The sequence below is a fragment of the Singulisphaera rosea genome, assembly GCF_054877945.1.
The window spans coordinates 1-57,671 of record NZ_JBTYIP020000034.1 but is presented as its reverse complement, the minus strand read 5'-3'; the positions used below and the strand labels follow the sequence as shown (position 1 = coordinate 57,671).

Here is a 57,671-nt window from a genome sequence, read left to right as displayed (position 1 = left end):
CGTCCTGACGAGGATGATCCCGGGGACGGCAGTCGGGGTGATGGTCGGCGACCTGATCTTCTCCCTGATGGGGATCCGCCTCGCCAGGCGTACCGGGCGGTCGGACGTGACGGCGATGCCGCTCGGCCTCGACACGCCCAGTACCTTCGGCACCGTCTTCCTGATCATCGGCCCGGCCTTTCTCGCGGCGACCAAGCGGGGGCTCGACCCGACCTCGGCGGCACGCCACGCGTGGTATCTCGGGATCGCGATGATCTTCGCCTCGGGTGTCTTCAAGCTCGCATGCGCGCCGTTCAGCGGCTGGATCCGGAGGGTCGTCCCCCGCGCCGGGTTGCTCGGTTCACTGACGGCGATCGCGCTGGTCATTATCAGCTTCCTCCCGCTCATCGACATCGCGGCCCAGCCGGTCGCGGGCATGGTGGCGCTGGCGATCATCCTGGCGACGCTCACGGCCCGTTGGGAGCTCCCCGGCCGGTTCCCCGGGGCTCTGGCGGCGGTGATCGTCGGCTGCGTGATTTATTATGTGATGGGGGGGCTTGGATTCGGCCCCGGGCTCGGGGCGGAAGGGGGCCGCCCCTCGGCGACCTTGCGCGTCGTCCTCCCTGTCCCGATCAACGACTGGCTCGCATGGGCGGTCGAGTTCTGGCGCGAGGCGGTCGGCTACCTGCCGGTCGCGATCCCGCTGGCACTCGCGACGGTCGTCGGCGGGATCGACTGCACCGAAAGTGCCTCGGCGGCCGGGGATGAATACTCGACCGGCCAGATCATCGCCGTCGAAGGCTTCGCCACGGTTGTCGGGGGGCTCTTCGGCGGCGTCATCCAGTCGACCCCTTATATCGGGCATCCCGCATATAAAGCAATGGGCGCGCGATCGGCCTATACCCTGGCGACCGCGCTCTTCGTCGGCGCGGCGGGTGTTGGCGGCTTCTTCGACTGGATCTTCTACCTGCTCCCCAAGGCGGCGGTGTTCCCGATCCTGATTTTCGTCGGGCTCGAGATCACTTCGCAGTCGTTCCAGGCCACGGTCAAGCGGCATTTCCCGGCCGTCGCGCTTGCGTGCGTCCCGGCGCTGGCTTACTTGGCGTCGATCGCGCTCAAGCAACTCTTGCCTTCGATCCCGTTCGCGACGTTGCCGCCGTCCGTCCAGAAGTGGGTCCAGGTCGTGACGATCCTCTCCGGCGGCTTCATCCTGACGAGCCTGATCTGGGCGACCACGCTGGCCCACCTGATCGATGGGAAGATCCGACCGGCCGCCGCGAGCATGCTGCTCGCCGCCGTGTTCGCCTGGTTCGGGATCATCCACTCTCCGGTCGCCTCGGGCCCGATCGTCACGCCTTCGGCCGCGATGGCCTTGGTGGCCGAGGAAGGCCGCACCGAGGCGACAGCCTTCCAGACCCCATATCACTGGGCCGCGGGCTACGCCGGGGTCGCGATCGCCCTGCTAGTCATCGGGGCCATCGGGCGGCCTCCCGACATGGAACAGTTGGAGCCGAGAGCCATTTGAGGATCGTCGACAATTGAGTCAGTCCGTGATACGCTCAGCCAATCGGTGCACGACGCCCCTTGCGTATCTCCTCGGCGTCGGGTATGAAATTTGCAGTCGGGGAGACTCATGGATCGTGAACCCGATTTGGATCTCCGGCACCACCGATTGGTCATCAACCTTTCCCCCCTGAGTGACGGCTCTGGATTTTCTTTCTCGATGTTCTTTCGAGAACGAAGGGGTCGGGAGGAGCATCCCCGAATCGGTCGGGGCTCCTCGCCTTGATAGGCCAACCCCGCCGTGACCTTTGAATTCTCGATCCCGGTTTTTGGCTCGTCGGCTCGATTTTGCTAGACTGGGCGTGCCATGCATAAGGGAATAGCAGTCAGCCCCGGCGTCGTGGTGGGCGTTGCCTACCGAGTCGACTCGGTCTTCGGGTCGAGTGAGCCGCAGCTGCTCGATGACCCCTCGCTCGTCACCGAGGAGATCGCTCGGTTCGACCGCGCGATCGTCCTCTCGTCGACCGAGCTCGAAGGGATCATCATGAAGGTTGCCCAGCAACTCGGCAGTGCCGAGTCGGACATCTTCAAAAGCCATCTCCAGATCGTGAACGACCAGACCTTGGTCTCCAAGGTACATTCGCTCATCACGTCGCAGCACCTCACGGCGATCTCGGCGCTGCAACTGTTCCTCCAGGGATACGCCGCCTCGTTCGCTCGGGTCGAACAGGACTATTTCCGCGAACGGATGACCGACGTCCGCGACGTCATCCTGCGCATCGGCTCACACCTGACGCCCCATCCCCCGGTCATGCATTCCGCCGAGCAGGGGAATGGGCACGGCGAGGACCCGCTGATCCTCGTCGCGCATGAAATCCTGCCGAGCCAGGCGATGAGCCTCGGTAACCTGCCGATCGCGGGGATCGTCACCGAGACCGGCGGCGGGACGAGCCACGCCGCCATCCTCTCGAGGAGCCGGGGGATCCCCGCCGTCTCCGGCGTCCTGGGTATCACGGGCGACGTTCGATCCGGCGACTTGATGGTCGTCGATGGCCGGGACGGCCTCGTCCTCGTCCGACCCGACAGCGAGACGACTTCGGCCTACCGCAAGCTCCAGCGCGAGTTCTTCAATCTCAAAGACCGGCTTGTCCTCAACCGAGACCAGCCGGCCAAGAGCGCCGACGGCGCCCAGATCGAGCTCCTGGCGAACATCAACAACCTCGCGGACACCCAGGCGTCGCGGAAGGTCGGCGCGACGGGCGTCGGCCTGTTCCGGACCGAGTACCTGTTCCTCACCCACCAGGACGTCCCCGACGAGGAAGAACAGTACGAGTACTACCGCCAAATCATCGAGGATTCTCCGAACCGGACGGTCACGATCCGGACCCTCGATCTCGGCGGCGACAAGACGGTCCCCTACCTGGGACGGAGGAGCGAGGCCAACCCGTTCATGGGCTGGCGTTCGATCCGCCTCTCGTTTGAGCATCCTCGCCTATTCGAGCGTCAGATCCGCGCGATCCTTCGCGCAGGGCGGCACGGCAAGGTCAACATGCTCTTCCCGATGATCACAACGCTCGAAGAGCTTCGATATGTCAACAAGCTCGTCGAGGAGACTCGTCGGAATCTCAAACGCGAAGGGGTCCCGTTCGGGGAGGACGTCAAGACGGGCGTGATGGTCGAGGTCCCGGCGGCCGCCGTCTGCATCGACGCGATCCTTCGAGAGACCGACTTCATCTCGATCGGCTCGAACGACCTGATCCAGTATCTCGTCGCGGCCGACAGAGACAACCCGAAGGTCGCCCACCTCTGCGAGCCCCTGAGCCCGGCGATCTTCAAGGTCCTCCAGATGGTCCTCGACGCCTGCCAACGGACGGGGACCCCTGTGACGCTCTGCGGCGAGATGGCGGGCCAGCCCCGTTCGGTCCTCGCCCTCTTCGGCATGGGCCTCCGAAGGTTCAGCATGAGCCCGGCCTTCGTCCCCACGATCAAGGCCTTGCTCGCCTCCGTCACGACGGCCCAGGCGGAGCGCTTCGCCCATCAGGTCCTCCAGCTCAAGACAAGCGAAGAAATCCGGTCCTATCTCACCTCGCGGCTCCACGAGATTTCGAGCGCCCTCGAGGTCTTCGATACGGTCTGAACGAGCGCCGACCGGAGACCTTGGTATCATCGAGACCGCCGACGACTCCACCTCCCCGACCCTCTCGACGTACCCTGTCGCCGCGACCATACTAGCGATCGGTTTGATGCGAGGGCGTGTCCACGCCCCGAGAATCCGACGCGATTCGTCTCCCCGAAGGCCGACGCTTCTCGGTGGGACGAGCGAGCTTTCGTCGTGATCGACGGATCAAGGAGCGAACGTATGAGATCGTCTTGGAACCGAAGGCCCGCGGGAATGGCCCTGGCCGGTATCCTGCTCCTCGCCTCGGGGTGTGGCGGCAAGTCGGGGGAGAGCGACGAGGCCACGGTCCAGCCCGACCCGACGGTCCCCGCCGCGGCCCCGAATCCCACTCCGACCATGACCCCGGCGCCTGCCGCGACTCCGCCTCCAGCCCCCGAAACTAAGCCAGAGCCGTCGCCCGCGGCCGCCTCTCCGGCTCCCTCCGCCGCCGCGACCGCCGAGGAGGCCAAGCCCGGTGGATGGGGGACCTTGAAGGGGCAGATCACGTTCAGCGGCGAACCCCCCGCCTCCAAGCCGCTCGTCGAGCAGGGGAAGGCCCCCGTAGGCCCCGACTTCTGCGCGAAGGACGCCCCGATCCTCTCGGAACGCCTCGTCGTGGATTCGGGGACCAAAGGGGTCAAGAACGTTTTGGTGTACATCCCCAAGCCGACCGAGGTCAACGCCGAAGTGAAGTCGGCCGCGGCCCAGGTGGAGGTCGAGTTCGACCAGCAGAAGTGCGTCTTCAAGCCCCACGTCCTCGCCGTCATGGCAGGCGCGAAGATCCTGCTGAAGAACAGCGACGAGACCAATCACAACATCAACTCGAAGCTGCGCAACAATCCCTTGAATCCCAACCTCTCCCCCTTCGCCACGCAGAGCTACCCGACAGAAAAGGCAGAGCGAGCCCCGGGTGAAGTCATGTGCGACATCCACCCCTGGATGAAGGCCTATTGGCTCATCACCGAGAGTCCCTATTTCGCCGTCACCGATGCGAAGGGGAATTTCGAAATCAAGAGCGTCCCCTCGGGGACCCAGAAGGTCGTGGTCTGGCAGGAGGCCGTCTCGGGGGGAGGCTACGTCACCCCGGCCGCCGGGATGGAGGTCAGCATCAAGACGGGCGAGCCGAACACCGTAAATCTGTCGATCGATCCGGGTAAGATCCTCGCGCAGTGAGAGACCGTCCCGGGGCCCTACCGTCGCCCTTGTGAGGTTGGGGACCGAACGCGTCGACGTCGAGGTCATCGCGAGGCTTCGGCCGTGGCAGAAATCCGGCCTCGCGCTGGGAGTGGCCTGGTCGGAGAGACTCAAATACCATTCGCCGAGATGGGTTGTTCGGGGGGGGTATCCTGGGTCCGGCGAAGGTGTTAAGATGAGGATCCTGCCTACGAAGCTCGAGTCGATGAGCGAGTCCCACCCAGAGGCATCTACTTCGCAGAAGGGTTCCCCGCGATGAAGCTCCCCACACGTTGGTTTTTCGATGCGCGTCCCTGGTGTGCCGGTCTCTCGGCGGCGCTCGCCGTGACGGCGATTGCCGTGAGCTCGGCGGTGGCCACGCCCCCCGTCGGTGCGATCTCGGCCGCCCTCCCCGCGCAGGCCGGTTTCGGCACGATCAAGGGACGGCTGGTCTGGGGCGGCGGCGAAGTCCCCGCGCAGAAGGTCCTCGTCGCCAAAGGTGCGGCGACTCAAGATCCGGTCTGCGGCAAGAACGCCGCGATCCTGTCGCACGAGCTGGAAGTCGATCCCAAGACCAAGGGGGTCCGATACGGGTTCGCCTACGTCTTCCAACCCAAGGGGACGAACCCGGCCGCCCTGAAGGCCTTGCTGGCCAAGACGCCGACCGCGATCGTCGACCAGAACAATTGCGACTTCGTCCCCCACTCCATCGCACTCGTCCAGGATCAGCCGATCCTTTTCACCTCGAACGACGCGACAGGCCATAACGTCCACTTCACCGCGTTCGTCAACGGCGCGTTGAATCAGATGCTGCCGGCCAAGGCGAAGCTGCAGAAGAAGCTCGTCGCCGAGAAGCGGCCGATCCCTCTGTCCTGCGACATTCACCCCTGGATGAAGGGCCACATCATGGTCTTCGACCATCCCTTCTTCGCCGTGACCGAAGCCGACGGCTCGTTCACGATCGAAGGCGTCCCGGCCGGCGCCCAGAATATCGTCCTCTGGCAAGAGTCGGTCGGCTACGTCACCCCGGGCGCGGCCCGTGGCATGAAAGTCGATGTCAAGGCCGGCGCTACCACCGACGTCGGTGACATCCTGCTCAAGCCGAAGAAGTGATCAAAAGCTCATAAGGATCGACTCTTCGCCATCGGGGAGTCCGACGAATGCGTCGGACTCCCCGATCGCTTCTTTTATCGGGATTGTTTAACATCCTCATTCAGGATCTGCGTATCCCAAAGGGAGATGCACCGAGGCGTAGGACGATTCCCCTGGTCGACTCAATCCATAAGTTGATGAATCCTCGCGGAGTGGGGTTGTCTGTCCTCGGTGAGGTGAACGAGGGATCAAGGCGTGAAGCTTGGGCATGGACGCACGAAAAGAATGCATTTCCGGGAGGCGTTCGCCCAGGGACTGCCTGACTCTCGTGGTTTCGCGTTGCCTGAAACGTCCGGTATCCGATTTGCTGTTGCAATGCGTGCCGGGAATCGTGTCCAATCGATGAAGGCTCCCCGAGCGGCTTCGTCGAAGGGTCGGTGGAAGGACGGATGGGCGATTTCCGGGTCGGGAAGGATCCCTCGGTCGTGATTCCACTCGCTCCCCTTTCGATGAGTGACGAGACCATGAGACGATCACGTCGATGATCCGGTCGGTCCCGATCGCACGGAGTCACCATTCCCTGCCTGATCGAGTATCAGGCGCGGAGGGGCCATTGATGATGAAGATCCGGGCTCGAGCGGGGCTGGTTTCACTCGCGATACTCCTCAACTTCGGGGGGACCTTGGCTTCGGCGCAAGGGCCGAACCGAACCGCCACGAAGTTCTACCCCGATTTCAGCGACACCGCCGACACCCTCCTGCGGAACGCGACGAGCCATGTCCGCGACGGGCAGTGGGCCGAGGCCGTCGAGATCTACCAACGCGTGATCCAGCAGTACGGCGATAAGGTCGCGCGGCTCCCCAAGGACGACGCGGCCGAGGATCGGACCGGGGATTCTCTCCTGTTCGTCGACTTGCGCCAGTTCTGCCAGCGTCGGATTGCGGCACTCCCGCCCGAGGCGCGGGCGATCTATCGAAATCGGGTCGATTCGCAGGCCGAGCGTTGGTATCGCGATGGGGCCGAGGGACGCGACCGGTCGCTTTTGCGAAGGGTCGTCGACCAGGCCTTCTGCAGCTCCTGGGGTGACGATGCGCTCGACTTGCTCGGAGACCTCGCCTTCGAGGACGGGCGATTCGACGAGGCGCTCGCGATGTACCGACGGCTCGTCCCGGACCGGCCGGACGACCTTACGGGGCTGACCTTTCCCGACCCCAGCGTCGATCTCGCTCGGGTCGCGGCCAAGAAGATCCTCTGCCGCGAGGCGTCTGGGGAGCCGGTCGGCCCCGCGGCGCTCGAAGCATTCGCCAAGACTTATCCCGCGGCGAAAGGCGCCCTGGCCGGTCGCAGCGGCCCTTATGCCAGGAGCCTGGCCGATGCCCTCAAGGGGGACCGACTCGCGCCTCCCGCCCAGCCTGACGGACGCTGGCCGACGTTCGCCGGGTCGCCGACGCGGAACCGGATCCTGCCGGGGACGATCGACGTCGGCTCCTTCCAGTGGCGCGTCGAACTGCCGGCGTTCGACCCTAACCGATCGTCGGCAACGATGCGCGGAGGCTTTCGCGGAGGGTTCGGGATGCAGTCGATCCCGGTCCCCAAGGACCGCCTGCTCGCCTATCACCCGATCGTCATCCGCGACCAGGTGATCGTCTGCAACGAGAATCGCATCCAGGCCTATAACCTGAACGACCGCCCCCAAGGCCCCCCCGGAAGCCCGTCGGGGACCGTGAAACCCGTCTGGGAAGCCCCTCCTGAGAATCAGGACGGATCGACCGTCCAGACGACGATGCCCATGGCGGCGGTCCCTCGCTACACCCTCACGGCTTACGGAGATAAGGTCTTCGCTCGGCTCGGTCCGAACACCAGCAACCTGGCCCACGCCGGGCGGACCTCGGGACAGAGCAAGATCGTGGCCGTCGACCGGAGCACGGAGGGGAAGTTCCTCTGGTCGAAGCTCTCGAACGAGGTGGTCCTCCCGAAGCGGTCGGTCGACGGCGGGATGCGAACGGGCTTCGAGGGGACGCCCGTGGCCGACGCTCGTCACCTCTACGTGGCGATGACGGATCGTCGGGAGCAGACCTCGACCTACGTCGTCTGCCTCGACGCCGAGAACGGCTCGACCCGCTGGGTGCGCTACCTTGGCGCTGCTTCGACCGACAACGACAACCTGATCGGATTCGGCTTCGGGGGCAACATGGCGCTCTCGAGCCTGTTCAATGACTTCGGCCACCGCCTGCTCACTCTCGATGGCCCGACCCTGTATTACCAGACGAACCTCGGCGCCGTCGCCGCGCTCGACACGGAGACCGGCGGGGTTCGTTGGGTCGCCACCTATCCTCGGCAAGATCGCATCGAAGGGGGACCTGGGCACGAACGCGACCTGAACCCGGCCATCGCCCACGACGGCATGGTCATCGTCGCGCCGAGCGATTCGTCCTCGATCTACGCCTTTGAATCGGAGACCGGTCGTCTGCTTTGGAAGTCGGACCCGGTTGCCGCGGACGCTAAGCTGGCGCACCTCCTCGGCGTGGCGAAGGGCCGACTGATCGCGACGGGTGACCGTGTCCTCCTCTTCAACGTGAAGACGGGCAAGCTCGAGCAGACGTGGCCCGACAGCGGCCGAGCCTATGAAGGCTACGGCCGCGGATTACTCGCTGGCGACCGGATCTACTGGCCGACCAAGAACGAGATTCACGTCCTTGACCAGGCGAGCGGGCTCAAGGCCGATCAGCCGATCAAGCTTCAGGAAACGTTCCAGACGACGGGCGGCAACTTGAGCGTGGGAGACGGCTACCTGATCGTCGCGCAGACCGATGGCCTCGTCGTGTTCTGCCAGAACAGCCGTCTGATTCAGCGATATCGCGAGGAGATCGCCCGCACCCCCGACCAGGCGTCGAGCTACTACCGACTCGCTCGGGCCGCCGAGGCGACGGACCAGGATGAGGAGGCGCTGACGGCCCTGATCGCCGCGGCGAACAAGGCCCGCCCCTCGGAGATGATCGACGGGATTCCTTTGATTGAGGCGACCCTCGACGAGCAATTCCGCCTGCTGATGCGATTGGCCAAGCGGGAGCGTGCGGCGAAGGCGACCTCCAAGTCGATCGAGCGACTCGAGGCGGCCGCGAAGGTCGCCCGCTCCGATCGTGACCGGCTCTCGGCTCGGATGCTCTTGGCCGAGGTGCAACTCGAACGGCGCACTCCCGCCGACGCGGTGGTCACGCTCCAGGCGCTGCTGGCGGACGATCGCCTCCGTGTCCTAAGCGTCGCGACGGACGACGGGCATCGCTCCGTCCGGGCCGACTTGCTTATCGGTGATCGACTCGCGCAGATCCTCCGCGATCAGGGACGTGAGCTCTACGCGGCTTTCGACCGCGACGCGGCCCAACTCCTGGATCGTGGTCGAGCGGAGAAAGACCCGAGACTCCTGGAAGAGATCAGCCGGAACTTTCCCGTCGCGGCCGTCGTGCCAGAATCGCTACTCGCACTCGGGGCGGTCTGCAACGAGCTGAACCGGCCGGCCGACTCGGCCCATGCCTACAAGCGGCTCCTGGCCCATGCCAACAACGACACGCTCCGGGCTCGAGCCCTCCTCGGACTGGCCCGGGCCTACGAAGCCCAGCACCACTGGGTACCGGCCCGCGATACCTATGTCGAAGCCCTCTCCCGATTCGGGAGCGTGCGGCTCGAGGAATCTCCGGGCGAGACTCTCCTATCGAGCCTCGTCGGCGATCGACTGGCCCGCGACCCGTTCGACCGGATGACCGGCGACCGGTCCGAACCCAGCCTCCCGGTCCCGCTGGCGAGGCGTTGGGGTAGGCCCCTTTCCGGGAGCCTTCGTCCGCTCGCCGCCGACGGTGTGCCCCCCAGCCCCGAGTCGAGCCGAATCTTCCTCGTCCAGGGGATCCAGTTGCGGGCCGTCGACTCGAGAACCGGCGAGTCTCCCTGGGGCGTCGACCTGGGAGCCACGCCGATCTGGGTCGGATATCTCGCGGACAAGATCATCGCGGCGACGGACACCCGAGTCGTCGCCCTGAATCTCGAGAAAGGGACGATCGAGTGGACCTACGAGCGGAGTGATCCTCAACGCTCGTCCAAGGACGCCAACCCGTTCGCCAAGGCCGATGTCGAGACGAATCCGTCCGCCGTCCTGGACTCGGGCAAGCTCCAGGGCTTCCAGATCGTCGGAGACCGCGTCTTTTGCCTGAGGGGCGAACGTGAGCTCGTGGCGCTCGACGGAGACACCGGGCTGGCCGATTGGTCGTATACTCCCACGACGGGCGTGATCAACCCGCTCCTCTGGATCGGCCCGAGGAGGATCGTTCTCCAGGTCCTCAAGCCGAACACGATTCACGTCCTGGAGACCTCGGACGGGCGGCGGGTCGGCGAGACTCGGCGGAGCGAAGAGGAAGGCTGGGCCCGAACTCCTCTGCCCATCGACGACGATCACGTGGCCCTCGTGACCGACCGTCGCACGGTCACCCTGTTCGACCTCAAGCGCGGAGTCGACTCCTGGGTCTTTCGCGAGAGCAAGGAGCTGCCGAAGAATGGTCCTCCGCTCTTGCTCGGCAACGCCGAACGCCTGCTCGTGCTCCAGGACGGTACCGAGCTGATCCGGCTCGACCCCGCGACGGGCGTCGAACGCTGGTCCAGGCCGCTCGGCGCCGAGAATCTCAGCGAACGCCCGCAGTCGCTCGCGCTCGATGGTGATCGGTTCTACTGGGCCGGCGACCGAAGCTTGCGAGCGTTGTCGCTCTCGGACGGCTCGATCACCTGGTCGCGGCACCTCGCCGGCCCCGAGTCGGGCTGGTCGATCGCCCTGACCGAACGCTGCGTCATGGCCTTCCCGATCAATGCCGACTCGGGCGAAGGAGAAGGGGAAAACCTGCCCCTGGTCTTCCGTCGCCGAGAGTCGGGAGAGTTGGTCCAGCGGCTTCTTCTCCCGGTTTCGGTCACGGATGTCGCGATCCGGCTCGCCCCGAAAGGGGCGATGGTGGCCAGTCGGGGGGGTGTTTGGGCCCTGGGCGAGCGCGCGATCGGCGAACTTTCCAAGTCACCCTGAAGGATGGGGGTTGTCCCATGACCGTCGCCCGGCGGTCGAGCACGGAGCGTCGAGGGAAGTCGCGAATCCAGACTTCGGGAGGGCCCGGGGGGCGACCCGCGGCCGTGCCCAGAGCGGTCCGTCCGACGCAGGACCCCGGACGGGATGTCCCGACTTCTTGACCCAGATCCAGCAAGGGAGGTCCCGCGTGAGCGACGAGTCGACGAATCCCCTCCAGGACAGCGACCTTGCGGCCGTCGAACGCCTCAAGGACGCGTTTGCCCGCCTGAAGGGTGAGATGGGCAAGATCATCGTGGGTCAGCAGGCCGTCCTCGAAGAGCTGCTCGTGGCGATTTTCGCCAGGGGGCATTGCCTCTTGATCGGGGTGCCGGGGCTGGCCAAGACCCTGATGATCCACACGCTGTCCGACGCACTCAACCTCTCGTACAACCGGATCCAGTTCACCCCGGACCTCATGCCGTCCGACATCACGGGCACCGAGGTGATCCAGGAAGACAAGGCGACGGGCGTCCGGCAGTTCAAGTTCCTCCGCGGGCCGATCTTCGCCAACATCGTGCTGGCCGACGAGATCAACCGGACGCCGCCGAAGACGCAGGCGGCCTTGCTCGAGGCGATGCAGGAACGCCAGGTGACGGTCGGCGGCGAACGCCACCGACTGCCCGACCCGTTCTTCGTCCTCGCGACCCAGAACCCGATCGAGCAGGAGGGGACGTATCCCCTCCCCGAAGCCCAGCTCGACCGGTTCATGTTCAACATCCTGGTCGACTACCCCGAGGAAGATGAAGAACTCGACATCGTCCGGCTCACGACTTCGACCCTGAAGCCGAACGTCACGAAGGTCCTCTCGGGCGCCGACATCCTCGAGCTCCAGGAGATCGTGCGTAAGGTCCCGGTCGCCGACCACGTCTCGCGATACGCCGTCCGACTCACCCGGATGACTCGGCGTGAGAAGCAGGAGGTCCCCGACTTCGTCCGGGATTACGTGAGTTGGGGGGCCGGCCCTCGCGCCAGCCAGTACCTCGTGCTCGCGGCGAAGGCCCGCGCCGTGCTCTATGGCCGCTACTACGTGTCGACGGAGGACATCCGTGCGGTCGCGGGCCCCGTGCTCAGGCACCGGATCATCACCAACTTCAACGCCGAGGCCGAGGGCCTGAAGCCCGACGACATCGTCCGGCGGCTCATCAAGGCGATCCCCGTCGACGAGCACGAGGCCGAGCAAAGTGGAAAACTCCCGAAAGTATTTAAATCCGCAAACGCTGGCTAGTCTCGAAGGCCTCGACCTCCAGGCCCGCCTGATCGTCGAGGGCTACGTCGCCGGCATGCACCCGAGCCCGTATCACGGCTTCTCGGTCGAGTTCGCCGAGCACCGAGAGTACGTCCCGGGCGACGACATCCGGCACGTCGACTGGAAGGTCTGGTCGAAGACCGACAAGCTCTACCTCAAGCAGTATGAGGAGGAGACGAACCTCCTCCTGTATCTGCTCGTCGACACGAGCGAGTCGATGAAGTATGCCTCGGGTGAAAATGTTTCGAAACTCCAGTATGCGCAGTTCGTCGCGGCGTCGCTGGGCTACATGGTCCTCCAGCAGCAGGACTCGGTCGGCCTCGCCCTCTTCGACGACATGGTCCGCCGCTACCTCAAGCCGGCCGGCCAGCCGTCGCATCTCAAAGAATTGATTCATGTGATGGACACGACCCCCGCCCGACAGAAGTCGGACATGGGGGTGGTCTTCCACGACCTGGCGGAGCGGTTCAAGAAGCGGGGCATCGTGGCGATCTTCTCCGACTTCTTCGACGAGGTGCCGAGGATCGTGGCTGGGCTCAAGCACCTCCGCCACCGTCGCCACGAGGTCATCGTCTTCCACATCCTCGACCCGGCCGAGATCGAGTTTCCGTTCCGGGACACGACGCTCTTCAAAGGACTCGAAGGGATGCCCGACGTGCTCACCGAGCCGCACGCGCTGCGAAAGGCTTATCAGAAAGAGCTGGGCGAGTATCTCGGCGAGATGAAACGGAGTTGTCAGGCGATCGACGTCGACTATGTCCCCCTCCGGACCGACCACGACCTCGACGGGGCCCTCACCAGTTACCTGGCCGCCCGCGCCACCAGGACGCGTTGAGCCCACGGGGCCCTCGGGGCGATTGGAGGACGCGGTGCCGAAGAGACTAGGGATCCGTTAGACTGACGATAACGAAGTCGGCGGCCGAACCTCGGGGGGTGTTCCGAACTTTCCGCACCCCCGACGACCGTGGAGTTGAAGTGAGTCGGGGCGGGACCGCCCCATGACCGGCGTGTTGAGGAGACGACGTTGCCGATCCCGATCGTGCTGGCCCTGAGCTTCGCGAATCCCGCCCTCCTCTGGGGGCTCGCCGCCGCGTCGATCCCGCTGGTCATCCATCTTCTCAATCGGCGCAAGTTCCGCGAGCACGAGTGGGCCGCCATGCGGTTCCTCCTCGCCGCGATGCAAAAGAACTCGCGGCGGATCCGCGTCGAGCACTGGCTTCTGCTCGCGATCCGCACCCTGCTCGTCATCCTGGTCGTCTCGGCGATGGCGCGGCCGTTCCTCGAGAGCCTTGGGGCCTTGCCGATGCTCGCGGGACGACGGACGCACCACGTCCTCGTCCTCGACGGTTCGCTGAGCATGGGTTACACCTCGGGCGACTCCACACGATTCGCTCAGGCCAAGGCACTTGCCGCCCAACTCGTCAAAGACATGAGGCGAGGCGACGCCGTCAGCGTGGTCGTCATGGGCGACCCTCCTCGGATCGTCATCGGCGACCCGTCGCCCAACCATGCCGAAGTCCTCAAGGAGATCGAGCCGCTAATCCTCCCGCATGGCGGCACGGACCTGACGGCGACCTTTGCCGCCATCGACCGCGTCCTGGAAACCTCGCCGTTGCCCCAGAAGGAAGTGGTCTTCCTGACCGACCTCCAGTCGGCGAGCTGGCGGAAGTCCGAGGGGGGGGCGGACGAGGGCCTGAAACGGGCGTTGGCCAGGATCGAGGGCCGCAAGGCAAGGTCGGTCGTCATCGACCTCGGCAAGGCCGGGGGCGAGAATCGGGCGGTCACCGATCTCCGGCTCGAACCGCCGCTCGTGACGGTCGGGTCGTCGACCGTCGTCCGCGCGACGGTCCACAACTTCGGGCCGAACAAGGTCGAGGGGGCGAGCGTCCGGCTGATCGTCGACGGCAAGCTCGGGCCGCCCGAGACCGTCGACTTGCCCGTGGGAGAAGATGTCCTGGTCCCGTTCCTCCGCTCGTTCGACACCGCCGGGGATCACCTCGTCGAGGTCCAGATCGATGACGACCCGCTGAAGCTCGACAACCGGCGCTGGCAGTCCGTCCCCGTCCGCGAGTACGTGAACGTGCTCCTCGTCGACGGGAACCCCAAAGCGGAGCCGTTCCAGTCCGAAACCGACTTCCTCGTCCAGGCGATCAGCCCCGCGGCCGACTCCGACGGCTCACCCTCGCCGATTCGCAGCGAGGTCGTCTCCGAGTCGCAACTGGGCCAGCGCAGCCTGTCCGCCTACGACGCGGTCGTCCTCTGCAACATCGCCCAGTTCACCCCCGCCGAGGTGACCGCCCTCGACGACTATCTTAAACAAGGAGGGGGGATCGTCGCGTTCGGCGGCGACCAGGTCGTCGGCGAGAACTACAACCGCCTCCTCTTCGCCGACGGCAAGGGAATCCTCCCGGCGGCGATCGGCCCGAACGTCGGCGACGCGTCGAAACGTCAGTCGTCGTTCGGCTTCGACCCCCTCAAGTATGTTCACCCGATCGTCGCCGACTTCGGGGGCGAGTCGGAGCCGGTGCGCGCGAGCTTGATCGGTGCGGGGACGTACCAGTTCCACCGCCTGGAATTGCCCAAGGGGTCGACCGCGAAGGTGGCCCTCGCATTTGACAACGGCGACCCCGCCGTGATCGAAGCCCCTCGACATCGGGGGAAAGTCATCCAGGTCGCCACGTCGGCCGACCGAGGCTGGACGACCTGGCCCACCCACCAGAGTTATCCGCCGGTCATGGAGAAGATCATCCTCGAGGCGGCCTCCGGCCGGCTCTCCGAGCGGAACGTCCGCGTCGGACAACCGCTCGACCAGCCGCTCGTCGGCTCGACGGTCGCGTCCGCCGTCTCGGTCTCGACCCCGGACGGGCGGACCCTTCCCGCGAAGCTCCAGGCCGAAGGGGCGGTGAACCTCGCCCACTTCGAGGAGACCGAACTGTCCGGCCCATACCATCTGAAGGCCGGCCCGCCGACCGCCCTCGAGAGCCTCTTCGCGGTCAACCCCGACCCCGCCGAGAGCGACCCGGCGAAGCTCGACCGGGCGACCCTGGCGGACGCAATCCCTGGGTGGAAGTTTGCTTACTTGACCAACTGGAAAGAGCTGTCGAGCGACGCCGGCTCGGTGACCCGCCGGGGCGAGCTCCACCGCTCCCTGCTGTACGGAGTCCTGGTCCTCCTGCTCGTCGAGTCGACTCTGGCCTGGTACTTCGGACACCATGCCAATACCGCGTGAGGGATGCCGGACGTGTTGGATTGGCTCCTGATTCACATCGCGGACCGATTGGGCGTCGAGCCGGCTCGAGCCGGCGAGGCGATCGTTCCTCGGATCCGCTTCGAACAGCCCTGGCCCCAGGCGGTCACACTCCTCGTCGTCCTCGGGAGCGTGGGGCTGGTCGTCTGGCTCTACCGACGCGAGGGCTCCGCCCCACGATGGTATCGGATGGGACTGGCCGCGCTCCGGATCTCCTTGATCCTGCTCGCCGTCTTCATGCTCTCCGAAGCCGTGCTCTCGGTCGAACGGACCGGGTTACCCTACTTCGTCGTCATGTTGGACGACTCGGCCAGCGGGCAGGTCGTCGACCAGTACGCCGACCCGAAGACGAAAAAGTCGCTCTCCGAGTTGACCAAATCCCCCGAGCCGAACCGCTTCGGCGTGGCTCGTTCGCTCCTCGAACAGGACAAGGCGAGGCTCCTTCGCGAGCTCCAGAAGCAGAACAAGGTCCGGCTCTATCTCGTCTCCTCCACGTCGCGGATGCTCGCCGAGCTCGACAAGCCCGAGGATCTGGAACCGGCGCTGGAGGCCCTGGCCAAGGTCGCGCCGACCGGCGGCCAGTCGCGGCTGGGGGCGGGGGTCAGGCAAGTGCTGACCGAGCTCCGAGGGGTCCCCCCTTCGGCGATCGTCCTCCTCAGCGACGGGCAGACCACGGACGGCGAAAGCCTCGAGAAGGCGGCCGAGTTCGCCGCCCGCAAAGGGGTGCCGATCTTCACCGTCGGCCTGGGCAGTCCGGAACCCGCACGCGACCTCGAGCTGACCGAACTGATGGTCGACGAGGTGGTCTTCGTCGACGACCTCGTGCGATTCCAGGCCAAATTGCTGTCGCGCGGCTTTGCCGGGCAAGAGGCGGTGATCCACCTCAAGGAACGCGACAAGGCCTCGAGCGACCCCAACGCCACGCGTGAGATCGAGGCGATTCGCGTCCCCGCGCCCGTCGACGGGCAACCGAAACGGATCGAGATCGCCCACCGCCCGAAGAAGACCGGCGACGTAACCTACCTCCTGGAGGTCGAGCCCCGCCCTCGAGAGCTCCAGGTCGACAACAACCGGCTCGAGCGGACCGTCAACGTCCGCAAGGAGAAGCTCAAGGTCCTCCTCGTCGACGGCGAGCCGCGCTACGAGTACCGCTATCTGAAGAACTACCTCGAGCGCGAGGAGACGATCGACCTGAACGTGGTCCTGCTCTCCTCGGACCCCGAGTACAACGAACAGGACCGGTACGCACTCCCCACGTTCCCCGCGGCCAAGGACGACCTGTTCCACTACGACGTGGTGCTGTTGGGCGACGCCGACCCGAGCTTCCTGAGTGCGTCGCAGATGCAGAACCTCGCGGCGTTCGTGACGGAGAAAGGAGGTGGGATCCTCTTCCTCGCTGGCGAGAACTTCAACCCGCTCGGTTACAAGGCGACCCCGCTCGAGATGCTCCTCCCGATCGAGCTGGGAGACGCCCGCAACCCGACGGCCGTCGGCACGTCGGTCAACGCGTTCCGGCCGGAGCTGACCGCGGAAGGGCGGTCGAGCCCGATCTTCCGGTTCGGCGACGACGAGGCCTCGAGCCTCCAGATCTGGCAGAACCTCCCCGAGCTCTTCTGGTACCTCGAAGCCCCGCGGAAGAAGCCCGCGGCCCAGGTCTTGGCGGAGCACCCGACGGTGATCGGCTCGGACGGGAAGCTGCCCGTGTTCCTGTATCAGTTCGTCGGTGCCGGCAAGTCGATGTTCAACGCCGTCGACGACACCTGGCGCTGGCGGTTCCGCGTCGGTGACCGGTACTTCGGCCGATTCTGGATCCAGAGCCTCCGGTTCCTCGCCCGGACCAAGCTGCTCGGCCAGAAGCCGGCGGAGATCGAGACCGATCGGCGTCGATATCAGCGAAGCCAGCCGATCCAAATTCGCGTCCGGTTCCCGAACCCCGGGATCGCCCCGGCGAACGGCGAGGTCAATGTCCAGGTCGAGCGCAAGGGACAAACCCCTCGCCGTTTGACATTGCGGCCGGCGTCGGGGAGCCGGAACGTCTTCGAGGGGGCTCTCCCCCCGGCGTCCGAAGGGGAGTACGAGGTCCGTCTCCTACCTCCTCCCGTCCTTGACAAGGCCATCCCCGTGGCGACGTTCCGGGTCGATCCCCCCGCCGGAGAGATGGAGCGGGTCCAGATGAACGAACCCGAGCTGCTCCGGGCCGCCACGCTGACCTCCGGGAAGTTTTATACGGCGGACGCCGCGTCGACGCTCCTCAAGGACCTTCCCAAGCCCCAGAAGGTCCCCCTCGACACCGACCCGCCGATCCCGCTCTGGAACACCTGGCCGATCCTGGCCATCTTCCTCACCCTGCTCGTGCTGGAGTGGGTTTTGAGGAAGCGTAAGCAAATGGTATAATTATCGTTAGAATCGCGAGAACTTGCCGGCGACCAGGCGGGAGGCCCGTGATGCAACCCAGTCCCCTCGAAACGCGGCTTGCCAGACTTCGTGCGCAGGTCCGCCGCCTGATGGCGCTTCACGGCCTGGGGCTCATGACCGGCATCCTCTTGCCGATCGTCGTCCTCCTCGGCCTGGCCGACTGGCTGGTCCATCTCGACACCTTCGTCCGGCTCATCGCCCTGCTGGCGCTCGTCGGTTACGCGGGGTGGCTGCTCTTCCGCCACGTCGCGACTCCGCTCTTCGTCAGGTTCGCCGACCTCGACATCGCGCTCCGGATCGAGCAACGATGGCCGGGCCTGAACGACCGGCTGGCCAGCACGGTGCAGTTCCTCCGAGTCGCGCCCGACGACGACCGATTCGGATCCCCGGCCTTCCGCGAGGCGACGATCCGGCAGACGCTCGAGGAGACACAGGGGATCGACTTCCGTCAGGTGATCGAGCCCTGGCCCGTCGTGAAGATCGTGGGCCTTGCAGCGGCCATGGTGACGCTCGGGCTGGGGGTGGTCGTGGCGGCCCCCAACTCGAGCTCGATCGCCGTCCGTCGACTCTTCTTCCCGTTCGGCTCGGCCCGTTGGCCGCAGGCAACCCACCTCGCGCTCATCGATCGCGAGACACCCAGGAAGGTGGCGAAGGGCGACCCGTTCACGGTCGGAGTCTCGGTCGCGAAAGGCGAACGAGTCCCCGCCTCGGCCCGGGTCACCTACCGCTTCAACGACGGCGAGACCGCGAGTGAGCCACTTGGAGTCGTCGAAGGGGGGATCTTCCGGGGCCGGCTCGAGTCGGTCGACCGAGGCTTCACGTTCTCGATTGCGGGGGGCGACGACTCGACGTCGATCACCAACGTCCCGGTGAAGGTTGTCCCCCCCCCGGCCGTCAAGGAGTTGACCATCCGGCTCGTTCCGCCGTCGTATACCGGTCAGGAGGCCCAAACGCTGGCGCCGGGGGTGACCCAGATCAAGGCGGTCGACGGGACTCGGATCGAGCTGTCCGCCCTGGCGAACAAGCCGATCGAGTCGGCCTCGCTCCAAATGGGCGAGTCGCCCGCCAGGCCGGGGATCGCCTTCGATAAGGGCCGGACGAGGTTGTCGGCCCAGTTCACCGCGTCCCAGTCGTTCCCCTTCTGGTTCTCGCTCCGGGATACCGAAGGGTTCTCCAGCCGGGAAGCCGTGCGCTACGAACTCCGGTCGGCCCGAGACGAGGCGCCTCGGGTCGTCATCGACGAACCGGACAACGACCGCGACGTCCCCGCCCAGGCCAAGGTCCCGGTCACATTCACCGTGGACGATGACTTCGGGATCCATTCCGCGAGCCTGCTCTATCAGGTCGCTGTGGGCGGCTCGGAACCGACGAGCGTCGTGGTCCTTCCTCTTTGGGATTCCAAGGGGCAGCCCCGAGAGCGGTCGGTCAAACATCAGCGGGTTCGTCATACCTGGGATCTCGCCCCCCTCAAGTTGACGCCCGGTTCCATCATCACGTTCCACGCCGAGGCAAAGGACTTCGACGACCTCAAGGGGCCGAATCTCGGGAGGAGCCGTGAGCTTCGATTCCGGATCGTCTCCGACGAGGAGGCCAACCGTCAGCTCGACGACATCCGTCGCGAGATCCGTGAAGAGACCGCGCGGATTCTCGCCGTCCAGAAACAGGCCCAGACGCCCGTCGAGGAGGCGATCCGCACCCTTTCCCAGACCGACAAGCTCGCGAAGCCCGAACGCGAGAATCTCAAGGATGCCGAGATGATCCAGCGGCAAGTCGAGTCGCGGATCAATAACAAGGCCGACGGGCTGGACCGGAAGGTTCAGAAGTTCCTCGACGACATGCGGGACTTCAAACTCGCCAATCCCGAGGCCCAGGCGCAGATGGAGCAGATGCGCGCCGGCGTCGATAGGATTCGTCAGAAACATCTCAGCCCCGCGGAGCAAGGGCTGGTGCATGCGTCGAAGAACCTGGACGAGGCCGAGGCCGGCGAGGCTTCGAAGCCGCAAGACGACGCGGCCGAGGCGAAGGCCGAACGAGATGACGACGCCCGGCCCGACCGCCCCTCTGGGAAATCCGACGCAGGGAAGGCTGCCAAAGCGACCGCCAAAGGCTCCGAAGGATCGAAGTCTGCTGATGAGTCCAAGGCGGCGTCGAAAACGGAGAGTGATCAGCCGAAGACTCCGGGCGAGGACGCTCCGGGCGGCGAACCGAAACCCAAGGAGGCTGGTAAGAAAGCCGCCGATCGCCCGAAGCCTTCGCCCGAGACGAAAGCCGGATTCACCGAGGCCGCACGCAAATCGCTGGCGCAGAGCAAGGCGAGCCAGCAAGAGATCGCCGACGAACTTCAGAAGATGCTCGACGGGCTCGGCGAATTCGAGACGTATCGCGGGGTCGTCAAGGATGCCCAGAACCTGCTCAAGGAGCAGGAGCAGGCCATGAAGCAGGCCGACGAGACGGCGGAAAAGCCCGATCTCATGGGAAAATCCACCCTGGAGCTGACCCCCGAGCAGAAGGCCGACCTCGCGAACCTCGCCGCTCGGCAGACCAACGTCGCCAAAGGACTCCAGGGCCTCCAGGAGCGGATGGAAGAGATGGCCAAGCGTGTCGGCGAGTCCGACCCGCTGGCCGCCTCAGCCCTCAAGGAATCGGCCGAGCAGAGTCGCAAGCAAGGGACTTCTGCCAAGATGGGCGAGGCCTCGGACCGGATCGAGAAAAACCAGATGGGCCAGGCCCGGGCTGCCCAGGAGCAGGCCCGGCGTGATCTCAAAGAGATGATCGACTCGATCCAGAACAGGCGCGAGCGCGAGCTCTCCCACCTCGTCAAGGAGCTCAAGGCCGCCGAGGCCGAGCTCGGGGCCCTCCGCCAACGTCAGACGGAGAATCTCAAGAAGACGCAGGAGGCCAAGAAGAACCCCGACGCCAAGCAACGCGCCGACCAGTTGAAGAAACTCGCCAAGGAGCAGGAGCAGATCCAGGAGGAGCTCAAGAAGCAGCTCAAACGCCTGCGTAAGCTCAACGCCGAAGGGGCCGCCCAGGCCGGGGATAAAGCGGCCGGTAAGATGAGCAAGGCGCAAGAGGATCTGGACCAGGATCAGGGCGACGAGGCCGGGAAGGAACAGGAAGAGGCCCTGGCCGACCTGGAAGACGCCGAGGAAGAGGTCCGCGAAGCCCGTAAGGAGAAGGAAGAACAGCTTGCGGCCGAGCAGATACTCAAGATGGGCGAGCAACTCAAGTCGCTCGCCGAGCGCCAGGAGAAGATGGTCAACGACATCTCCGGTTACGACAAGCTCCGGTCCGATGCGAAGGGCAAGCTCACCATGGCCCAGCGCACCGGCGTCCGCAACCTCGGCCAGGTCCAGGCCGGCCTGAAGGATGAGACCGGGGAACTCGTCGAGAAATTGGAGGGGGCCCCCGTCTTCGCGCTCACCCTCAAGCGGGCGACGGACGCCATGGAGACCACGGCCCAACGTTTGCAGACCATGAAAACCGACGACGAGACCCAGCGTGCGGCCCGAGCCGCCGCGAACCGATTCAAGCAACTGATCGATTCGCTCAAGCCCGACAAGCCCAACGGTGGCGGTGGCCAGCAGCAAGGGGGCGGCGATCAAGGGGGTGGATCCGGAGGGGGCGACGGCGACGGCATCCCTCCCACCGCACAGATTAAGATTCTTAAATCTCTTCAAGAAGAGATCAACGAGCGCACCGACTTCTACGACGAGCTCCGACGCAGGAAGAAAGCACTCGAACCTGCGCAGACCGCCGAGCTCGAGCGTCTCGAGACCGACCAGGGAACCCTCGCCGACCTCGCGAGAGACATGACCCGACCCAAGAAAGACGATGGGGAGGACTGATCCGATGCCGATCATCCGCATTCCGAGCCCGACGGCCTGGCCCGCCTTGGCCGTCGCCCTGTCGCTGGCCTGGGCGTCGATGGCGGTCGCCCAGGACGGCGGTAAGCCGAAGGACGACGCCCTCGACAGCCGCCTCGAGAAGCTCGACGACACCAAGACGCCCGTTGATACGAAGTCGACCGACGACTCGAAGGCACCCCAATCCGGGGCAGCCGATGAGAAGTCCGTCCCGGCCGACAAGTCCGAGCGCAAGTCCGAGCCTTCGACTGGTCCCGCAGGAGAGGGGGAGAAGGCCTCGGGCGAGGTGGCGCCAAAGGACAAGGACCTGGATAGTCTCCTCGAAAAGCTCGGCGAAACCCCCGACGCCCCGTCCCCCGACGATCGTCCCAAAGGCGGGCAGGGGCCCGGCGAGTCTCCGCCCATGCCGGGCGAATCGAAACCGGATGAGCTCTCGGGGAAGTCGAAGGACCTGGATGAACACCTCGAAGAACTCACCGGTCGGAAACCCAAGAAGAAGAAGGACGGTGACGGGGACGGTGAGGGGAAAGGACCGCTCTCCGACATCATCAAGCAGATGCGCGAGATCGAGGAGCGGCTCGGCAAGCCCGACACAGGGGAAGAGACCCGGAAGAAGCAAGCCGAGGTCGTCAAGAAGTTCGATACCCTCATCGAACAGGTCCGGCAATCCTCGAGTCAGTCGCAGAGCAAGAAGAAATCGATGTCGATGAAGTCGGGCAGCCAACCCGGTTCCAAGCCGGGATCCGAAAACCCGGGGGCGATGGCCCGAGGCGCGCCGAATACCAAGCCGCTCAAGCCGAACGAGAAGCGGTCGACGGCCGGGGGCAAGGACGAGTGGGGACATCTCCCCGCCGATCTCCGCCAGGAACTTGAAAATATTTTCAAGGAAGAGGCTCTTTCGAGCCGGTCCGACCTCGTCCGTCGCTACTTCCTCTCATTGTCGAAGAAGAGCGACGGCCGTGATCACTGATGTGGTCCGGGTGCCCCGGCCTCCTCTCATCGGGACGGTGGGCCCGCTCCTCGCGGCGGGCCTCGTCCTGGGGCTCGCCTTCCCGACGGAGGGCCAGGCCCAGAGGGGCGAGAAGGTCATCAAGAGGGAGGCCGGATTTGGCGACCCTCGAAACGGCGACGTGCCGGAGGGGGCGGCCGAGCTCATCACGCCCGAGACCGAACGGGCGATCGACAACGGCCTCGCCTGGCTCGCCCGCTCCCAGAACGCCGACGGCTCGTTCGGTAACGGCACCTACCGCGGTAACATCGCCGTCACCAGCCTCGCGGGGCTGGCGTTCATGGCGTCGGGGTCGAGCCCCGGTCGAGGCCCGTACGGCCCGCACGTGGACAAGGCCTTGCTCTACGTGATGGAGAATACCTCTCCCTCGGGCTTCATCGCCGTCGCCGCCGCCTCGACGCACGGGCCGATGTACTCGCACGGGTTCGGCACCCTCTTTTTGGCCGAGGCGTACGGGATGACCCGTCGCCCTGAGATCCGCGAGAAGCTGCAGAAGGCCGTGCATCTGATCATCGACACGCAGAACAACGAGGGGGGGTGGCGTTATCAGCCGGTGCGTCGCGACGCGGACCTCTCGGTGACGATCTGCCAGATCAACGCCCTTCGCGCGGCGAGGAACGCGGGCCTGTTCGTGCCGAAGGAGACGGTGGAGAACTGCATCCGGTACGTGAAGCAGTCGCAGAACCCGGACGGCGGCTTCCGATACATGCTTCAGGGCGGAACGAGTGCGTTCCCACGGTCGGCGGCGGGGGTGGTGGCGCTCTATAGTGCGGCGGTCTACGACGCCAAAGAGGTCGAGTCCGGGATCTCCTACTTGAAGCAGTGGATGCCGGAGATCAAGTTGGGGAGCCGTTACAGCCACTATTTCTATGGCCACTACTACGCGGCCCAGGCGATGTGGATCCGAGGCGGGGATGACTGGAACGCCTGGTATCCGGCCATCCGCGACGAGCTCGTCAAGCGACAGACGGCGGCCTCGGGGCTCTGGGCCGACAGCATCTGCAACGAATACGGGACGGCGATGGCCCTGATCATCCTCCAGATGCCGAACAACTTCCTCCCGATCTTCCAACGTTGAACGGCCCCTCGCTTTCGTTTTCAATCGGGGGGACACTAGGCTCGGCTCGTCGTCGGGATCCTCTATCTTTTCGCAGGGGACTCGGGTTCCCACGGAGTGTTGCATGAGTTCCGAGGATTTCCGAAGGTCGAGCGACGGCTTGCGAATCGCCCTGGCCATCGGCGTGTTCTTCCTGAGCCTGGCCCGGTCGGCGAGCGGCCTGAGTCAGGACAAGGTGAGGGAAGGGGCCTTCGGCGAGCCGAGGAGGGGAGATGTCCCCGACGGGGCTCCCGATCAGATGACGCCCGAGACCGAACGGGCGATCGGCAGCGGCCTCGCCTGGCTTGCGCAGGCTCAGAACGCCGACGGTTCCTACGGCAGCGGCGTCTACCGCGGGAATATCGCGATCACCAGCCTCGCGGGGCTGGCGTTCATGGCGTCGGGGTCGAGCCCCGGCCGAGGCCCGTACGGCCCGCAGGTTGACAAGGCGTTGCTGTACGTCATGGAGAATACCTCTCCCTCGGGCTTCATCGCCGTGCAGGGTTCTTCGACCAACGGGCCGATGTATTCTCATGGTTGGGGGGCGTTATTCCTCGCCGAGGCGTACGGGATGACGCGACGGCCCGAGATTCGCGAGAAACTTCAAAAGGCCGTGCATCTGATCGTCGACACGCAGAACAATGAGGGGGGCTGGCGCTACCAACCCGTGCGTCGCGACGCGGACCTCTCGGTGACGATCTGCCAGATCAACGCCCTCCGCGCGGCGAGGAACGCGGGCCTGTTCGTGCCGAAGGAGACGGTGGAGAACTGCATCCGGTACGTGAAGCAGTCGCAGAACCCGGACGGCGGCTTCCGATACATGCTTCAGGGGGGGCCGAGCGCGTTCCCCCGATCGGCGGCGGGGGTGGTGGCGCTCTATAGTGCGGCGGTGTATGACGCCAAGGAAGTGGAGGCCGGGATTACGTATCTCCGGCAATTCTCCCCCGGGAATAAACAAAATCCCCCGCTGCATTTCTTCTACGGTCATTACTATGCGATCCAGGCGATGTGGATCCGAGGCGGGGACGATTGGAATGCCTGGTATCCGGCGATCCGTGACGAACTCATTCGCCGACAGTCCAACACCGCGGGATTCTGGGCGGACAGCGTCGGCAAGGAATACGGGACGGCGATGGCCCTGATCATCCTCCAGATGCCCAACTGCTTCCTCCCGATCTTCCAGCGCTGAGCGAAATGCGAGAGGACCGATGAGCGGACGCACTCCGAGAAAACGACCGAATCCCTGGTTGAGCGTCGTCGTGCTGGGACTGCTCCCCTTGGCGACGAGGGCCGACGAGCCCGTCCCCGCGGGTGGGACGATCGCATCCGACCCCCTATTCACCGCGCTTTCGATCGACGGGGCGACGGTTTCCGGCCGGATCCGACAGATCAGTCCCGAAGGCGACGTGACCTTGGTCCCCGCCGATGGGCCCGAGAAGTCGGTCGCCTTCGGCAAGCTGATCAAACTGACTCGCGAAGGGATGCCTCCCCCATTCCCTTCGGGAGGCTCGTTGGTGCTCTTCCCCGGCGGCGACCGACTCCAGCGCACAGTCATTGGGGCGGCGTCGGAGACCACGCTCAACATCCACCCGTACGCCTTGGGCAACCTCGCGGTCCCGCTCGAGAGTCTCCTCGGACTCGTGCTGACCCCGCCCGACGAAACCGAAGCCCTGGAGAACCTCGTCTCCCGCATCCGCGGCGAACCGCGCACGTCGGAAGTCCTCTGGCTGGCCAACGGCGATCGGGTCACGGGTGGGTTGCTCGGCCTCGACGATAAGAAAGTGAAATTCCAGTCGGGCAATGGACCCATCGCGCTAGACCGTCCCGGCGTGCTTGGGTTAGGATTCGATCCGACGCTCGTCGTTTACCCTGAAGCTCCAGGCGCTACTTTCGAGCTGACGATGGCCGACGGCTCGAGGCTTAGCGTGTCGAACGCGAAGATCGAGCAGGGCCAGGTCGTCGCGACGACTCGGTTCAATGTCGCGATCCGAGTGGCCTTGTCCGACCTCGTGCGCGCCCATACGAGGTCGAGCACCGTCGCCTACCTGTCGGATCGGGACGCCTCAGCCACCCAGTATGTCGGTTACGTGGGGCCGACCCGGCCCTATCGCCGCGACCTCTCGGTCGACGGCCACCCGCTCCGACTTGGCGGACAGACCTACGATCGTGGGCTGGGTACGCAGAGCCGGACGCTCCTCGCCTATCGCCTCGCACCCGGAGATCTCCGATTCCAGGCGACTGTGGGGCTCGACGAGAGCGCCGGGCCGCTCGGCAGTGTCGTCTTCCGAGTGCTCCTCGACGGCCGAGAGAAATTCGCCACCCCGCCGATGGCGGTGAACGATGTCCCCAAGTCGATCGATGTCGACGTCAAAGGGGGCAAAGTCTTGATCCTCGTGACCGAATTCGGCGACCGTGGAGAGGTCCGCGACTTCGCGGATTGGATCGAGGCCCGGCTCATCCGCTGAAATCGGCCGGGACGGCGGAGACCGTCTGCTCTTCGTTTCCCTTTGAAGCTCAAGAATCGCTGGGTGAGATCATGCCCGAGAATGCCAGTGGCGAGTCAACCGTGCAGCTTAACAACCTCGGCCACCTCTCGGCAGGCGTCGGTCATCATGTGATCAATGCTTTTAGCGCAATCGTGAGCAACGCCGAACTGCTGCGGATCAAGCCGGCGGTCCCCGGCCTATTCGATCCGGCCTCCCTCGCCGACACGATCATCAACACGGCGCTGGAGGCGGCGACGGTCGCCCGTCGGCTCATCGACTATACGCGCCCGGTGACCTCGATCGAGCCCGACCGAGTCGGCGAGTCCCCGATCGCCCTCGAACAACTTGCCCAGCAGATCGTGGACGAGCAGAATCAGGGAGCCTACCCGGGTATCAAGTGGATCACCGAGCTGGCCCCGGTTCCCCCGATCCTCGGTCATGTTGGGCAACTCCGTGGGATGCTCGGCCACCTCGTTCGTAACGCGTCCGAGGCGATGCCCAAGGCTGAGGGGACGATCTGGGTCTCGACCTCCACCGACTCGAGGGGATGGGTCGTCCTGGAACTTCGCGACTCCGGCCAGGGGATGGAGAGCGAGACCCTCGTCCGCGCGGTCGAGCCGTTCTTCGGCACCAAGCCGGGTCGGCTGGGCGTGGGGCTGAGCATCGCCAACGGCATCTGGCGCCGGCACCGCGGAACGCTTTCGCTCAAGAGCCAGCCCGGCGAGGGCACCCTGGTCCGCTTGTGCGTCGAGCCGTATCCCTCCTGAACGAGTCTCTCTTTGGCCAGGCCTGGATGCTCGTCAGGCGGCGCTCCGATCCCCCAAGGCCGGTCGGGCCCTCCCTTTCCAACTCACCGGACGTCCCACGGCCTTTCGAACCAAGGCCGTCCACTGGATCGCGAGCAGCACCGTGATCCCGATAGGGTGCAAGAATGCGCCCAGGCTCGACTGTCGGAATCGGCGAACGCCCGCGAGTCGTGGCAGATAGGTCGCGACGAATGCCGCGATCAGGATCGCGAGTTGGACGCGCGAGAGCGCGAGAGCAAACAACAGCAACAATGAAGGCATGACCTGCCCACCGAGCAGGAGGATCGTGGCCGGCACGATCATCGACGGGGCCGCGAGAGCCTCGGTTGCGTTCTTCGACAGACCGGTCCAAAGGTCGGATGCGTTTTGATACATCCGACATGACGCGACTTCGGTGGCATCGAAGAGGTCCGTCCGCAACCCTGCTGTGCGATACACCCGAGGGAGTTTGAGGCCGTCGTGGAAGGTCGAGCGGATCGAGGCATGCCCTCCCGCCTGCTCATACGACGACGCCTTCGTGACGAAGAGCTGGCCGCAACCGGCCGCGAGACTCGGGGACCGATTCTTCCTCATTCTTCGGATCGGTAAGAAGCCCAGCAGGATGAAATGGATCAGAGGAATGACAAGTTGTTCGGTCAAGCCGACCGTGATCTGGCGAGGAACGCCGCTGATCAGATCTGCGCCCGACGCGTCGAGGACGACGATCATCCGTCCGAGGCCATCGGGGGCGAGTCGGACGTCGGCGTCGAGGAAGACCAGGATTGGGCGCGTCGCGAGCCGGGCGAGGACCGCGCAGGCGTGCGGCTTGCCGCTCCACCCCGCCGGTAGCTCGGGCGCTTCGACCAGGCGAACGCGAGGGTCTCGGACGGCATAGGATCGGACGATTGCGGCGGTCGCGTCGCGTGAATGGTCGTCGAGCACGATCAACTCGAGGTCCACCCCATGACTCTCGAGGATCGACTCTATCGCTGCGCCGATCGTACGTTCCTCGTCACGGGCCGGAATCAACACCGAGACGGACGGCGGCAAAGGTCTCGAGGGGCCTGCGGGGGGCGAGCGATACTCCTTGAGGTTCGCCAGGAAAAGGACCGCCGGCAGGAAGGCAAGCCCACAGACGATGAGGCACAAGGCTGTCAGCATGTTGGTCGATCTCGATCCGTGGTCATGGCTCGGTGCGTTCTCCATGCTCGGCAGCGAATCGTCGCCCTCTCAGGGCTGCCCGAGTCCGTCTCCAGAAATCGTAGATGCCACCAATCCCCGCACGTCCCTCGAGCTTGGTCTCGAATCGGGAGGGGTCGCGGCTCATCGCGTCGCGCGCGAGCTCGACCTGGACGGTTTCCAGGGCCCTTTCGAGTCGAGTGGTCCAGTCCCGCGGCGATGTTTCCCGGCTTCCTCCCAGCTCGATGGGGGTGCCGAACCGTGCGAGTACCTCGGGCGTTCGCTCTTGCCAAAACGCATATTCAAGGGCTAGGGGGAGCACGACGCCTCGACCGACCCGATGGACAAGGTAGCCGATCCCGGGTTTGAATCGGGTCGGACGTGCGCGAGGGTCGACGAACCGCCCCTGAGGTGTGACCCACAGAACATGGCGACTGTCGTCGAGGATCGCAAGCCCACGTCTGAGTAAGGTCCGTGCCCCTTGCGGAGAGTTGGGTTCGATCCCGAAGAACCCGAGTCGCTCCAGGACGGGGTACTTGGCGAGCCCGGCCGAATCGATGGGTGCGAAGTGGCGCGTCGTCTCCGGCCAGGCTTCCGAGAGTACGAGCCCGATCAAGGGATCCCACCAGGACGGATGATTCAGGACGACGATGATCGGGCCTCCGAGCCGCGCGTCGGGCCGAAATCCTTCGACCGAAAGCCGAATCGCATGAAAATGTTTCGAAACGTATCGTCTTGAGTAGTTGCGAAAATGGCGAAAGAGCCAGCTCGAGCGGGCGGGGATCTGACCCGGCACGGCCGAGCTTGGTGGATTGGCCGATGGAGAAGACCCAGGACCTTCGGGACGCGAGTTGATCATCGCCAAACTCAGGGTTCCACCATCGATCGTTCGGGCTCGACCCGTCCATCAGCTCGACGAGGCCCGACTCGCTCGACCACCGCATCAAGGTCGAGTGAATCGGCGGCGATCCAACCCGACATCAGGACCATCGGCATCCCGGGGCCGGGATGGGCGGCTCCTCCCGCGAGGTAGAGCCGACCGACGTCAGGGCTTCGGTTCGCCGGCTTGAAGGCCCCATTGAGGCGGCCGTGGCTCGCAAGGCCGTAGATCGCCCCGTCGAGGACCCGGTAACGCTGGTGGATGTCCAGCGGAGTCAGGCGATGCTCGGAGACGATTCGATCCTCGATGTCGACGAGCCTGGCCGTCCGCTTGAGCTTGTCGAGGATCACTCGGCGGTACTCGGGCCACACTCGTGTCCAGTCATGCCCGGGGCGAAGGTAGGGTGTGTGAACCAGAACATAAAGCGCTTCGCCGCCGTCCGGCGCCACCTCCGGCTCGGTTCGGGCCGGGGCACATACGTAACACGTCGGATCGGGCGCGAGGGACCCCACCCGGTAGATCGCCTCGAACTCGTGTACCGGGTCGTCCGAAAAAACAAAATTGTGATGGAGGAGGTGTTCATATCCACGATCGAGGCCCAGATAGAGCACCACTCCCGAACAGGCCGGCTCATAGGTCCGGCGGCGGTCAAACCGTTTCGCCGCTTTGCTACCCGCGAGCAACTCGCGGTGCGTCCGGACCGAGTCCGCGTTCGAGACGATGGCGGCAAGCGGGATGCGTTCGCCGGCCGATGTCACCACCCCGTCGACGTCGCCGTGTTCGTCGAGGAGGATCGAGCCGATACGGGTATTCGAGCGCAACTCGACGCCGAGCTCTTCGGCCAATTGCGTGAGGGCGACAGGCACGGCCCTGGTACCACCCCTGGGGTACCAGACACCCTCGCCCACCTGCATGTGCGCGATGCCGCAGAGGACGGCGGGCGAGGACTCGGGCGACGATCCCACGTACTGGGTGAAGTGGTCGAGCATTTGAGAGACGCGTGCATCGGGCATGAACGAGCGGACCGTCCCGGCCACGCTCTTCCACGGCCGCATCTCGAGCAAGTCCGCGAGCATCCCCGGCTGGAAGGAGTGCTTGACGTTGAACATATCACGGAGTGAACCGACCGAACGGTCGAAGAAGAAACGATTCGAAATGTCGTTCAACTTCTGCGCCATCGCGAGAAAATTGCGATAGCCGGAGTCCGCCCCGGTGCCGGGCGCGAAGCTTGTGAGGGTCTCGGCCATCCGATCGACGTCGGCGAGGAGGTCGAGGGTCGAGCCATCCTCGAAGAAGCATCGCCACTGCGGGTCGAGCCGGATCAGCTCGACGTAGTCCGCGAGGTCTCGTCCCGCCTCCGCGAAGACGCGTTGGAGGATCCGAGGCATCAGGAGGATCGTCGGCCCCATGTCGAACCGGAATCCATCCGACTCGAGGACCTGGGCCTTACCGCCGAAGTTTTCATTCGCCTCGAAGAGGACGACTTCGTATCCTCGGGCGGCCAGGGTGCATGCGGCCGACAGGCCCCCGAGCCCGCCTCCGATCACGCCGACACGTCCCCTTCGCAATCCCTTCGCCATCTCGAGAATCTCCTTCGAACTCGTGCTCGCCGATCTCTCGAATTCGTCGATGCGAAGCTTACGTCGCCCCCAGGAGGTCGCGGACCTCGGGTCGAGGCATTGTCGACGGGGCATCGATCCGTTCGACCTCAAGGCCGAGGTCCTGTGCGAGGAGTCGCGACGTGATCCGCGCCCCTTCGAAGATCACGGGTAGTCCGCTCCCGGGGTGGGTCCCTCCGCCGACGAGATACACACTCTCGAGGTCCTCGAAGCGATTGCGAGGTCGGAGGTGCAACATTTGCCGGAGGTTATGGGCCAGGTTGAACGTCGCACCCAGGTGGATTTCATAGGACCGGTCCCAGTCGGTCGGCGTGACCACTCGTTCGAAGCGAACACGCGACTCGACGTCCTCGAGTCCGAGTTTTCGGAGTTGTCGGAACGCCAGGCTGCGAAATCGGTCACGCTCTCGTCCCCAGTCGACATTCGGGTGCTGGTGCGTGACCGGGACCAAGACGTAGAGCGTACTCATTCCGGGCGGGGCAAGCGACGGGTCAACGGCACACGGGTTCTGAACATAAAAGGAAGGATCTTCGGACAGCACGTGCCTGTCCTCGATATCGAGGAGGTTCTTCCGGTAGTCGTTCGCGAGGTAGATTGTGTGGTGGGCGAGGTGATCGTATCGACCCTCGATTCCCAGATACATCATGAACGTCGAGCACGAGAATCGCTTCTTCACGATCCGGCGGTCGGTCCAACGTCGACGGAGCCGGTCGGGAATCAGGCGATGCATCGCCCTGGCGAAGTCGGCGTTGATCACGACCGCGTCGGCCTGATGGGTCCCCGAGGTCGAGCGGATGCCGGCAGCTTTTCGGCCGTCGAAGAGGATTTCCTCGACGTCGTCCTCGAGGGAAATCTCAACCCCGAGATCCTCGGCAACCCCGGCCATCGCCCGGGTCACCGCCCCGCAACCGCCGACGGGATGATAGACGCCATACTCGTACTCGATGAACGAGAGGATCGAGAAGAGACTCGGGCAGTTGAACGGGGACATGCCGAGATATTTGGACTGAAAGGTCATCGCAAGCCGGATCCGCTCGTCGGAGAAGTAGCGTCGGAGTTCTCCGTCGAGAGATCGCCAGGGGCGGAGAAGCGGGAGCATCCTCATCAGCTCGGGCGAGCACAAGTCGCCCCAGCGCAGAAATGGCGTCTGGAGGACCTTTCGGAATTGGTCCATCTTCGTCCGGTTGTCGTCGAGGAATCGGCGGAATCGGCCGGCGTCCTCAACGGAGAATCTGGAGATCTCCCGCTCCATCCTCGCGATGTCGGGCGTGGCGTCCAACTCGCCGCCCCCTTCGCCGAAGACGAGGCGATATTGCGGGTCGAGGCGGATGAGCTCGACCTCGTCGCGGAGATTCCGACCGACGGTGGCGAAGATTTCCTCGAGGACGCGAGGATACAGGAAGAAGGTCGGGCCCAGGTCGAACGAGAACCCATCGCCGACCAACGTCGACGTCCTGCCCCCGACGACCGGGAGCCTCTCGAGGACCTTGACCTTGGCCCCCGCCTTCGCCAAAAGGATCGCGCTGGCCAGGCCTCCCGGGCCCGCCCCGATCACGATCACCCGGTTGGATCTTGCCATATTGCGGACTCCCTTGCGCCTGTTGGCATCACTTCTCAGCGAGAACGTACCCATGTGCACTTCGTCGGCGCACACTCCGGACTCGGCACCCATCGAGGGACGTCGAATCGATTCGGCGGACGTAGGATGGCGCGTCGCGAGGTGACCGCTTTCGTGACCCTGACCCTGATTAAAACTATTAAAAAAATTAAAAAATTTAAATTATGGGTGATATCGAGTTATCAAATTTTTGGGAATTTTCTCTTCCCTTTGATGTATAGCAGAACCCGACTCAGGCGAACAGGAGCTCCCGGGCCGCCTTCTCCTCGGGGGCATTCCGGAGTTTCACGAAGGCGCGAGTCTGGATCTGTCGGACTCGTTCCTTGGAGATCTTCAGGAGTCGACCGACCTGGCTGAGCGACATCTCGGGTTCTCCAACGAGGCCGAACCGGAGCGAGAGGACTTCACGCTCTCGGGGCTGGAGATGTTGGAGGAGTCGTGAGACGGTATCGTCGATCTCGCGATCCAGGGAAGGGTCGGATCCCGCCGTGCTCAGTTGGTGGATGAGCGAGGATGACGATCGCCCGTAAGAATTCGCATCCAGAGAGTCGGTCGGCCGGGTCGCGGTGAGGATCCGGTGGATGATCTCCGGCGAGGGGACGGACGAACCTTCGGGGGCGGTCCCGTAAGCGATCGCCGATCCCGTCGCGTCGAGCATCCCCTGATTCTGGGCGAGCATCCGGAGGTGCCGAGGGCTGAGTCGGACGGCGTAGGCCCCGGTTGCCACGGCCTGTTGGATCGCCTGACGAATCCACCACGTGGCGTATGTCGAGAGCTTCGTCTCGCGGTCGACCTCGAAGCGGTCGATGGCCTCGAGGAGCCCGCAGAAACCTTCCTGAATGAGATCGGCGTGAGAGACGCCGTGGTCCCGATACCGCTTAGCGACATGGGCGACCAGGCGGACATTGCCGAGGGCGATCCGGCCTCGGATCTCGCTGTAGCACCGAAACGCCGCGGTGAAGCGTCCCCCGTCCTTGCCCGCCAACACCATCGACGTCGGGGAATCATGGGCCGACCGACTCGTTGCGAAGGCGTCGCGAACGTCTCGGCCCAGCAACCCCGCGATCCGCCTCTTGGAGTCGGCGAGGGCGACGAGCAGATCATGTTCCTCTCTCGAGGTGAGCCGACGACCGCCGAGGCCGTCAAGCTTCGGGATCGGGTCCGCGACTCGAACTCCCGTGGTGATCGCCATGACATCCTCCCATTTCTGGTCGGGCCGGCGAGCCTGGATCGGGCAGGCGCCGGCGAGACTCCCTTGATCGTTTCGATCCGCCTCAATGCCCAGGCTTCGGGCCGGGCGAGCCGGCCGAGTTGAGCCGCTGCGCGAATTCACTCAGGTGGGCCATCCGCTCACCGAAGCTGGCATAGATCAGCCTCGCGCGAAGGTCCGGGCCGAACGCCCGGCCTCCGACCATGATCGCCACACCTCGAGCCGCGGTGGCCTCGAAAAATTGTGAATATTCTTGAACGAAATGGTCTTCGTCGAAGAGAAAGTTGATGGATAAGTAGACGAGCCTTGGGGAGTACTCTTCGACCGCCTTCGTGAGCGAGCGAAGCGGTAGGTTTTGCCCGAGGTTGCGGACCTGCCAACCAAGCTCGCGCAAGACCAGCTCGCCGAGCAAGATCGCAAGCTGATAGAAATCGCCTTCGGGTGTCGCGCCAAGCGCGAGCGGTCCATGGCCTGGCTGCTCTCTCGAGACCCTATCCACGGCCTCGTTCAGGACGGCAGTCATCGCCTGCGACACCTCGTGCTCCTGGTAGACGTCGAGAGATCCTTCCTCCCAGCCGTGCCCGATGCGTTCCATCACGGGTCGAAACAGCGAATCCGCCAGCGCGACCGCACCTACCCCCGACCGGACGATCGCCCTCAACTTCACCTTCGCCTCGGAGATCGCTCCTTTCTGAAAGAGTTCGATGATTTGATCTCGGTGCTCATCATTGATCGAGACGGTTTCCGAGGTCGAGGTCCTCACCTGCGTCTCGAATCCCAACAACGGACGATCGAGGCTTTGCGCAAGTCGAATCGCTTCGGAGAGGGGGATCAAGCGATGCCGCCCCACCGTTCGGGTTGCCTTCAAGGCCCCCGTATCTACCCAGCGCTTGACCGTGCTCACACTCACTCGCAAAGCCAAAGCAACCTGATGCGTTTTGAGAAGGGGCTCGTCTGGGTTCATGAACGCTTTTCCGACCGAATGAACGGTTTGGACGATTTCATCATAGGGTGGACGATTCTCTGTGAAAAGGGCCATCCTTGAGTTTGGCCGGAAAAGCTGTGGAATCGCAACGCAACCACGCTCCGTCGACGCTCACGACGGGTGAGACGCTCGTCAAAATCGGGAGCATTGGACAGTTTGGACGATTTAATCGCTGGGTTGAACGATTTTTTGCACGGGTCACGGGAACCCTCAGATCGTTTTCGAGCCGAGATCGTCCAAAGGTGGAAGAGTGATTGGACACTGATGGGGATGCGGCGACAGGTTATGGGGAGAGGTGGGACGGATCGGAGGATGGATTGCCGCGGACGGACGATGCGCGGAGTAACGACGACGAGACGGAGCCCGCCGCCGCCCGAATCTCAATGTGAGGTGGAAATCATCCGAGTTGTGAGGAGGCGATTTGAGACCGGCCGAGCGGCTCACTCGAATCGTGTGGGCTTCAGTCGCCTCGGGTGGCCTCGACCGAAGCTCGAGTTGCCGCGTGGTCTACGGGTAGGGAGACGGAGACTTGGGTCCCCTGGCCGACCACTGAACTCATCACGATCTCACCGCCGAGTTGCCCGACCATTTCGTGGCAAATGGCCAGGCCGAGACCACTCCCTTCGACGCCGGAATGCTCGTCGCGCGAGAGGCGGTAGAACGGTTCGAAGACCTTAGACAGGGAATCCGGGGGGATCCCCGGCCCGCTGTCCGCGACGACGACGAGCCAGTGGTCGCCCTCCTGTCGGCCGGTCACGCGAACGTGTCCCGTCTCGGGCGTGTATTTGAGCGCATTGGCGACGAGATTGCCGAAGATTTGCTGACAACGGGAGGCGTCGGTCGTCACGGTCGCGTCGGGTCCTTCGACGTGGCAATCCCAGGAGATTCGACGCGACGCGGCGTCGGCCGCGAACTGGCGATCGATTTCTCGGATCAGGGCCCCGATCGTGAACGATCCGAAACTGAGCGGACGCGTCCCCTGGACGAGGCCGGCATAGTCGAGATAGCTCCGGGTCAGCCGAAGGAGATCGTCGCAGAGGTGGATCATCGTATGCAGATGGCCGCGCTGATCTTTCGAAAGGGGATGGGCCGCATCGCCGAGGAGGAGATCGAACCCCGCGCGAAGTGAGATCAGGGGTCGGCAGAGCTCATGGCTCAAGTTTGATAGAATCGATCGCAGCTCGGCGTGCGCGATCAGAGGGCGAGGGGGGGTCGAATAAGTCGTCATCGGCGAGTCGACGCGCGCGTCCATGTTCCCCCTCGACGTCGGCAGGCTGCCGACGAGTGCGAGTGGTCGTCGATCGGGAGGGGTTCGTCACCCCCTCTCGGTCATCCTTGGTGCCGTGTTTTCGTACTGAATCAACTGACCACGATTTGATTGGTCAGGAGCGGGTGTCCGTTGGTCAGGTCGAGTACCGCTTGTTGCGCCAGTTGCTTGGCGTGATAGGTACGCGAGCGGCCCTGGAGAATGATCGAGTTGTCGGAGCAGACCACGTGGAGGTCTCGGATCCGTCCACTGGCTCTGCGTTCGATGTAGCCTTCGAGGCGTTCGGCCAGTTCAGGGCCATTCATTCCACGCCCGTTCCGTCGCGGGTCCATCCCTGCGTCGAAGGTCGTCATGCCTCACTCCCAGTTGATCGGCAATGCTCCGGGAACATTCGCATCCCATGCTCAGTTACGGCCGAGCGCGAAGATCGGGAGGGTGCGCCTCACATGGTTCATCGAGGCTGAAGAAGTACCACAAGTCTCGAGGCACGTCTTGGCCTCGAGCCTCCATCGTCTTCCGTGAAGCCCAACCGTCCTACGGAGGCAAACGTGTTTGATCGGCAAACACCGGATCAAACATTCTTAGCCTAGCGAGGCGGTAGGCGTTCGTCAAACATTATTATTCCACCAAACGGGGAAACCGGCAGGATCCGCACGCGAGAAACGTGGATAGAGGGCAAAAATTCTCATGCGTGATCTTTGCCCTCATCGCGACCGTCAGGGAACTTGCGGAGGCGCCTCGAGGAGCTCGTCGGCCTGGACGATGGACTCGGCGAGTTTGGCCATCGGCATCCGGCGATCCTGGCTTTGACGTTGCAGGAAGCGGAATGCCTCGGCTTCGGCGAGGTTCCGGCGGGCCATCAGGATGCCCTTGGCCCGCTCGATGAGCTTGCGCTCGCGGAGGGTCAGCTCGAGCGTGTTGACGTTCTCGCGGAGAGTACGAATCTCACGAGCCCGGGCCACGGCCACCTGGAGCGCAGCGTGAAGACTTGGGCTCGTCACCGGCTTGAGTAAGTAATAGAGCACGCCATCCTCGACCGCCTGGTCGATCAGGTTGGGATGGCCGTGGGCCGTCAGGATGATGACCGGGGTACCCGGGTCGCGGACGATTTGCCGCGCCGCGGAGAGGCCGTCCAGCCCCGGCATCTCGATGTCCATGAGGACCACGTCGGGTAAGGCCCGTCGGCAGACTTCGATGGCATGGTGACCGTCGTTGACGATTGCCACAACGTCGTAGCCGAGCGACTCCAGTTGACCTTGGAGGCCGGCGGCGACCGGCTTCTCATCGTCGGCGATCAATACCCGATAAGGACGATTCATCAGCACACCCCCCTAAAACGTCCGTCGCGGACGAATCTTTTCGTGGTGTTCTTAGTTCACCGACAGGCAAGCCAGCGCCGGCGAGACGATCGCGCTCGGTCTAGACCGAGACCCCGCGACCGGAACGACGAGAACGCTTGACGACGCGCCCCCTACTATGCACAATTCGTTCCTAACTCTTTCACATTGTCTCGATGAACGCACGAAAAGTCATCAGCGCTCTCCGTTTCTTTGGGAGTGGCCTCCGTGACCCAGCACGCGATCCCAACCTTCGCGTTCGACGAACTCTCGGTTGGTGATGAGTGGGAGAGCCCCGGCCGGACCATCACGGAATCCGATGTGGTCGCGTTCGCGGGCCTCTCCGGCGACTTCAACCCGATCCACATGGACCACGAGGAGGCGCGTCGCGGACCCTTCGGCAAGCCGGTTGCGCATGGGCTCCTCGGCCTGGCGATCGCCTCAGGGTTGACGAGTAACTACCCTCGCATCGAGACCTTGGCGTTTCTGGGGATCCAGGAATGGAAATTCCTGCATCCGGTCGCGTTCGGCGACACCATCCGCGTCATTACCCGCGTGGCCGCGCTCGAGCCGAGGGCGAGAGGTCGCCGCGGAGTGGTCTCCTGGCACCGACGACTCGTCAACCAGGAAGGCAAAACGGTGCAGGAAGGGGTGACCCAGACCTTGGTCCGCTCGAGAGCCCGTGCCGACTCCCCGTCCGAAGACGAACAGGCGTGATCAACAGTCAATCCGACCGCAGTCATCGAATCGAATGCCCGCCGATCCTAGCCCTCCGAGGCCCAGTGTGCCGCACTATCGAACCGAGGTGGAAGTCACCGCCGACCGCTACGTCTGCCTCCAACTCCCCGACCGGCTCCCACCGGGGCGGGCCATCGTGACGGTCGTCCTGCTCCCGTCCGACTCCGAGTCGACCGACCTCCAGGACTTCGGGCACGAATCCGACCGCGATGATATCGAATGGTGGGAGGAGTTCGAGGACGACCGGGAACGAATTCGCTGATCTTTGGGAGAGAAAGCTCTCAACAATCGGGCGACGTGGCCTCTCACGCCTTCGACGGGCGGAGTGCGACGAAGCTCTCCACCTGGGCGACGATGGCGGGCTCGGTCGGCAGTCGCTCGATGCTGCTAGCCCCGAAGAAGCCGGCGATACCTCGAGTGTTCCGGAAAATCTCCGCGACGTCCGTCGGCTCGGCGATCGGCCCCCCATGGCAGAGGACGATCACATCGTCTCGGACGCTCTTGGCCGCGTCGGCCATCGCCTGCACTCGCTTGGCCGCCTCGGATAGGGTGAGTGCGGTCTTGGCCCCGATCATCCCGTGCGTGGTCAGCCCGACGTGGGGGACGATGACGTCGGCCCCGGCACCGGCCATCGCCCGCGCTTCCTCTTCGTTATGGACATAGGGACACGTGAGGAGGTCCATCTCCCGGGCCTTGGCGATCATCTCGACCTCGAGGTGATAGCCCATCCCGGTTTCCTCAAGCCCTTGCCGGAAGACGCCGTCGATCAGGCCCACGGTGGGGAAGTTCTGGACCCCGGCGAAGCCTGCGTCGCGGACCTCGACCAGGAATCGCGACATGACACGGAACGGGTCGGTCGCGCAAACGCCTGCGAGGACGGGGACCCGTTCGACCACCGGGATGACCTCTCGGGCCATCTCCATGACAACGCCGTTGGCATCGCCGTAGGGCATCAGCCCAGCCAGGCTGCCCCGGCCGGCCATGCGATAACGCCCCGAATTGTAAATGATGATGAGGTCGATCCCCCCCGCCTCGGCGCATTTCGCGCTCAGGCCGGTCCCCGCCCCGCCACCGATGATGGCCCGCCCTTCGGCGATCTTGCGACGGAAGCGTTCGAGGATCTGGGTACGGGACTCGGTGCGACGATCAGACATTGTTATCCCCTGGGAACCGCCAGTAACTCGAGCAAGGCCCGTGCGGCGGCCTCGGCGAACGTTGGGTCGTTGATATGCTCGTCGCGGATGACCAGCCGGACGTGGGGTGCCGAGGCCAACCCCGAGCGGATCGCTTCGAACAGGGCGGTGTCGGCCTCGGGGTCGTAGAAGGGCAGGTCCGGGGCGTCGAGTGCGGAGACGCCGCCGCGGGGGATCATGACCACCACGGGACCCCGGGCACGGCCGAGTGTTGCGGAGAGCTTGGCCCCGAGCGCAGCGTTCTCCCGGACCGTGGTCCTCATCAGGGTGACGGAGGGGTTGTGGGCGTGGAACCGACGCCCACGGAACCGTTCCGGGACGCTGGCAGGGGGCCCGAAGTTCACCATGTCGAGGGCGCCCACGCTCACGACCTGGGGAATGCCCGCCCGCCCCGCGGCCTCGAGACGGTCCGGGCCCGCGGAGAGTATCCCTCCGACGAGCTCGTCGGCGAGCTCCGTGGTCGTCAGGTCGAGGACGCCGCTGATCAATCCGTCGCGAATCAGGCCTTCCATCGCCTGTCCGCCGATCCCCGTGGCGTGGAAGACCAGGGTCTCAGCCCCTTCTTCTTCCAACCGACGTCGGGCGCGGTCGACGCAGGGCGTGGTCACCCCGAACATGGTCGCGGCGACGACCGGTCGATCGACCGAGAGATTGTCGGACGGCCTGGCGAAGAGGATCATGCCGAGGAGGGCGTTGGCCGCGTTCGTGAGCGCCGAACGCGTGAGCCGATTGAGACCGATGAGGTCCGCGACCGGGTGGTGCATCGTGATGTCGCTGCCCCGGACATACGGCCGGGTCTGGCCGCTCGCGAGCGTGCTCACCATGACTTTGGGGAGGCCGAAGGGCAGGGCACGCATGGCCGAGGTTGCGATCTCGGTCCCCGCCGATCCCCCGATCCCGAAGGCCCCCTGGAACGTGGTCGAGCGTGAGAGCTCGGCGACCAGGTTCGCGACCCCTCGGGCCGCCTCCGCAACCGCCCAGCCGCGGTCCCCTCGCGCCTGGATCTCGGCGAGCGAGGTCCCCGCGCGTCGGAAGACGGCGTCGCTGCCGATGTCGGGCGTGATGGCCGGCGGGCCGCCGGAGCCCGCGTCGACGACCAGGGTCTCGACCCGGTGCGCGTGGAAAATGTCCCGCGCAAACCCGAGTTCTTGTCCCTTGGTATCCAGGGTGCCCACGAGCAAGATGGGCATGGAGTCGGACGTCCCTCTCGCAAGTTGACGACGGGCCGGGGCACGGTCTCGGCACGATTGACGCCCGACCGCGACGGCATCATCATGAAAAACCCTCGGGATTGGAACACGATCGTACCGCTTTGGGAAGAGCCCGGCGGATTCTCGGAAGGCCCGGAGAGGCAAGCCCCACGATGTCGACAGTCGAGCCGAATGGACGGGCCGTGGCGCTGGTGACCGGAGCGGGGCGGGGGATCGGGCTCGGTATCGCCGAGGCCCTGTGCGAGGCCGGGCTCAGCGTCGCCCTTACCGACGTCGACGCCGCGACGGCGACCGGATCGGCGGAAGAGCTGGGCGAGAAGGGCCACGACACGCTGGGCCTCGAGCTCGACGTCCGCCGGGCCGACGACTGGCAGAAGGCCGTGGCCTCGGTCATCGAGCGCTGGGGACGATTCGACGTGCTCGTCAACAATGCCGGGATCAGCCCGAGGGGGACGATCGAGTCGACGGACGAGGCCCTTTGGGACCTCACGCTCGCGATCAACCTGAAAGGCCCCTGGCTCGGGATCAAGACGGCCTTGCCCCACCTCAAGGCGACCCGTGGTGCGATCGTCAACATCGGGTCGACCCGCGCCACGAGGCCGATGCCTGGCCTCTTCTCCTACGTCACGAGCAAGGCGGGGCTGCTCGGGCTGACCCGCCAGGTGGCGGCGGAGACGCTCGCGTATGGAGTGTCCTGCAACATGGTCGCCCCCGGCTGGGTGGACACTCCCGGCGAACGCGTCATCCAGGCCCAGCAAGGACGGCCGAACTTCCCCGAAGGCCTGCAAAACCTGACGACCTCGAAGGACGTGGGCGACGCGGTCGTCTTCCTCGCGTCGCCCGGCGGGCGGAAGGTCAACGGGGTGATCCTCTACCTCGACTCAGGCCTCCACGTCGCCGACGACGCGGGGATGGTCTACCTCCCGGACGAGGTCCGCGTCCGCTACCATCAACCTGCCAAGAACGACTGAGTTGCGAGGACCAGCCGGGAGCATCCTTCGTGAGCGAATTCGTCTACTGTCTCAACACCAGCACGATCCGCCCCACGCCTCTCCTCAGGAAGATCGAGATCGCCGGCCGAGTCGGCTACGGCGCCATCGAGCCCTGGAACGACGAGGTCGACGAGTACCTCCGATCGGGGGGCTCTATCGCCGAACTAACGAAGGCCATGGGCGACTCTGGCGTGAGGGTCGTGAGCGTGATCGCACTCCATGGCTGGATCACGTCCGAAGGCGAGGAATATCGAAAGGTCCTCGACGACTGCCGACGTCGGATGGAGCAGGCGAAGAGCCTTGGTAGTCCCACCATCGTCGCCAGTCCCCCGCAGGAGGTCGTCGATCTTGGTAAGGCCACCGAACGGTTCAAGGAACTTCTCCAACTCGGTCGCGAGGTCGGGGTCACGCCGACGATGGAGTTCCTTGGGTTCGTCGACGGGATCAACAATGTCTCGAGCGCCTGGACGATCGCCGCCGGCTCCGGCGACCCTCAGGCCGCGGTCGTCGCCGACGTCTTCCACATGATCCGAGGCGGTGGGACGGTCGACGACCTGCTCAAACTCCCCGGCGATCGCCTCGCGTGCTTCCACATGAACGACCTCCCCGCGTCCCCCGACCCGAGGACGCAGACCGACTACGACCGCGTCATGGTCGGCGAAGGCATCGCCGACCTCCCGCGGGTGATCGCGAACCTCCGGACCATCGGCTACCGAGGCCCACTCTCACTCGAACTTTTTAGCCGGGAGCTCTGGGAGCAAGACCCGGCCGACGTCGCCGCCCGCGGTCTCGACCGAATCCGCGCCCTTGTCGGCGAGTGATCCTTTGTTTCGAAACCCGGCTTTTAAGAAAAAAGCCGGGTTTCGGGGGACGGACTCAATACTTGGCGAGTTCCCCGACGGCGTTCGCCGGATCAATCTCGCGGACGATCGCCGAGGCCTCGTCGAGCATGCACTTGAGCTCGCTACCGATGGCGATGAATTGCCAGCCTTCGGCGATGCGTCGTTTGGCGTCGGCGAGCGAGTGGACGTGGAGGCCGCAGGGGACGCCCTGACGCTTGGCGGCCTCTCGGATGCGGGTCAGGGTTTGTTCCATCAGCTCCTTGCTGGGCGGCGTGCCGTCGGGCTTGCGGAGCGAGGCGGCGAGGTCGTTGGGCCCGACGAAGATCGCGTCGATGCCGGGGACCGCATAAATCTCGTCTGCGATGTCGACGGCCGCGATGTGCTCTGTCTGGAGCACGACGAGGATTTCGTTGTCCGCCTTGAGATAGTAGTCGCCGGCGGTTGCGCCGTAATTCATCGCGTGGAGGCCGCCGCCGACGGAGCGGTTTCCGACGGGCGGATACTTGGCCGCGGCGACCATCGCCTTTGCTTCGGCGGCGTCCATGACCATCGGGACGACGATCCCCATCGCGCCGCAGTCGAGGACCGACTTGACGTATTCGTGGCGTGAGGCGGGGATCCGGGCGAGCGGCACGCAGCCGGCGTCCGCGATCGCGCCGAACATCATGGCGGCGGTCTGGATGTCGGTGTGGGAATGCTCCATGTCGACGGTTAACCAGGGGAAACCGACGCGCGACATGAAACGGGCGGCCACCACGCTCCCCAGCGAGAGCCACGTCCCGACCTGGGGCTTTCCTTCCTGGAGCGCCCGCTTCACCGGATTGGGTTTCAAAGCCTGTCCTCCCCCTCGATCAAACTCGACCCCGCGTCGGGGCAGCGACCGCCCCCGCGGCCCCTCGCGACCGCCCGCTGAGTTTGCCAGGAAGCCCTCGCGTGAGCAAGTCGAAGCCTCACCGGCCGTCGCGTCGACGCTCATCCGATCTTCCCGAGAATCTCCCGGGAATTGGGTCGTCATCCTCATCCGTCTCCCGTAAAATCCAGCCGGAGGCGTCCCGCCGTCTGCTTTCCGGGCGGTCGGCTCACGACGAGCATGGATCATCACGCCTTTCGCCTCAAAATGCTTTCCGATTCTTCTTCGTCTGCGGGGTATCCATGAGAGTGACGATCGTCACCGAGACGTATGCCCCGCAGGTCAACGGGGTCTCGAGGACGCTGGGCCAACTGGTCCGATACCTTCGATCCTCGGGCGATGCGGTCCAGGTGATCCACCCCGACTACGGCGAGGCTTCGGCGGAGGAAGGATCGCACCTCGTCCGCTCGTGGACGCTGCCGTTCTACAAGGAGCTCCACCTCCCGCTCCCCCCGTTCGGCGGAGTGGTCAGGGCACTCAGGGCGTTCCGACCCGAAATCATCCACATCGCGACCGAGGCGACCCTCGGCCTGAGCATGCTTCGGATCGCCCGTCGGGAGGAGGTTCCCGTCGTCTCGAGCTTCCACACGAACTTCGACCAGTACAGTCGCCACTACCGGGTCGGGTGGGCCAACGGTTTGATTTGGCGGTACCTGCGCTGGTTCCATAATCGGACCCTCGAGACCTATGTCCCGTCGAGACCGACGATCGCCGACCTCGAAGCCCGAGGCTTCGAGCGACTGGCGCTCTGGCCACGCGGCGTCGACAGTCAACTCTTCCGACCCGATCGGCCCGGGCGATCGGCGATCCGGGAGAGGTACGGGTTCGCCCCCGACGACGTCGTCATCGCGTACGTGAGCCGGATTGCCGCCGAGAAAAACGTGGATTACCTCGCCAACGCTTTGACCCTCGTCACCGAGTCGAGGCCGAGTGCCCGGGTCTTCTTCGTCGGCGATGGCCCTTCACGGCCCGAACTCGAGGCCAGGATGGGACCGCGTGCGAGGTTCGCCGGGTACCAGAAGGGGGAGGACCTCGCCGATCACTATGCGGCGGCCGACCTCTTTGCGTTCTCCAGCCTGACCGAGACCTTCGGCAACGTGGTCCTGGAGGCGATGTCCTCCGGCCTGCCGGTCGTCGCGCTCCGGGCCGGCGGGATCAGCGACATCGTCCAATCGGGCCGAACCGGCTTCCTGATCGACCCCGACCGACCGACTCGAGAGTTTGCCGACGCCCTACTTCCGCTCGTCGATCACGCGAATCTGCGCCGAGGGATCTCGGAGGAGGCAAGGGCCTACGCCCTCAACCAGAGCTGGGATGCGATCATGGGGGCGTTGCGCGAACGCTACCTCCGCGCGATCGAATCGTCAACACACGCAGCCTCGTCGCGGGCCCTAGCCGTCTAATCCCCGAAGCCGTGCTGAATGCCAGGTCTCGGACCTCTCGGCGATTCCGTCTCGGCTGACCTTGGCGTATGCTTTGAAGGGCTCGGATCGCCCCGTCAGTCGGAGGCGATCCAGCACCCGGGGAGCGACCGCGACGATGACGACCGAGGCGACAGGCGGAACGGAACCGAACGCGGTCGTCGGCGGCTCGAAGACCGCTGTGACCTCGGCGCACGAGCCCAACCCAACCGTCAGGAAACCTTCGAGCTCATGGCTAGGGCGGATCTTCAAACTTGCCCTGCTCGTGGCGGTCGTGGGGATGGCGGCGATCTACGGATATCCGATGGTCGAAACGGCGCTCGCGACGGTCTCGACGGATGATGCTTATGTGAATTCCCACGTCACATTCGTGGCGCCTCGGATCGCCGAGACGGTCATGGAAGTCCGGGTCGACAACAACGACTTCGTGAAGGCGGGGGACGTCATCGTCGTGCTCGACAAGAGCATGCAGACGATTCGCGTGGCCGAGTCCGAGGCCGCGCTCGGGGTCGCCCAGCGCGACCTCTTCGAGCAACTCGCGAGGGCCAGGGCGGCGGCCGCGGAGGCCAAGGCCGATCGCTACAAGCTGATGTCGGCGATGACCAGCGTCAAGAACGAGGCTGCGGAGCTACGCTCGACGATTGCGACCCTCAACGAGAAGCAGGCGTCGGAAAAGCTCGCGAAGCTCGAGTTCGATCGCTATTCCGACCTCGCTCGCAAAGGGTCGGTGACGCAGGAACAGGCCGACGTCCGCCGGACGGACTACGACCAGGCCCGAGCGGCGGTCGTCTCGGCCGTTGAGAAGATTCATAGTATCCGGGTCTCGCTCGAAGTGCCCGAGTCGCCCGCCTCGGGAAAGCCCTTTGACGACCTCCCCGGCGACCTGGATCAGCACCATTCGAGCGTGCAGAGTGCGCTCGCGGCCTTCTCGCTCGACCTCGCCAATCTCGGACTCGCCCTTCCCCGATATACCGAAACGCCCAACGCGTTCATCGCCCGGATTCACAACTCCGCGCCGAACGGCGACCTCGACGTCCTGATCGAGGAGACCGTGGAGAAAGCTCCCAGCGTCGAGTCGGCACGGGCACGGATCAAGCAGAGCGAAGAGGAACTCGCACTCGCCCGACTCCAGCTCACGTATTGCGGCATCCACGCCGAGATCGACGGCTTCATCTCCAACCGCAACGTCAACCGAGGCGATCGGGTCACCCAGGGGCAGCGGATCCTCGCGATTCGGTCCCTCCGCGAGGTCTGGATCGATTGCAACTTCAAGGAAACCCAGCTCCCGCCGATCCGGATCGGTCACCCCGTCGACCTCTATTTCGACGCCTATCCGGGCAAGGTTTTCAAGGGACGGGTGAGCGGCTTCAGCGCCGGGACCGGTTCGTCCCTCGCACTGCTCCCCGCGCAGAACGCGACAGGCAACTTCGTGAAGATCGTCCAGCGATTGCCGGTCCGGGTCGATCTGGTCGACGGCAACCCGCCCGAAACCCCCTTGTTCGTCGGGCTGTCGGCGAACCCTTACGTCCGGATACGCGAGCAACCCCAAGGCCCCGATGCGGGTCAGCGGCTCAGGGGATCCTTCCCGAAGGTCGAGGCCGTCAAGTCTCCATGATTGAGCGACAACGATCATTGGTGGCCGATGATCCGAGCGGCGTTCGGTCCAAACCGTGAGATAAGACGCCTTCGGGAACGACTCACTCCGCCCCGATCGACGCCCCTTCCTCGGCCACAGAGCGTCGCATCATCAGGGCGAGTGGGACGAGCATCAGCGAGAGGATTGCGCAGACGTAGAAGGCGTCCAGATACGCCATCGAGCCCGCTTGCTGCTGGCGGAGTTCGTCGATGCCGTTCAGGGCCAGCATTCGGGAAGACTCCGGGTCGCCGGTCATCTGCATGTAAAAGGCTTGGCCCGACTGCATGGCGTCTTCGAACGGAGTGCTGAGCGGATTGAGATTCCCGACGAGCCGATCGTCGTGGAAGGAGATCCGCCGTTCGACGATCGTCTTGCCGAGCGAAGTCCCGGCGCTCCCGCCCTCGTTTCGGAGCATGGCGAAGAGCCCCGCCGCCGGCCCTCGAAGCTCACGGGGGAGGTATTTGAAGGCCGCGACGCTCAGCGGGGCGAACATGCAGGCCGTGCCCAGCTGCTGCACCACCCTCGGCCAGACGAAGTGGCTCGGCCCGACGTCCAGGTTCAAAAGAGTGAACCAAAACGCCCCTGCCGACATCACGATCGCCCCGCCGACCACCAACCACCGGGCGTCGACCTTCTTCCCGAGCATGATACTGATGACGAGCATCGCCGGGATCGAGAACAGCCCCGCGGGCGACATCACCAGGCCCGACCAGACGGCGTTGTATCCGTAGAGGCTTTGGAGCATCCCGGGCAAGAGGGTCATGCTCGTGTAAACGATCGCGAACGTCACATAAGCCGTGATGCCGCTGGCGACGAAGTTGCGATCCCGGAACGGCCCGAGGTTGAGGATTGGCGACGGGTGTCGAGACTCCCAGACGACCGTGCCGACGAGCCCGATCACGAACAGCACGATGAGCGTCTGGACTCTCCAAAACGGGTCGTTGTACCAGTCCCACTCCTGGCCCTTGCTGAGGATCACCTCCATCGTCGCCATTGCGAGCACGATGAGGCCGAGGCCGACGAAGTCGAATCGGAGGGGCTTGCTCCGCAGGGCTTTCCGCTCGGCTTTAAGGTAGTCGGGATCCTGCAACCAGAGGTAGTTGAGGCCGAAGGCCACGGCTCCGGCCGGGACATTGATCAGGAAGATCCAACGCCACGAGTAATTGTCGGAGATGTAGCCCCCGAGCGTCGGACCCAGGATCGGGGCGATCAGGGCCGAGATCCCGAAGAGCGTCTGCGCGGCCCCCTGCTTCTCCGGGGGGAACGCATCGACGAGGACCGCCTGGGTCACCGGCTGGAGCCCCCCGCCTCCGATCCCTTGGAGGATCCTGAACAGGACGAGCTGCTCGAGGCTTGTGGCGAAGCCGCAGGCCGCCGAGCTCAGTGTGAAGAGGGCGACCGAGCCGAGGTAGTAGGTCCGCCTCCCGAAATATGACGAGAGCCAACCCGAAAGGAGCAGGACCGCGGCATTGGCGGCGAGATAACTGGTGATGACCCACTCGCTGTCGTTCTCGGCCGCCGAAAGGCCGCCCGCGATGTATCGGAGCGCGACGTTGGCGATGCTCGTGTCGAGCACCTCCATGAACGTCGCGATCGAGACCCCGATCGCGATGAGCCAGGGATTCACGGCAGGCCGACTCACATGTTCGCCCGACCCGGTCGTCGCAGAGGACATCGTCTCGGCCCCGGTCCGGCCCACGCCCGCCTCGAACGCTCGCCCTCGGCGCTCGTGGATGCCCCACGAGCGTAACCGGGCGCACTGTCGGAATCCAGCCGACAAAGCTCCTGATCGCCAATCCCGTGCAAACGGGGGTTGGCCTCCGTGATGGGGTCGGGACGAGCCTTTCTTCGCAAGCTGCCGTGGACGTTTGCCGGTCGTCGTGGTGGGATAGGAAACGGCACACCGCCGGGGAGTGGTCCCACATCCGACCGAAACGACGGGCGGAGTGTCTCCCCGGCGGCGTGTTCTCAAGCCGTCGACTCGATTCACTGAGTCCGAGCGACGGCGTCATGAATGGCAGGGTTGCGATTGAGATTCAGTCTCAATCGGTGTGCCAAGCGTACTCGAAATGTCGGCCTCAAGTCAAGACGTCGTGGAGAATTCCGCGCGAGGGTTTTCGTCGACGTCGCGATGGCTTGCGCCCCGGTTGTCTTTGGCTTCAGCCGACCCAATACCAGTTCGAGAACCGTAGGTTGAGGAGGCCGAGGAAGATCGCCGAGACGAAGATGATGACGCGGTCGACCTCCCGGTTCTTGCCGAGCTCCGCGAGGGTGAGAAAGACCGGGAAGGAGACGACTTCGAGCCTCAGCATCGACTTGAGGCTCCCCGTCGCGAGGGGCATGAGCATCAGCACGAGGGCGTAGATGGGGAGGGCGGCGTCGTATCGACGGAAGAGGCGGAACGGGAGGATGAGGAACAGGGCGGCGGTGACCGCGTCCATGGCGGTCACCGTGTTCACGTGGTCCCGAGGGAGCGACCAATCAATATTTGTCAGGGCCGTCCAGAGTGCCTGAGTCGGCGAAGCAAACGATCGGCCCCACGAACCGTGCGCCCTGACGAAGGCGAGCGGGTCGCCGGAATCGACGTAGAGCAGCAGCATGAAGGTCCCGAGCCCTGCCGGGATGAGCAGGAGCCAGAGGACCGAGGGTGAGATCCGGCTTCGTCTCGTGGCGACTTTGAGAACGTAGTCGAGAGCGAAGGCGGCGAAGAGCGCGATCCCCGTCGGGCGCGTGAGGGCGGCCAGGAAGCCCCAGACACCGCAACGGAAGTAGCGGCCCGTGAGATAGCCGTGGAACGCCGCGGCGGTCGTGAGCAGGAAGAGCCCCTCGGAGTAATAGGCGGAGAGGAAGAACGAAGACGGATAGATTAGTAAATAAATGAGACTTCGTCTCACGCCGTCCTCGTCGAGATATCGCGCGGCGATTTTCGACAGGTAGATCAGGGCCAGGAGCAGGGAGACGTTCGAGACGAGGAGTCCGGCGATCCAGTGGTTGCCGACGACCTCGGAGACGGCCCGCGTGGTCCAGGGATAGAGCGGGAAGAACGCCTGGGGGTTGCTTCCCCAGGTCCGGTCGGCGTATCCATGCTCGACGAGGATCCGATACCAACCGGCATCCCAACGCACCCAACCGTCCCAGAACGGGTGACCCGGGAAGGCCCGCCAAGGGTCTTTCGGGCTGAGTTGACTGTCGGGGCGTTCGAGGGTCATCGACACCCCGACGACGTCGAAGGCGAACAGCAGCCCGCGCCAGACGAGGAAGATCATGAGTACGTACGGGATCATGCCGAATCGCCCGGACGACTCGACCGGCTTTGAGAGGCCCACCGTGCCTTGCTGACCGTCGTTTTCCTCGGGCATGATGCGCCTCACCTGGATCGTACGAACAAGTGTTTCCAGGGCCTTGGAACTGTCGGAAGCTATTCGCTCGTGTTAGCGATCGGGCGACCTCGACGTTTCGAACGACCCGTAGTGATCCTTCTCGACCCAGAGCCCTCGACCGTCGGGAGTCGTCGGCACGGCCCTCGATGGGAAATAGCGATCGAGGAGGAATGCCTTCAGGGCGGGGAAGGGGGGATCCCCGCAGAAGATCAACTCGGGTCGGCGTTCCTTGAGGTCGGCCATGATCCGGGCGACTCTCGGCGTGGTCAAGGGGTGCCCGCCGACCGCGTAGGCCTTGAGCAGCGGGTCCGAAAAGAAGTGTCGAGAGACCCCATCAAGCCCCGAGTACACATAGAGTGGGCTCTGCCACCCCCAGACATAAAGATGAGGCGAATCCCAGGTCTTCGAGCGTCGGCCGAGGTCTCGGCCCAGCGCGCGGAGGGCGACCCATTGACCGCCTCCCTTGTACCGAACGGTCAGCGCCTCCGGCGGGACCATCAGATAGTCACGGATCTGGAGGAATGCCGTCACACCCAGGGCGAGGATGAGGGCCGACGCCCAGGGGATCAGGACGAGTCGTCGCGATGGCTTCGATCGGATCGAACCCGCGAGTTCAGCCAGGTAGGTGGCCGTCGCGATCGCGATCCCCGGCAGGGGCAAGAGGTAGTAGTGTTGCCAGAAGAGCCCCGGCAGGGCCACCTGGACCCAGGCCGAGAGGGTCCAGGCCGCGACGAGCCGCCGGCCGGGCGTCGATGAACGAGTCAATCCCAGGCTTGCGGTGGCGGGTATCGCGACGAGCCAGAGCGGCCAACTCCCCGTCCCCCACCAGACGAGGTAATTCGTCTTCCCGAATGGCCAGGGGAGTTCCCCCTGGGGATCGGCATTGCCCGTAATCCACCGTACCCAACGCGAAGGGGCATTCGCCTCGGGGGGAGTGTCCGCCGCCATCGCCGCACTGTATCGGACGATGTCCTCGAACGCCGCCGCCCCGGCCCCCTGGAGAATTAGTGCGAGGAATGCGGCTCCCCAGACGACGGCAAAGCCCAACGCCAACTCCAACACATCGTCTGTTGTTATGCGTAAGGACCGACGCCGAAGCAACAGGGCTGCGGTGTAGATCAGGCCATGCGTGAACGCGACCTGCTTGAAGAGGCAGGCGATCCCCAGGCAGACTCCCGCCCCGAAGAGCCAACCCCGCTTGGACCGGTCCCAACCGGCGATCATCAAGGCGAGGGAGGCGGTTGAAAACAGATTGATCGGGTGTTCGAGGTTCGCCCCATTGCCGAACAGGTACGGGTCGGTGCTCGTCACGGAGTATATCAAGGCGGCGAGGCATGCGGCGAAGGGGCCCCCGAGGCGAAGGGCGATCCACCAGACGATCCCGATCGTGGCGAGCACGATCGGGATCGGCGTGACCCGAACCGTCAACTCGTTCGCACCCCCGACGGCGACCGCGAGGGCATAGAGCCAGTAGCCGCCCGGAGGCTTGGGCTCGGTCAGGTCTCGATACATGACCGAGCCGTGGACGATCCGACGCCCGGTGTAGGCGTAAACGGCCTCGTCGCAGTCGAGAGGCTCCGCCTCGGCACCCGTGACCGGCCAGAGGTCGACGCCGAGTTGATCCCGGATCGTCGGTCCTATGGTATGGCATCGGAACCAGACGTCGAAGACGAGGATGGCGAGGAGGACCAGGACCGCCCAGGCGGGGATCCGGGCGGGTTTGAGGTCGCTCACGGTGTCGTTACAGGTTTCGCCGTGTTAAAATAGGTCGCCGAATGAGTGTCGACGACTCGGGGAATCGCCATGCACAAGTCTAACCGCGAGGCCGAGGTCCCGCGAGGGGATTCGCCGATCGTCCGCCGGGTCCATCCGCTTCGCCCCTGGCTGCTCGGGATCATCTATCTCATCGTCCTCATCCCGATCACCCTCGCCCCGAGGCATAGCGGTAACGTCTGGTCGCGGTACATGACCATCGAGGGGATCGTCGAGCGCGGGACCCTGGCCGTCGATGGATCTCCCCTTCTGGCCGGCAGCGGCTCACCCGACCTCGTCAAATTTGGACCGCATCTCTATTCCGACAAGCCGCCGGTCCTACCCGCGATCGGCGCCCTGGTTTACGAGGGGGTCTACCTGTCGGGAGTCCGGATCGCGGCCACCCCCAATCAGTTCGTGGTGACCAACCTGATTCTCGTCTCGAGCATCGTGGGCGTGGCGTCCGCGTTGACGCTCGTCTGGCTCAGGCAAATGCTCCAGGTTGTCCCGATCCGGCCGTGGATCTCCGATGTCTTGACCTTCGGACTCGGCTTCGGCTCACTCCTGCTTTCCTACGGCGTGACCTTCAACAACCACAGCGTCGCCGCCGCACTCGTGACGGGGGCCTTGGCGATGACCTTACTTGAGGAGCCTGGAAAGAGGGTACGTCTTCGCCGTGTCCTCTCCGGCACCTTCTGTGGCCTCGCCGCGACGATCGACCTCCCCGCAGGCGGAGCGCTCATGGCGGCGCTGGCGATCTGGCAGGCGTTGCGGGTCCGGAACATCCCTTGGGCTTTCATCCTCGGGACGATCCCACCGCTGGCCTTCCACTGCCTTCTCCAGTCGCTCGTGACCGGGACGCCGCTGCCCGCTGAGATGTATCCGGAAGCATTCAACTATCCCGGATCCTACTGGGCGACGAACGTCGGGACCTGGAAGGAGTCGGTTCCCCGTTGGCAATTCGGCCTGGAACTCCTCTTCGGACAGCAAGGATGGCTCACGATCACCCCAGCCCTCTTCCTCGCCCCGGTCGGGCTGATCCTGGCGCTCCGCAAGCCCGGCGATCCCCTCCGGCCGGCGGCTACCGTGGTGGGGGGCGTCGTCGCCGTCCTTCTCCTCTATTACATCTGGGGCGTCCGCCGGACCGACTACGCCGGGCAGTCGTTCGGCACTCGTCACCTCCTGGCCGTGACCCCGATCTGCTATCTCTTCGCGGTCGACGCCCTGGCCCGGCTCCGCAGCCGGCTCGCCTCGGTCGCGTTCGCCATCTTCACGGCGGCCGGCCTCGTCTACGCCATCTCCGGGTGTCGGGACCCGTGGAGCCGGGTCGAGGTACACGCGAAACGAGACCCGCTGGTGTGGACGCTCCAGTGTGTCGTGCTCTACCCGTGGTCGAGCTACCAGCGGTAGCTCTCGGATCGGGAGGATTCTTTAGCCACGGATTGAACACGGATGAAACACGGGTAATATCAGACAAGAAGGATTCGAAAATCAATTTACTTGTTGAATTCGAGTGTTTTATCCGTGTCAATCCGCGTTATCTGTGGATAGAATCTTTTGTGTAATGTCGGGACCGCAACTCAAATTCACTTCGCTTTGAGCGAGGCCTCGCGCTGGGCGCGGAACTCGCTCCCGGGCTTCCATTCGGGGAAGCTCGAGCCCTGGGCGATCTGATAGCCGACGTCCCAGAGCATTTGCAGGTCCTCGACGGCCCCGGAGAGGTCCCAGTCGGGTTTGACCTCGTCGGTGACCTTGTGGTAGTCGCGCTGGGTGTACTCGTCGCGCTTGCGGATCCCGAAGTCGGCGGGCTTGCCGATGTAGTCCATGCCCCCTTTGGCATTCAGGGCGGGGATGCCTTGCTTGGCGAACTCGAAGTGGTCGGAGCGATAGTAGAGGCCCTTTTCGGGCTCGGCGTCGGGCTTGACGACCTTGCCGTGAGCTTTGGCGATCTCGACGAGCATGTCGTCGAGAGTCGTCTGGCCGAACCCGATGCTGATGACGTCGTTCGTACGTCCCCAAAGGTTGATGACGTCCATGTTGATGTCGGCCAGGGTTCGATGGAGGGGGTAAAGGGGATTCGCCGCGTAGTACTTGGCCCCCAGGAGACCCTTCTCCTCGGCGGTGACGGCGAGGAATAGGATGGAACGCTTCGGAGGGGTCGCGAGCCGGCTGAAGGCCTTGGCGATCTCGAGGACGCCCGCCACACCCGACGCATTGTCGGCCGCCCCGTTGAAGGTCTGGTCCCCGGTCAGTCCCGGATCGCGACCCAGGTGATCCCAGTGGGCTGTGTAGACGACGCATTCCTCTTTGAGGGCAGGATCCGAGCCTTCGAGTTTGGCGACGACGTTCCGCGAATTGACCTTGCGCAAGGCGTTCTTGATCTCGAACTTGGCCTTGAGGTTCAAGGCGACGGGGCGGAAGTCCTTCGACTTGGCCGAGGCCTTCAAGGCGTCGAAGTCCTGTCCACCCGCTTTGCAGAGTTGCTTGGCCTTCTCGAGCGTGACCCAGGCCTCGATCGCCACGCGATCCTGGTCTTGTCCCGGGCGTGGGATGTCGAAGTTCTCTCGGCCCCAACTCCCGACGACGACCTCATACGGGTAGCCCGCCGGCCCGGTCTCGTGGACGAGGATGGCGGCGGCAGCCCCTTTCTCGGACGCGATCTCATACTTATAGGTCCAGCGCCCGTAGTAGGTCATCGCCTTCCCCTTGAACATCGCGGGGTCGAGCTGGTTGGGGTCGTTCGGCGCGGGGATCGCCGGGTCGTTGACGAGCATCACGATCGTCTTGCCCCGGACGTCGACGTCCTTGTAGTCATCCCACCCGTACTCGGGCGCGACGACCCCGTACCCCACGAACACGACATCCGAGTGCTCGACCTTCACCTCTTCCGCCAACCGTCTCGAGACCGCGACCCAGTCCTCGGGGAATTTCATGTCGATCGTCATTGCCCCCGCGCGGAACGACGCGGACTTCGATTCCGCCTGGAACCCGACGAGCGGGACTTGCTGGACGAACGTGCCGTCGGGATTCCCGGGCTTGAGCCCCATCGAACGGAACTGATCCGTCAGGTAGCCGACCGTCCGGTCTTCCCCCGGTGATCCGGGAGCCCTCCCTTCGTACTCGTCGGACGCAAGGACCTTGATGTGCCCGAGTACTTCGTCACCCTTAATACTTTCAAGCGCGGGCTTCCGCACATCCTCGGGCGCCGCGGCGATCAAGGTCAGGGTCGTGCACGCGGCGAGTCCACCGAGCCACCGAGTCATGATTCGCTTGGTCCTTTCGATCGGATCCGCAAGGCGTGCCGCGTTGTCGGCGAAAGCGTGCTGCGGCGGATGCCCTCATGATAAGAGAGCGGCCCTCCGCGAGCGATTCCCAAGATCGAACGAATCGGAATCTTTCCGACAAAACTCTCGCGAAGCCATCTCTCCACAGTTTTTTCGGTCGAACCCGCACGTAACGGAACGATTGAGATCTGGTTTCATGCCGTCATTTCCATTCACGACGTCTTCCTCATCCGTCGTCCTTCCTAAAACCTCCGCCGGGTCGGACTGGGAATCCAAGGGTTCCTGAATGCGAAAAAGCGATTACCCAACGCGGGGACCTTCAAGGAGAATCCCCGCGTCAACGTGGTCGACCCGACGGATCCGAAGCATCTCTCGTGGATCTGGACGTCAATCAATGACCCCAAAGGATTCACTTCCAAAGAACCAGCCTTGCCTCCCTAGCTGGGTCGCCAAAATCGTAACGCATATCAATAAAATCTTTATTTTAAAATTTATAAACATAATAATGTTTGAATCTGTGCGAGCTCGTCGAGCTTGGCCGTGCCCGGGAATCTCCAACTGGGGTCGAAGGTGTCCCGTTCATCGGTAAAGGCCGCCCGGTGATCGGCTTCGAGAGCTCTCGGAGTGCGGATGACGGCGAGGACGTCGCGGGCTTTTGCAATTTCGCCGGAGGAAATGGGCGAAGGAGCGTGCGGGGATGGCGGGAGAACGTCGAGAGGTGAAGGCAAACGAGGCGAGGGATCGTCGCGGCAGGAATCAGGGCCGAAGGGCAGGAGGGGGTGGCGGTCTACCTTGGAGCGTTTCTGGAAACCTGACGACAGGAAGACCGAGGTGTGGTTTCCCCAGTCGTATTCTGGATCTCAAAACCGTGCAAGGAGGAACAGGCTGGTGGCCGAGTCGTGCTTCAAGGCCTCCAGTATTGGATGGCATCCTGTCCCGAACCGTAGGGATCGGCGACTCCCGAAAAGTACCAGGTATCCGGAAGGTTCACGATGTGAAACCACAGCGCCATCCCGAACACACCATGGTCGGCAAGGTGGGGGAAACGTTGGAAGCGTTCGGCGAAAAGAGCCTGCCAGGCGGGCCCTAAGGCATCGAGAGCATCCACACTTGCTTCGCGAGAATTGATCTGGGGACGTGCGGGGTCGGTGGCGATTGCCTCGCTTATGATCCGCGAAACCTCGGCCAGGAGCGGGCCATAGATTTGCGGAGCCATCATTGCATCGGTCAATCGTTGCCAATGCGGCTGATTGCCCATGTGCTGCTGTGAAATCCCATTCACGTCCTTCAGCATTTGGCCCTTTCGCTCGCGACTTCTCTCCCTCGGCCGGAAAATCCTCGATTACCTTGCGGCGACGACCCGCGCCGAAACCGTCCGGATCGATGCCGCGATTATGGGCCCACTCGGCGATGCGACCGACGAACGGGAACCCGAGCTCGAGACAGGATGGCAACGGTAGGGAACATGGTCACAGAATAGTCGAGGGTAAAGCGGATGACGAGGGGTCTTGAGAAGGATTCAATCCAACCCGCGTCGTCGGACCTCGAACCGGCGATGACGTTGACCGGGAAAAATCCTTGTCGTCGATCAATCGTCTTCGCGATGATATCCTTTCCAGGCTGCCAGCGCTCATCTCGGGCTAAATCCCCGAGACTGCCGGGGGCAGCACCTGGGCCTGGAATACGAGCGAGCTTGTCCGCAGAAATCAAGCAATTTGATACAGTATGATGGATACTCGTATAGTTGACCTGCGGGCGGCACGTTAGCCCTGGCGGCAGTTCAGTCGGGGCGTCGGTCACGGGCCCTCTCGGCATCTCGGACTAGGCCGCCAACAATCTCCTCAATCGGCTCGTGGTGCGGGAAACTCGGCCGCTTCCAGCGAATGACTCCCCGGTGATCCAAGACGTAGACGGTCGGCCAGCCTTGGACATTCCAGCTGGTCGAGATCGGGCCGGCCTTGCTTCCCATGTTACGCCAGGATGGCCAGGTGATTCCCCGCTCGTCCATAATCCGCCTGACCTTATCGAGGTCCTCGTCGCTGTCTACTCCCAGCAGGACAAACGGCCTCCCAGCCATCTTGGCGACGAGAGCGTTCTCTTCCGGGACGAGCGCCATGCAAGGAACGCACCAAGTGCCCCAGAAGCTCACGACGACGACCTTCCCCCGGTAATCGGAGAGTTTCATCGGCTTGCCGCGGAGGTCATCGCCATCGATCTCGGGAGCCTTACTCCCGGGGGCGAGATGTCGTAGTTCAAAGAGAGGGCCGACGACCCCACTTGACAATCCCTCGGCGAAGCCATCCGGGATATCCTTAATCTCCTCAGCAACCCGAGCGAGGTGGGCCTCGGCCTGCCACGCCAGGCCCTCGCCGCCCACGGTTAGAAGTTCTCGGACGTTTGTCACCAAACCCGTAAGAATGGGAGTTAGCGAACCCGAATCGTTACGAGCCTGAGCGGGGTCCAGTGCGGCGGTCGTACTGGACATCCATCGACAGGCGTGCCAAGCCCCTCCAAGCTGACCCTGGATCACCCAGGTCCGCTCGGAGGCTCTACCTTGGCCAAGCTCACAAGGGAGCAAATCGTGACGATCGAGGTCTTGCATCAGCGAGGCCAGTCCGCCTCCGAAACCGCTCGCATCCTGGGCGTGACCGAAGGCGCCGTGCGATATCATCTCCGTCGCAAACGAGACGGATCGCTCGACGGCCGACGGAAGGCCTCGCGGATCGAGCAACTCGGCTTGGCCGAGGCCGTCGACCACTGGTGGAGCGCCCACGCCGAGATCACGGGACGCGAGCGGCCACCCAGCGTCCAGATCCTCTACGACTACCTCCGCTCCGAACTCGGCTTCGACGGGTCGTACAAGTCCGTCCGCAAGTTCGTCCGGGCTCGCTTCGGCCCCGCTCCGATCCGCCCGTTCCGTCGGGTCGAGACCCCGCCCGGGGCCCATTATGGTAAGCCCGGCGTTATGTTTCGGACCTTGGAGGAAACCGGGCTTCCGTGCCCTGAATCGGTGCATTGCTTTCCATAATCCCGTCACAGGGACTCGAGCCATGCGAGGAGATCCGGG

General features: G+C 64.4%; 41 protein-coding genes (1 of these 41 running past the window's edge). 23 read left to right on the top strand and 18 right to left on the bottom strand.

Going from position 1 to position 57,671, the window contains the following annotated elements:
* From ACYOEI_RS35355 to ACYOEI_RS35285, 15 genes are all read left to right on the top strand, one after another.
* On the top strand, positions 1 to 1,504 hold the 3' portion of the coding sequence (locus ACYOEI_RS35355; protein WP_462854993.1) for a permease. It extends 158 nt beyond the left edge of the window; 1,504 of the gene's 1,662 nt are visible here — the last part of the coding sequence; the start codon falls outside the window, past its left edge; the stop codon is at positions 1,502 to 1,504.
* Positions 1,505 to 1,849: 345 nt separating this feature from the next.
* On the top strand, positions 1,850 to 3,619 hold the full coding sequence (gene ptsP, locus ACYOEI_RS35350; protein WP_462854992.1) for a phosphoenolpyruvate--protein phosphotransferase: 1,770 nt from the start codon (positions 1,850 to 1,852) through the stop codon (positions 3,617 to 3,619).
* Between the two features lie 222 nt (positions 3,620 to 3,841).
* Complete coding sequence (locus ACYOEI_RS35345; RefSeq protein ID WP_462854991.1) at positions 3,842 to 4,813, top strand: carboxypeptidase regulatory-like domain-containing protein; 972 nt, start codon at positions 3,842 to 3,844, stop codon at positions 4,811 to 4,813.
* A 276-nt stretch (positions 4,814 to 5,089) separates the two neighbouring features.
* Positions 5,090 to 5,926, top strand: a complete 837-nt coding sequence (locus tag ACYOEI_RS35340; RefSeq protein ID WP_462854990.1) for a carboxypeptidase regulatory-like domain-containing protein — start codon at positions 5,090 to 5,092, stop codon at positions 5,924 to 5,926.
* A 595-nt stretch (positions 5,927 to 6,521) separates the two neighbouring features.
* The gene (locus ACYOEI_RS35335) at positions 6,522 to 10,961 is read left to right on the top strand and encodes an outer membrane protein assembly factor BamB family protein (RefSeq protein WP_462854988.1); all 4,440 of its coding nucleotides are present in this window, start codon (positions 6,522 to 6,524) and stop codon (positions 10,959 to 10,961) included.
* A gap of 187 nt (positions 10,962 to 11,148) precedes the next feature.
* Entirely contained in the window at positions 11,149 to 12,225 is a 1,077-nt protein-coding gene (locus ACYOEI_RS35330) for an AAA family ATPase (RefSeq protein WP_462854987.1), read from the top strand.
* Positions 12,182 to 13,081 (top strand): DUF58 domain-containing protein, encoded by a 900-nt coding sequence (locus ACYOEI_RS35325; RefSeq protein WP_462854985.1) that lies wholly within the window; start codon positions 12,182 to 12,184, stop codon positions 13,079 to 13,081. Before ACYOEI_RS35330 ends, ACYOEI_RS35325 begins: the two co-directional genes overlap by 44 nt.
* A gap of 189 nt (positions 13,082 to 13,270) precedes the next feature.
* The gene (locus ACYOEI_RS35320; protein WP_462854984.1) at positions 13,271 to 15,475 is read left to right on the top strand and encodes a BatA domain-containing protein; all 2,205 of its coding nucleotides are present in this window, start codon (positions 13,271 to 13,273) and stop codon (positions 15,473 to 15,475) included.
* A gap of 12 nt (positions 15,476 to 15,487) precedes the next feature.
* Positions 15,488 to 17,887 carry a VWA domain-containing protein gene (locus ACYOEI_RS35315; protein WP_462854983.1) on the top strand — a complete coding sequence of 800 codons (2,400 nt, stop codon included), beginning with the start codon at positions 15,488 to 15,490 and terminating at the stop codon, positions 17,885 to 17,887.
* 50 nt (positions 17,888 to 17,937) lie between these two features.
* The gene (locus ACYOEI_RS35310; protein WP_462854981.1) at positions 17,938 to 21,756 is read left to right on the top strand and encodes a DUF4175 family protein; all 3,819 of its coding nucleotides are present in this window, start codon (positions 17,938 to 17,940) and stop codon (positions 21,754 to 21,756) included.
* Positions 21,757 to 21,760: 4 nt separating this feature from the next.
* Positions 21,761 to 22,744, top strand: coding sequence for a hypothetical protein (locus ACYOEI_RS35305; protein ID WP_462854980.1), 984 nt, complete (start codon positions 21,761 to 21,763; stop codon positions 22,742 to 22,744).
* 118 nt (positions 22,745 to 22,862) lie between these two features.
* Positions 22,863 to 23,861 carry a prenyltransferase/squalene oxidase repeat-containing protein gene (locus tag ACYOEI_RS35300; protein WP_462855042.1) on the top strand — a complete coding sequence of 333 codons (999 nt, stop codon included), beginning with the start codon at positions 22,863 to 22,865 and terminating at the stop codon, positions 23,859 to 23,861.
* Positions 23,862 to 23,964: 103 nt separating this feature from the next.
* Positions 23,965 to 25,068 carry a prenyltransferase/squalene oxidase repeat-containing protein gene (locus ACYOEI_RS35295; RefSeq protein WP_462854979.1) on the top strand — a complete coding sequence of 368 codons (1,104 nt, stop codon included), beginning with the start codon at positions 23,965 to 23,967 and terminating at the stop codon, positions 25,066 to 25,068.
* A gap of 19 nt (positions 25,069 to 25,087) precedes the next feature.
* Positions 25,088 to 26,344: an NPCBM/NEW2 domain-containing protein gene (locus tag ACYOEI_RS35290; protein ID WP_462854978.1), complete on the top strand. Its 1,257-nt coding sequence runs from the start codon at positions 25,088 to 25,090 to the stop codon at positions 26,342 to 26,344.
* A gap of 101 nt (positions 26,345 to 26,445) precedes the next feature.
* The gene (locus ACYOEI_RS35285; RefSeq protein ID WP_462854976.1) at positions 26,446 to 27,132 is read left to right on the top strand and encodes a sensor histidine kinase; all 687 of its coding nucleotides are present in this window, start codon (positions 26,446 to 26,448) and stop codon (positions 27,130 to 27,132) included.
* Positions 27,133 to 27,165: 33 nt separating this feature from the next.
* On the opposite strand, the gene ACYOEI_RS35280 is transcribed toward ACYOEI_RS35285, so the two are convergent.
* The 9 genes from ACYOEI_RS35280 to ACYOEI_RS35240 all read right to left on the bottom strand — a co-directional run bounded on the left by ACYOEI_RS35280 (position 27,166) and on the right by ACYOEI_RS35240 (position 37,227).
* Positions 27,166 to 28,311 (bottom strand): glycosyltransferase, encoded by a 1,146-nt coding sequence (locus tag ACYOEI_RS35280; RefSeq protein ID WP_462854975.1) that lies wholly within the window; start codon positions 28,309 to 28,311, stop codon positions 27,166 to 27,168.
* Positions 28,312 to 28,333: 22 nt separating this feature from the next.
* On the bottom strand, positions 28,334 to 29,188 hold the full coding sequence (locus ACYOEI_RS35275; RefSeq protein WP_462854974.1) for a lysophospholipid acyltransferase family protein: 855 nt from the start codon (positions 29,186 to 29,188) through the stop codon (positions 28,334 to 28,336).
* A gap of 8 nt (positions 29,189 to 29,196) precedes the next feature.
* Positions 29,197 to 30,789: a phytoene desaturase family protein gene (locus ACYOEI_RS35270; RefSeq protein WP_462854972.1), complete on the bottom strand. Its 1,593-nt coding sequence runs from the start codon at positions 30,787 to 30,789 to the stop codon at positions 29,197 to 29,199.
* Between the two features lie 58 nt (positions 30,790 to 30,847).
* Entirely contained in the window at positions 30,848 to 32,407 is a 1,560-nt protein-coding gene (gene crtI, locus ACYOEI_RS35265; RefSeq protein WP_462854970.1) for a phytoene desaturase family protein, read from the bottom strand.
* Positions 32,408 to 32,678: 271 nt separating this feature from the next.
* Entirely contained in the window at positions 32,679 to 33,638 is a 960-nt protein-coding gene (locus ACYOEI_RS35260; protein WP_462854969.1) for a sigma-70 family RNA polymerase sigma factor, read from the bottom strand.
* An 82-nt stretch (positions 33,639 to 33,720) separates the two neighbouring features.
* Entirely contained in the window at positions 33,721 to 34,620 is a 900-nt protein-coding gene (locus ACYOEI_RS35255; RefSeq protein WP_462854968.1) for a helix-turn-helix domain-containing protein, read from the bottom strand.
* Between the two features lie 481 nt (positions 34,621 to 35,101).
* Positions 35,102 to 35,893: a sensor histidine kinase gene (locus ACYOEI_RS35250; RefSeq protein WP_462854966.1), complete on the bottom strand. Its 792-nt coding sequence runs from the start codon at positions 35,891 to 35,893 to the stop codon at positions 35,102 to 35,104.
* A 107-nt stretch (positions 35,894 to 36,000) separates the two neighbouring features.
* Entirely contained in the window at positions 36,001 to 36,213 is a 213-nt protein-coding gene (locus ACYOEI_RS35245; RefSeq protein ID WP_462854965.1) for a hypothetical protein, read from the bottom strand.
* A 411-nt stretch (positions 36,214 to 36,624) separates the two neighbouring features.
* Positions 36,625 to 37,227 carry an ANTAR domain-containing response regulator gene (locus ACYOEI_RS35240; protein ID WP_462854963.1) on the bottom strand — a complete coding sequence of 201 codons (603 nt, stop codon included), beginning with the start codon at positions 37,225 to 37,227 and terminating at the stop codon, positions 36,625 to 36,627.
* Between the two features lie 246 nt (positions 37,228 to 37,473).
* On the opposite strand from ACYOEI_RS35240, the gene ACYOEI_RS35235 reads away from it, so the two are divergent.
* On the top strand, positions 37,474 to 37,962 hold the full coding sequence (locus tag ACYOEI_RS35235) for a MaoC family dehydratase (RefSeq protein WP_462854962.1): 489 nt from the start codon (positions 37,474 to 37,476) through the stop codon (positions 37,960 to 37,962).
* A 67-nt stretch (positions 37,963 to 38,029) separates the two neighbouring features.
* Positions 38,030 to 38,245, top strand: coding sequence for a hypothetical protein (locus tag ACYOEI_RS35230; protein WP_462854961.1), 216 nt, complete (start codon positions 38,030 to 38,032; stop codon positions 38,243 to 38,245).
* Positions 38,246 to 38,288: 43 nt separating this feature from the next.
* Here ACYOEI_RS35230 and ACYOEI_RS35225 read toward each other — a convergent pair whose 3' ends face one another.
* Both ACYOEI_RS35225 and ACYOEI_RS35220 read right to left on the bottom strand, forming a co-directional pair.
* Entirely contained in the window at positions 38,289 to 39,137 is an 849-nt protein-coding gene (locus ACYOEI_RS35225) for a phosphoenolpyruvate hydrolase family protein (RefSeq protein WP_462854960.1), read from the bottom strand.
* A 2-nt stretch (positions 39,138 to 39,139) separates the two neighbouring features.
* The gene (locus ACYOEI_RS35220) at positions 39,140 to 40,366 is read right to left on the bottom strand and encodes a Tm-1-like ATP-binding domain-containing protein (RefSeq protein ID WP_462854958.1); all 1,227 of its coding nucleotides are present in this window, start codon (positions 40,364 to 40,366) and stop codon (positions 39,140 to 39,142) included.
* A 173-nt stretch (positions 40,367 to 40,539) separates the two neighbouring features.
* On the opposite strand from ACYOEI_RS35220, the gene ACYOEI_RS35215 reads away from it, so the two are divergent.
* Entirely contained in the window at positions 40,540 to 41,358 is an 819-nt protein-coding gene (locus ACYOEI_RS35215; protein WP_462854956.1) for an SDR family NAD(P)-dependent oxidoreductase, read from the top strand.
* A 29-nt stretch (positions 41,359 to 41,387) separates the two neighbouring features.
* Positions 41,388 to 42,200, top strand: coding sequence for a sugar phosphate isomerase/epimerase family protein (locus ACYOEI_RS35210; protein ID WP_462854954.1), 813 nt, complete (start codon positions 41,388 to 41,390; stop codon positions 42,198 to 42,200).
* Between the two features lie 55 nt (positions 42,201 to 42,255).
* Here ACYOEI_RS35210 and ACYOEI_RS35205 read toward each other — a convergent pair whose 3' ends face one another.
* On the bottom strand, positions 42,256 to 43,053 hold the full coding sequence (locus tag ACYOEI_RS35205) for an HpcH/HpaI aldolase family protein (RefSeq protein WP_462854953.1): 798 nt from the start codon (positions 43,051 to 43,053) through the stop codon (positions 42,256 to 42,258).
* A gap of 320 nt (positions 43,054 to 43,373) precedes the next feature.
* Here ACYOEI_RS35205 and ACYOEI_RS35200 point away from each other — a divergent pair, with 320 nt between their 5' ends.
* Positions 43,374 to 44,534, top strand: coding sequence for a glycosyltransferase family 4 protein (locus ACYOEI_RS35200; protein WP_462854951.1), 1,161 nt, complete (start codon positions 43,374 to 43,376; stop codon positions 44,532 to 44,534).
* 136 nt (positions 44,535 to 44,670) lie between these two features.
* On the top strand, positions 44,671 to 46,167 hold the full coding sequence (locus ACYOEI_RS35195; protein ID WP_462854950.1) for an HlyD family secretion protein: 1,497 nt from the start codon (positions 44,671 to 44,673) through the stop codon (positions 46,165 to 46,167).
* Between the two features lie 82 nt (positions 46,168 to 46,249).
* On the opposite strand, the gene ACYOEI_RS35190 is transcribed toward ACYOEI_RS35195, so the two are convergent.
* The 3 genes from ACYOEI_RS35190 to ACYOEI_RS35180 all read right to left on the bottom strand — a co-directional run bounded on the left by ACYOEI_RS35190 (position 46,250) and on the right by ACYOEI_RS35180 (position 51,302).
* Positions 46,250 to 47,863 (bottom strand): DHA2 family efflux MFS transporter permease subunit, encoded by a 1,614-nt coding sequence (locus ACYOEI_RS35190; RefSeq protein WP_462854949.1) that lies wholly within the window; start codon positions 47,861 to 47,863, stop codon positions 46,250 to 46,252.
* A 484-nt stretch (positions 47,864 to 48,347) separates the two neighbouring features.
* Positions 48,348 to 49,547: a mannosyltransferase family protein gene (locus tag ACYOEI_RS35185; protein ID WP_462854947.1), complete on the bottom strand. Its 1,200-nt coding sequence runs from the start codon at positions 49,545 to 49,547 to the stop codon at positions 48,348 to 48,350.
* Positions 49,548 to 49,619: 72 nt separating this feature from the next.
* Entirely contained in the window at positions 49,620 to 51,302 is a 1,683-nt protein-coding gene (locus ACYOEI_RS35180) for an ArnT family glycosyltransferase (protein WP_462854946.1), read from the bottom strand.
* 69 nt (positions 51,303 to 51,371) lie between these two features.
* On the opposite strand from ACYOEI_RS35180, the gene ACYOEI_RS35175 reads away from it, so the two are divergent.
* The gene (locus ACYOEI_RS35175; protein ID WP_462854945.1) at positions 51,372 to 52,730 is read left to right on the top strand and encodes a hypothetical protein; all 1,359 of its coding nucleotides are present in this window, start codon (positions 51,372 to 51,374) and stop codon (positions 52,728 to 52,730) included.
* Positions 52,731 to 52,906: 176 nt separating this feature from the next.
* Here the strand turns inward: ACYOEI_RS35175 and ACYOEI_RS35170 are convergent, their stop codons facing one another.
* The 3 genes from ACYOEI_RS35170 to ACYOEI_RS35160 form a co-directional block, all read right to left on the bottom strand.
* Positions 52,907 to 54,583: a M28 family metallopeptidase gene (locus tag ACYOEI_RS35170; protein ID WP_462854943.1), complete on the bottom strand. Its 1,677-nt coding sequence runs from the start codon at positions 54,581 to 54,583 to the stop codon at positions 52,907 to 52,909.
* Positions 54,584 to 55,508: 925 nt separating this feature from the next.
* Positions 55,509 to 55,898, bottom strand: a complete 390-nt coding sequence (locus ACYOEI_RS35165; RefSeq protein WP_462854940.1) for a hypothetical protein — start codon at positions 55,896 to 55,898, stop codon at positions 55,509 to 55,511.
* 486 nt (positions 55,899 to 56,384) lie between these two features.
* A complete protein-coding gene (locus tag ACYOEI_RS35160; RefSeq protein ID WP_462854939.1) occupies positions 56,385 to 56,981 on the bottom strand; it encodes a TlpA family protein disulfide reductase in 597 nt (198 codons plus the stop codon).
* A 204-nt stretch (positions 56,982 to 57,185) separates the two neighbouring features.
* Here ACYOEI_RS35160 and ACYOEI_RS35155 point away from each other — a divergent pair, with 204 nt between their 5' ends.
* Positions 57,186 to 57,632 (top strand): hypothetical protein, encoded by a 447-nt coding sequence (locus ACYOEI_RS35155; RefSeq protein WP_462854937.1) that lies wholly within the window; start codon positions 57,186 to 57,188, stop codon positions 57,630 to 57,632.
* The last annotated feature ends 39 nt before the right edge of the window (positions 57,633 to 57,671 follow it).

Excerpts from the sequence above, each read along its gene's own strand:
- ACYOEI_RS35185 (WP_462854947.1), bottom strand. The coding sequence starts at position 49,547 with ATGCCCGAGGAAAACGACGGTCAGCAAGGCACGGTGGGCCTCTCAAAG.
- ptsP (WP_462854992.1), top strand. The coding sequence starts at position 1,850 with ATGCATAAGGGAATAGCAGTCAGCCCCGGCGTCGTGGTGGGCGTTGCC.
- ACYOEI_RS35275 (WP_462854974.1), bottom strand. The coding sequence starts at position 29,188 with ATGATCAACTCGCGTCCCGAAGGTCCTGGGTCTTCTCCATCGGCCAAT.
- ACYOEI_RS35295 (WP_462854979.1), top strand. The coding sequence starts at position 23,965 with ATGAGTTCCGAGGATTTCCGAAGGTCGAGCGACGGCTTGCGAATCGCC.
- ACYOEI_RS35290 (WP_462854978.1), top strand. The coding sequence starts at position 25,088 with ATGAGCGGACGCACTCCGAGAAAACGACCGAATCCCTGGTTGAGCGTC.
- ACYOEI_RS35280 (WP_462854975.1), bottom strand. The coding sequence starts at position 28,311 with ATGCTGACAGCCTTGTGCCTCATCGTCTGTGGGCTTGCCTTCCTGCCG.
- ACYOEI_RS35220 (WP_462854958.1), bottom strand. The coding sequence starts at position 40,366 with ATGCCCATCTTGCTCGTGGGCACCCTGGATACCAAGGGACAAGAACTC.
- ACYOEI_RS35270 (WP_462854972.1), bottom strand. The coding sequence starts at position 30,789 with ATGGCGAAGGGATTGCGAAGGGGACGTGTCGGCGTGATCGGAGGCGGG.
- ACYOEI_RS35305 (WP_462854980.1), top strand. The coding sequence starts at position 21,761 with ATGCCGATCATCCGCATTCCGAGCCCGACGGCCTGGCCCGCCTTGGCC.
- ACYOEI_RS35335 (WP_462854988.1), top strand. The coding sequence starts at position 6,522 with ATGATGAAGATCCGGGCTCGAGCGGGGCTGGTTTCACTCGCGATACTC.
- ACYOEI_RS35250 (WP_462854966.1), bottom strand. The coding sequence starts at position 35,893 with ATGGACGCGCGCGTCGACTCGCCGATGACGACTTATTCGACCCCCCCT.
- ACYOEI_RS35200 (WP_462854951.1), top strand. The coding sequence starts at position 43,374 with ATGAGAGTGACGATCGTCACCGAGACGTATGCCCCGCAGGTCAACGGG.
- ACYOEI_RS35240 (WP_462854963.1), bottom strand. The coding sequence starts at position 37,227 with ATGAATCGTCCTTATCGGGTATTGATCGCCGACGATGAGAAGCCGGTC.
- ACYOEI_RS35245 (WP_462854965.1), bottom strand. The coding sequence starts at position 36,213 with ATGAATGGCCCTGAACTGGCCGAACGCCTCGAAGGCTACATCGAACGC.
- ACYOEI_RS35175 (WP_462854945.1), top strand. The coding sequence starts at position 51,372 with ATGCACAAGTCTAACCGCGAGGCCGAGGTCCCGCGAGGGGATTCGCCG.
- ACYOEI_RS35310 (WP_462854981.1), top strand. The coding sequence starts at position 17,938 with ATGCAACCCAGTCCCCTCGAAACGCGGCTTGCCAGACTTCGTGCGCAG.
- ACYOEI_RS35165 (WP_462854940.1), bottom strand. The coding sequence starts at position 55,898 with ATGCTGAAGGACGTGAATGGGATTTCACAGCAGCACATGGGCAATCAG.
- ACYOEI_RS35215 (WP_462854956.1), top strand. The coding sequence starts at position 40,540 with ATGTCGACAGTCGAGCCGAATGGACGGGCCGTGGCGCTGGTGACCGGA.
- ACYOEI_RS35255 (WP_462854968.1), bottom strand. The coding sequence starts at position 34,620 with ATGAACCCAGACGAGCCCCTTCTCAAAACGCATCAGGTTGCTTTGGCT.
- ACYOEI_RS35260 (WP_462854969.1), bottom strand. The coding sequence starts at position 33,638 with ATGGCGATCACCACGGGAGTTCGAGTCGCGGACCCGATCCCGAAGCTT.
- ACYOEI_RS35225 (WP_462854960.1), bottom strand. The coding sequence starts at position 39,137 with ATGTCTGATCGTCGCACCGAGTCCCGTACCCAGATCCTCGAACGCTTC.
- ACYOEI_RS35195 (WP_462854950.1), top strand. The coding sequence starts at position 44,671 with ATGACGACCGAGGCGACAGGCGGAACGGAACCGAACGCGGTCGTCGGC.
- ACYOEI_RS35345 (WP_462854991.1), top strand. The coding sequence starts at position 3,842 with ATGAGATCGTCTTGGAACCGAAGGCCCGCGGGAATGGCCCTGGCCGGT.
- ACYOEI_RS35340 (WP_462854990.1), top strand. The coding sequence starts at position 5,090 with ATGAAGCTCCCCACACGTTGGTTTTTCGATGCGCGTCCCTGGTGTGCC.
- ACYOEI_RS35170 (WP_462854943.1), bottom strand. The coding sequence starts at position 54,583 with ATGACTCGGTGGCTCGGTGGACTCGCCGCGTGCACGACCCTGACCTTG.
- ACYOEI_RS35190 (WP_462854949.1), bottom strand. The coding sequence starts at position 47,863 with ATGTCCTCTGCGACGACCGGGTCGGGCGAACATGTGAGTCGGCCTGCC.
- crtI (WP_462854970.1), bottom strand. The coding sequence starts at position 32,407 with ATGGCAAGATCCAACCGGGTGATCGTGATCGGGGCGGGCCCGGGAGGC.